The following is a 55,879-nucleotide window of genomic DNA, read 5'->3' on the forward strand; positions in this document are numbered from 1 at the left end:
CCACCCCCGACGCTCGCACGCACGCGCAGCGGCGCTGCGACGCCCTCACCGACCTCATCCTCGGCCGCCGCGACCGACCCCGCATCACCCCCACCGTGCTCATCACCGCACCCGCCACCACCATCGCCGGTATCTCGGACGACCCCGGCACCCTGCACGGCTACGGACCCATCGACCCCGACACCACCCGTGCCATCGCCGCGACCGCCCCCACCTTCCTCCACGCCCTCCTCCACCCCGAAACCGGCACCCCCACCACCATCACGCGCCACCGGCACCACCCAGTCGCCAGCCCCACCCCCGCTTCGGGCCACGACCGGTACACCCCGTCACCCATCCTCCGCACCGCCCTGACCATGCTCGACGAAACCTGCCGATTCCCGGGCTGTGGGCGCCGCGCCAACCGCTGCGAACTCGACCACACCAAGCCCTGGGCCGACGGCGGAACCACCACCCCCGACAACCTCGCCCACCTCTGCTCCCGACACCACCACCTCAAACACCAAAGCGGGTGGAAAGTCACCCAAGACCGACACGGCAGACGACACCTGACCTGGACCAGCCCCCGCGGCGCCACCTACACGACCACCCCCGACCCACCACCCCCGTGAACCCGGGACGACCGGTCACGATGCACACAGCGCCGACCCCGACCCACCACCACCCTGACCCCCAGAGCAACCGGCCCGACGTCGCGCGCAGTGTCGACCCCGAATGTTCGAGGGGTGTGGTGGGTTTCGGGTTGGGGCGCCTTTGAGCTCCGCTCAACCGAAGCCCCAACCCGAAACCCACCACACCCCGACCCCACCCGCACAGCACGCAACCTCGCACCCCGACCCCACCGGCTAGGCACCCACGCACCTCGCCGAACCGGCCGATCGATCGATCGATCGAGAGCGAGACCTTACCGGGCCGGCGCAGGCTCCCGCAGGATCGACGTCATCTTCTTGCCGCGAGCGACCTCGTCGACCAGCTTGTCCAGGTAGCGGATCTTCTGCATCAGCGGGTCGTCGATCTCTTCCACCCGAATCCCACAGATCAAGCCCGTGATGAGAGTCGCATTGGGGTTCATCGCCGGCGCCTCAGCGAAGAAGGTCTCCAGATCGACCCCATCGGCGATCGCCTTCTGGAGACCGGACTCGTCGTATCCGGTCAGCCAGGTGATCACCTCGTCGAGCTCCGCCTGAGTGTGCTCCTTGCGCTCGACCTTCTTCACGTAGAGCGAGTAGATGGTGGCGAAGCTGGTGCCGAAAATCCGGTGTCCTGCCATGGCACTACCTCCTCGACCGCGAGTGATCTCATGAACAGGGTAGCGGCCGGGCCGCACGACACGATAGAGAGGACACACGACCTCCACGCAGGAGTAATGACAGGAGATAGACGATGAGCACCTTTGAGTTCGAAGCCGCGATCGCCGGAGCGAAGGAAGCCGCGAGCGCGGCCAGCTACGACATCCAGAAGCTCCCCGAGGACTCGATCGAGCGACAGGCCCTGCACGGCGTGATCACGGCCATCGATCGTCTGATTGAAGCCTTCGACGCGCAGACCGACGCGGAGGACTAGATCCGCTTCAGACCCCGCCCGTGACGGGACTGGGCGCGGTTCCGCCGTACAGTTCGTCGGCTCGCCAGCAATACCAGGCGAGCACACTGCGGTACGGCCGGAACCGCTCCCCCAGCTCCAACAACTCCTTGGGCGTGGGCGTCGGCACCTGCCACGCCGACCCGTAGCCTTTGCGCACACCGAGATCACCGATCGGCAGCACATCGATGCGACCCAGGTGGATCATCGTGAAGATGTCAGCGGTCCACTCACCGATACCGCGCACGACGGTGAGTCCCGCCACGATCTGCTCATCGGTGAGGTCGGCGAGGGCCTCGTCATCGACCACCACGGTGCCGTCGTGCACCTTCGCCGAGAGATCGAGCACGGAAGCGGCCTTCGCCCCGGAGAGACCGACGGCGCGGAGCTCCTCCGGCGAGAACCGCAGGATGCTCTCGGGTTCGACGGCGTCGGACAGCAGCGCGACGAGCCTCCCGTAGATGGCCCGCGCGGCCGACCCGGCGAGCTGCTGATAGGTGATCGCCCGCACGAGGGCAGCGAAGTTGCTCTCCGTCGGAGTCGGCAGCCTGACCGGTCCGGTGACCTCGACGAGATGCGCGATCACCGGATCTCTCGCGACCAGCTCATCCGTGCCCCGATCGTAGAGATCCTGCCGCGTCGTCATGGCGCGAGACTAGCCGTGCCACGACGACGACGGAAGACCGACCCGCATCGATGTCGCTCAGGCCACATTGTGCAGGGCCTCGATCGTGGCATCGTAGCGACCCTCGATCTCGGAGAACCATAAGAACGTCACGGCTTCGACGAGAACCTCCATCGCATCCGGCTGCGCTTGCAGCAGCGCTTCGCGCGATGATGATCGGCACACCGGGCTTCCTGGCCCCCTCAGGGGCTGGCGCCACGGCGGCGAGCCGAGGAGGATGACCGACATGAGCGAGGCATCCGACAGTGCACGATCCGGCGGCGCACCCTCCGACAGCGGCCGGCCCGACCGCTGGAGCAAGGCGACCGTCTTCCCTGACATGTGGGTGAATCCCGATGACGATCCGCGGAACGTGGGAGGGAGCAGCCCCGACGGAGAATTGGCGACACTGCAGGGCTTCCTGACCGACTACCGGCTGACGCTCCGGATGAAGTGCGAGGGACTCGATCCCGAGCAACAGGCCCGCCGCTCGGTGCCTCCCTCGACGATGTCGCTGCTCGGCCTGCTGCGTCATCTCGCCGAGGTGGAGCGCGACTGGCAGAACTGGATCACCACGGGCGATCCGCTGCCGCGACTGTATGGCGACGACGACGCCGATTTCGACGGAGCCGTGGCCGATCAGGCGGTCGTCGACGAAGCCTCTGTCGCGCTCGCCCGGGAGCAGGCCGCGACCGATGCGCTGCTGGCCGGGCATCCGGACCTCGGAGAACGGATCGGCCGCGAGGACATCGCCGTTCGGGAACTGCTGGTGCACCGCATCGAGGAATACGCCCGGCACTGCGGGCACGCCGACCTGCTGCGCGAGTGCATCGACGGCCGCGTCGGCCAATGACCCCGCCGCCCGTCAGCCTCCGGGCGTGAGCACGATCCGGTCGCCCGAGGTCGGCGCATCGGCCCAGGCCTGCTCCACGTGCTCGAGCGGGACGGCTCGCACGGCGAGTGCGAACGCATCACCGCTCACGGCAGCGACCAGGGCCTCGAGCTCGGTGAGGATGTCGCGCGTCGACACCGAACCCTGACCGCTGCCGAGCAGCTGCAGCCGCGTGGCCCGGAGTGCAGCGGAAGGGATCGCGGAATCCGCGCCCGCGACTGAGCCGATCTGGATCCAGCTCAGCAGCCGATCGTCATCCGTCCGGTTCGGCACGATGGCGCGCAGGGCGCTGCTGGTGGGCTCGCCCCAGAGATAGTCGAGCACCACGTCGACGTCTCGACCCGCTTCGGCGAGCGCGGCGGCGACCGCGCGCTCGTCGGGGCCGTCGAGCGCGACCGTCACGTCGGCGCCGAGGCCGGCCAGTCGATCGGCCCCTCGCCCGACCGCAGTCACCCGGCCCGCACCGAGGTGCCTCGCGACCTGGATCGCGAGCCGGCCCGCGTTGCCGGTGGCCCCGAGCACGAGCACGCTCTGTCCGGGCCGGAGATCGATGCGCCGACGAAGGGCCACCCACGACGACATCGCCGGGTTCATCGCGGCCGCGATCCGGATCGGATCGGCGCCGGCGGGCAGCACGACGCTCCGTCGGAGGTCGATGACGGTCTGCTCGGCCATCGAACCGAGCGCGGAATCCGATTGCACGAAGTACCGCAACTCACCATCGGCCGTGCGGGCTACGCCGTCGATCCCCGGCACGAGAGGCAGCTCGTCGGTGCTGGTGTAGTGGGAGCCGTTCGCCTGCGAGAGCACACGCGGATGCAGGCCCGCAGCGACGACCGGCACCACCTGCTCGTGCGCGCCGATCTCGACGGGGAGCGGGAACGTCTCGAAGCGAGGCGCACGATCGAAGCGGGTGACGACGGCGGCTTTCATGGCTCTCCTTGTATAGTTGGTAATACGAAACAGTTTAGTTCGTAATACCAACCAATGCAATCGGAGGCGACGATGACATCATCAGCGCAGAACCCGGCGCCTTCGGATGACACGAGCGCACTGATCGACGGCCTGGCGCATTCGGCCTTCCTCACGATGGGTGCGCTGACCAGGATCGCCGCCGACCACGATCTCTCACTCACCCAGCTGCGCGTGCTGGCCATCCTGCGCGACCGCCGGTTGCGGATGACGGATCTCGCCGACTACCTGGGCCTCGAGAAGTCGACCTTGAGCGGGCTCGTCTCGCGGGCCGAGGCACGGGGGCTGGTCGGCCGGGCGCCCGATCCGTCCGACAAGCGGGCCGTGGAGGTCTTCCTCACCGACGACGGCTTGCACCTGGGTGCGCGCGTCACGGCCGAGATGACCGATCAGCTGGCGCCGCTGGTCTCCGCCCTGCGCCCGGCGGAGCGCCGTTCCCTGCACGAGTTGCTGGCGAAGGCACTCGATGCGACCGTTCCAATGAAAGCTTGACCCGCTCGCCGGAGGGTCCGGCACGGCGGTCAGGTGCCGTCCTCGCCCTCAGCCCGACGCAGCCGAAGTCACCGGCTCGGCGGGCGCCGTCGCGAGTGCTTGCAGGCCGGTGACGCGCAAGAGGTCGAGCTTCGCCTCATCCGCACTCCCGGGCGTGACCGTGTAGACCACGATGCGCAGGTCGCCGCCCGGCACGGTGAGCACGTCGCAGTCGACCGTGATCGGCCCGACGGGTGTGCGCGTGATGGTCTTGCGGCTGGAGCGGTGCTCCGCCACGCGCGCCTCGGCCCAACGGCGCTCGAACTCGGGCGATTCGGCCCGCAGCCGGGCCACGAGCCGGGCGAGCGACGGGTCGCGGGGGTACCGGCCGACGGCCGTGCGCAGATCGGCCGCGAGATCGCTCGCGAAATCCTCCTCGTGCTGGGCGTCGTACTCGATCCCGCTGTGGCCCGAGGTGAAATGCCGCCAGACGAGGTTGCGTTCGATTCCGACGTAGCGCGACGGATCGCCGGTCAGCGCGGCCCAGAGCGGATTCCAGAGCAGGATGTCATGGGTCGTCGTGAACACCGCGATCGGCACATCGCCGAGGCGGTCGACGATGCGCTGCACCCCGGGCGTGACGTGCTGCGGCACCACGCCCCGGGTCGGCGGGGCGACTCCGGCGACCCGGTAGAGATGATCGCGCTCGTCTTCGGTGAGGCGCAGGGCGAGCGCCAGTGCCCCGAGCAATTGAGGAGACGGATGCGTCGCCCGACCCTGCTCGAGCCGCACGATGTAGTCGACGCTCACCCCGGCGAGCGCGGCGAGCTCTTCGCGGCGGAGGCCGGCGGTGCGCCGTCCGGCACCGGCGGGCATGCCGACATCCGCCGGACCGACCCGGTCGCGCCAGGATCGCAGCACGCTGGCGAATTCGCTCATGTCTCCATCCTGCTCCCCCGCCCTGGGCACAGAGTGGTACTCCTGGTCCCCCTGTCGAAGAATGCCTGGGCGATCCGCGTCGCCGCCCGCAGTCTGGACGCATGACAACGACACTCATCACCGGGGCCAACAAGAGCCTCGGCCTCGAAACCGCTCGACGCCTGATCGACGCCGGCCACACCGTCTACGCCGGGATGCGCGACCCCGCGAAGGGCGACGAAGCGCGCGCTCTCGGCGCCCATGTCGTGCAGCTCGACGTCACCGACCAGGCGAGCGTCGATGCGGCCTTCGCCGCTTTACCCGAACTCGACGTGCTCGTGAACAACGCGGGCATCCTCGGAACCTCGTTCGGGGTCGACGACCTCTCCGTCGACGCCATGGCGCACGTGTTCGACACCAACGTGCTCGGCATCGTGCGCGTCACCCAGGCAGCCCTCCCCCTGCTCGGCCGCTCGGCGCATCCGGTCATCGTCAACGTGGCGTCGGGTGTCGGCTGGCCGCGCTTCCTCAGCACGGAGGGCCGCGACGAGTTCCCGGTTCCCGCCATCCCGTACGCCTCCTCGAAGGCCGCCGTGATCGCACTCACGGTGCAGTACGCGAAGAACCTGCCGTCGTTCCGGGTCAACGTGAGCGACCCGGGCTACACCGCCACCGACTTCAACCACCACGGCGGTCACCAGACCGTGACGGAGGGGACGGATGCGACGGTGCGCCTCGCGCAGGTCGCTCCCGACGGGCCCACGGGAGAGTTCCACGACCGGTTCGGCCGCATCGACTACTGAGCGGCACTCGTCACGTCGTCGACGGCCCGGCAGAGCAGCCCGAGTTCCGCGGTGTTGCTCTCTCACGTCGCAGCCGGGGCGTTCGGGCTCGTGCTGCTCGCTTGCCGCAGACATCTCGGACATGCCCTAGGGGCGAGTGAGCACGAACGACGCGACGTGCGCACGCGGCGGCAGAGGCTCCTCGGCCCCGGTTGCCCGAAAGCCCTCGATCGCCAGTGCCGCGAACCGGCGGGCGGCCGCCACGCGGAGTTCGTCCGTGGCGGCCGACACTCCCCGGCCGGCCATCAGCACGAGCACGAGGTCGTCGATCACGATGTCGGAGCGCATCGCCCCGGTGGCCTGCGCCCGGCGGCACAGCTCGGCCAGGGCGCGCAGCATGCCGGCCCGATGGGCGGCGAAGTCGACGGCATCCGGGAAGGTCGACATGAAGGCGTCGATGAAGCCTTGATGGTGCGCGTTCAGCTCACCGATGCGGAACAGCACGGAGCTGAACCCGCGCCACGGATCGGGGTCGGCGCATCCTTCGGCCACGATCGCCCGACACGCCCGGAGCTCGTCGGTGAACGCCGCCTCGATGAGCGCCTGTTTGGTGGGATACCGGCGGTAGAGCGTCGCGGGCCCGACCCCGGCCCGGCGCGCGATCGCCCGCATGGGCACCTCGAGGCCGCGCTCGGAGAAGAGCTCTCGCGCCGCCTCGAGCACCCGCACGCGATTGTCCTCGGCGTCGGATCGCAGGATGTGAGGCAATGGTTCGGCCATGCGTCTCACTTTACCCAAGTGGACGGGGGCGTCCGGTACCGTCACGGGAAGGCTCGGCAGACGCCGGCGAATCGGATGCGAACAGGAGCGACCACGACGATGCAGGCAGTCACGATCCAGACCTTCGGCGATGCGGACGGAATGGCGGTGGTCGACCTTCCGGAGCCATCGGTCGAACCAGGACAGGTGCTGATCGAGGTCGAGGCGATCGGCGTGGGCGGTGTCGACGCGGTCATCCGGCGCGGCACGCTCGGAACATCGGGCTTCCGCACGGGCCTCGTGCCCGGCAGCGAGGTGGCCGGGCGCGTGATCGCTGTCGGCGACGACGCCGACGGGGCCTGGATGAACCGACGGGTGTGGGCCTTCAACGGCCTCGGCGGCGGCTACGCCGAGCGCGCGGTGGCGGCGGTCGACGACGTCACAGAGCTCCCCGACGGACTCTCCGCGACCGATGCGGTAACGCTCGGCAGCACCGGTCCGGTGGCACATTTCGCTCTTGCCCACGCGCGGTTCTCGAAGGCGGAATCGGTTCTGGTGCGAGGCGCGGCGGGCAGCATCGGCATCATGGCGGTGCAGCTGGCGGCGGCGGACGGGGCCGGTGCGATCGGGGTGACGACGTCCTCACCCGAACGCGGGCAGCGGCTGCGAGCGCTCGGCGCGACGCACGTGCTCGATCGCGCGGGCAGCGTCCTCGGCAGCGACGGCGCTGATCCGGCCGACTTCGACGTGATCATCGACATCGTGGGCGGCCCGGACCTCCCGGCCTTTCTCGAACGGCTGGCCCCGAACGGACGCCTGGTCTCCGTCGGTGTCGTGGCCGGCTATCCCCTGGCCGATTTCGGGATGTCGCTGCTGCGGTCGTTCCAGCGTTCCCGGTCGTTCGCGACCTTCAGCCTCGACACCGTGCCCGTGCCGGAACGCGATCGCGTGCGCGCCGAGCAGTTCGCGTCGGCAGCCCGCGGCGACCTGCAGAGCGTGGTGCACGACGTGCTCCCGCTCGCGCGAGCCGCGGAGGCGCATCGCCGCATGGACGCCGGAGAGGTCTTCGGCCGCATCGTGCTCACGCCCTGACACCCCGCTCCTCGACGGCTCCGCCGTTCCACGAGACCTCAGCGAGGGCGTCGACGGCGCAGGCGCGCGAGACGGTTCACGAGGGCGAGGAGGCGGAGGGCGCCGCGTCGACCGACCGCGGCCTCGCTGACCGTGGGGAACATGCGGAACGTCAGCTGCGCCACGACCTCCCCGGCCACCGCATCGACCGGCGCGCTGGCGGGCGCCCCGATGGTCTTCACGGCCTGTCGAGCCAGGTAGCGCTGGAGCAGGCGCCCGGCCACGGTCTGCTGCATGTCCCGAACCGCGGTGTCGAGCGTGTACGAGCCCGGGAGCGCAGCGACATTGGGCGGAAGCGGACGCCCGAGCAGGCGCTCGAAGTCGGCCGCGGGGAATCCGAGTGCCTGCGAAGGAATGCGATAAGCCGCGGGTTCGTCGTGGCGGAGGGGTTCCGCCGCATCCCCCGACAGTTCCACGCCGCCCTGCCACAGGATGTCGCGCGACGAACGCCCCACCCGGATCTCGAAGAGCCCCGGCTCGAGAACCCACCCCTGCGACACCGTGTTCCAGTAGGAGAACGCCCGCCGAGGTAGGCGGATGCTCACCCGTGTGTCGGCGCCCGGTTCGAGCGACACCTTCGCGAACCCCCGCAGTTCCTGCTCGGGCCGGAACACGCTCGACTCGACATCGTGCACGTACACCTGCACCACGTCCGAGCCCGCCCGAGAGCCCGTGTTCGTGACCACCAGCTGCACCGAGACCTCGTCACCGCCGGGCGACACCGCGACCGCGACATCCGACCATACGAAGCTCGTGTACGAGAGCCCGTGCCCGAAGGGGAACGCGACCTCCGCCCCCACACTGTCGAAGTAGCGGTAGCCCACGTAGAGGCTCTCGCGGTACTCGGCCGTGGCCGGTCCGTTCGGCAGACGGGACACCGGATGCGCGGCGTACGTGCGCGGAAAGGTCTCCGCGAGCCGCCCGCCGGGCTCCGCCTCGCCGAGCAGCACCTCGGCCATCGCACTGCCCGAGGCCTGTCCGCCGAGGTAGCCCTCCACGATCGCCGGCACCTTCTGCCGCCACGGCAGCTCGGCGGGCGACCCGTTCTGCAGCACCACGACCGTGTTCGGATTGACCGCGGCCACCGCCTCGACGAGACGATCGTGCGAATCCGGAAGTCGCAGGTGCGTGCGGTCGACCCCTTCGGTCTCGAAGACCTCGGGCAGGCCGATCACCACCACCGCGACATCCGCTGCCCGCGCCGCCGCCTGCGCCTCGGCGAGCTGGGCCGGCGTCGACTCGTGGTGCGTCAGGTCGTAGCCCGGAGCGGAGGTCACGGCGTCGGGCCCCAGCATGGAGGTGAGCGAGGAGAGCAACGTGTCGACCCGCGTCGGCACCACGTGCGAACTGCCGGCGCCCTGGAATCGGGGGTCGGACGCGAATGCCCCGATCACCGCGACCCGGCTGCCCGGCCGGAGCGGAAGCGTCTCGTCGTCGTTCTTCAGCAGCACGGTGCCGGCGGCCGACGCCTCGCGAGCGAGTCGGTGATGGGCGTCGAGGTCGGGCGGGTCGACCGGAGCGGTCGCCGCATCCGCGTGCCGCTCCACCAGGGCCAGGATGCGCTCCACCGAAGCATCGAGCGCCTCCCGCGACAGCGTCCCGGCCCGCAGCGCGTCGAGCACGTACCGGTCGTCGCGAACGCCGAGTCCCGGCATCGCGAGATCGTTGCCGGCCGGGATCGACAGCGTGCGATCCCAGGCCGCGCCCCAGTCGGAGACCACGAGACCCTCGAAGCCCCATTCCCCGCGCAGCACCTCGTTCAGCAGTCGGCCGTTCTCGGTGCAATGCGACCCGTTCAGCTGGTTGTAGGCGGCCATCACGGTGGCCGGCCGCTCCTCGATGACGACGGATTCGAAGCTCGCGAGATACAGCTCCCGGAGAGCACGCTCGTCGACCACCGCGTCGATGCCGTACCGGCGCTGCTCGGTGTTGTTGGCGGCGAAGTGCTTGAGCGAGGCCCCGATGCCGGTGCTCTGCACCCCGCTCACCCAGGCGGCGCCCATCCGCGCCGAGAGGTGCGGGTCTTCGGAGAAGTACTCGAAGTTACGGCCACCCACGGGCGTCCGTTTGAGGTTGACGCCGGGACCGAGCAGCACCGCGATCCCGTGTCCCGCGGCTTCGCGACCGAGAGCCTCACCCACCCGGCGCACGAGGGCCGGGTCCCAACTCGACCCCAGGGCAGCCGCCGTGGGGAAACAGGTGGCCGGATGCGAGGCGAACATCGACATACCCGATCCGTCGTGCGGCTTCCGCACCCCGTGCGGCCCGTCGCCGAGCCGCACGGCCGGGATGCCGAGCCGCTCGACGGCCGATGTCGTCCAGGAATCCGCTCCGGCCGTGAGGGAGACCTTCTCGGCATCGGTCAGCTGCGCGAGAAGCTCGGCGGGAGTCGTGTCTGGCATCTGCCTCCATGGTAGACGGGCCCGGCCTCTGCCAGACTTGCGGCGTGACCACCGAAAACCTGCCCTCTGTCTCGATCGTGATCCCGGCCTACAACGAGGAGTCCGGCATCCGGCACTGCCTCGTGGCGGCCATCGAACAGACCGTGCCCGCGCACGAGATCATCGTGGTCGACAACAAGTCGACCGACGGCACGCGCGCCGCCGTCGAGGCGATGCAGGTGGCGTTCCCGGAGGCGAACCTCCGGCTCATCGAGCAGGATGCGGAGCAGGGCATTACCCCCACCCGCAACGCCGGTTTCGACGCGGCGACCGGCACGGTGATCGGCCGGATCGACGCCGACTCGGCCCTCGAACCCGACTGGGTGGAACAGGTGCAGAAGGCCTTCGCCACGGGCGAGTTCGTGGCGGCCAGCGGCCCGGTGGAGTACTACGACATGCCGATGCGCGCCTTCGGCCACCACGCCGACGACACCTTCCGCAAGATCCAGGTGAAGCTCGCCGGCAAGTACGTCTTTCTCTTCGGCACGAACATGGCCATCACGAAGGAGGCCTGGCTCGCTGTTCGCGACGACACCTGCCCCGACCGCGAAGACCTCATGCACGAAGACATCGACCTCGCGGTGCACCTGGCGCTCAAGGGCCTCAAGGTCGGCTACGTGTCGGCGATGGTGGTGGGGATGTCGGCGCGGCGCCTGGATTCCTCGCCGAAGGACTACCTCTACTACGTCGAGCGCTTCGAACGCACCTATGCCCACCACGGCATCCACGACGTGCGGTTGCTCGCACCCATGGCCGTCTTCCTCGGCATCTACCCCGCGCTGCACGCCGAACGCCGGTTGCACGAGCACCACACGGCACAGGCGTGGGGCGGGGTGCCGCGCCAGGCGGCCGGCGAAGCGCCGAGCGTCTGACGCCCCGGCAGCAGGGTGCGAGCGGGGACTTCGGACTTCCCGGCGGCGATGGTCTCGCCGTGGTGCCCTTCGGTCATGGGTCCTCGGCTCTCTCGATCGAGCGTGCCCTAGACGCGGCGGTTGCCCGTGAGCATCCGCACGATGAAGACGATGACCGCGAGCACGAGCAGGATCAGGCCCACCCAGAGCAGGAAGTTCAGCGACGACACGAAGCCGCCGGTGAACAACAGGATGACCGCGATGACCGCGATGACGATGAGCAAGATGTTCATGGGGTTCTCCTTTGTGGGGGATGTCGGCCGTCGGCCGCTTTCGCCACCCTGCGGTGGACGTCTATTTGTCCTTCCCGGGCTTGTCGGGCTTGTCGGGCCTGTCGTCGCCCTTGTCGTTCTTTCCGCCGTTCCCCGGGCCGCCGGTGACCGATTCCGTGCCGCCGGAGCCGTCGGTGGTCGCAGGTGCGTTCGTCGGCGCAACCTCCGGGGCGGATCGCAGGTCCGAACGCACCTGGTCGATGGCGCCCTGGATCGCTGTCGCCCGCGACGCCGAGAGGTCCCCCGCCGACGATGCCGTGTCGAGTTGTTCTTGCAGTGCGTCCAGGGTCGCCAGCGCTCCGGCGGAATCGCCGGCCGCGGCCTGCTCAGCAGCCGTAACGACGGTCGATTGCATCAGTTCGCCGGTGCCCGACGCGATCTCGGCGGGTGCCCCGGTCGCGCATCCGCTCAGCGCGACCGCGAGGGCGAACGGAATCGTCACGAGCATCTGACGTCGGCGCCGGCTCATGGTGTCACCGAATCCAGGAGCTGACGGAAATGCGTGCCCAGAGGTTCGTCGAGGATGGGCAGTGGCGGCGCGGCGGAAGGGCTCGAGGTGCTGAGAGCCCAGATGAGGAGTCCGACGATGACCACGATGACCACGAGAGCGACGGCGGACACGATCATCAACCGACGCCGCGTCGGCGAAGGCCCCGTGGCGAGGGGGCCGGAGTCGGTCACCGGTTCGATGACCGGCCCACCCGGCTCCGGAAGCACCCGGGTCGCCGCGGTGGGAAGCACCTCCGTCGGGTCGGTTCTGGGAAGGCTCTCCGTCGCGGTGGGAAGCACATCCGTCGGGTCGGCGGAAGTATGCCCCTTCGCGCCGAGACGGCCGGCCGCGAGCACGACCTCGAGCGCGGTCGGTCGCTGGGCGGCTTCCCGGGCGGTCATCGCGTCGAGCAGCGACGTCCACTCGTAGCCCACCGAGCCGGGGATGACCGGATCGCGGGACAGCCGCGCCAGAGCTGCTTCGTGCGTGCCCGATTGCGGAAACGCTCGTTCCCCGGTCAAAGCCTCGATCAGCACGAGCCCGAGCGCATAGATGTCGGACGCCGGTGCGGGTTCGGCGCCGCGCACCTGTTCCGGGCTGAGGTAGGCCGCCGTTCCCACGAGCGTGCCGGGAGTCGTGACCCGAGTCGAGTCGACGAGGTAGGCGATGCCGAAGTCGGCCAGCTTCGCCCGGTATTCCGCACCCGGCACGTGCGGGCGCCGGAGGAGCACGTTCGACGGTTTGATGTCCCGGTGCACGATACCGGCCTCGTGCACGACGTGCAGCGCCTCGGCGAGATCGCGCGCCATCGCGGCGACGTCTCCGCTCGCGAGCGGCCCCTCGGCGATGCGTTCGCGGAGGGTCGGGCCCTCGACGTACTCCATTACGAGATAGTTCGAGCCGCCTTCCGCCAGGTGGGCGTCGAACAGGGTGACCAGCGAGGGGTGGTTGAGTGACGCCAGCAGACGGGTCTCGGATGACGTGCGCTCCGGCTCCGCCGCGGCATCGCGGAAGACCTTCACCGCGACGGTGCGCCCGAGCGTCTCGTCACGCGCCCGGTACACCACGCCCATCCCACCCACCCCGATCCGCGAATCGAGGAGATAGCGCCCGTCGAGGAGTTCGCCGGTGCTCGGCGAACTCTCGGGTGTCACCTCCGACAAGGTCATCCGGCTCAGACCAGCGGGTCGTTCGTGTCGCGCGTGCTGCGCGTCACCTGCTCGCCGCTGGCCGGGTCGACGGCGGTGCGGGTGGTCGCCGTCGACTGGCGGCGGCGGAGCAGGAAGACGAGGCTGATGAGGAACACGACGACGCCGGCACCCATCAGGATGTACCCGATCAGGGAGAGGTTCACGACTCCGCCGAGATCGATGTTCACCGCGAACGCCAGGATGGCTCCGATCACGAACAATGCGATCCCTGTACCGATACCCATGATGTCCTCCTCTTCCGGGGCGACGTCTTCGCCCCATCCGGCCCGCAGGGCTGATAATCCACTGACGAAATACCAGGACCACAGGGCCATCTGGTGACATGCCTACCATGATTGAGTCAATAGCGATTGAGTCAATTTCGATGGGTGCGAAATCATGACCGAACTGAGACGTCGAGTGGCGGTCTTCGCCGCGTTGGCCGATGCGACCCGCCTTCGCATCGTCGACCTGCTGACTCTGGGCGACCTCGCGTCGTCGGAGATCGAGCTTCTCCTGAAGCTCAGATCCAACCTCGTCGCCCATCACCTGCGGGTGCTGGAGAAGGCCGGGATCGTGTCACGATCGCGATCGGAATTCGACAGGCGACGCACCTACATGGGCTTGCGACCCGAGGTCTTCGACACTCTCACGCCGGGCCGGGTCGAGGTTCCGGATCGGGTGATCTTCGTGTGCACGGCGAACTCGGCCCGATCGCAATTGGCCGAGGCGATCTGGCGCGAGTCGAGTGACATCCCCGCGGTGTCGGCCGGTGTCGACCCGGGTGCGGATGTCAACCCGGCGGCGGTGGAGGCGGCGGCCCGGCACGGCCTCGTCATCGACGAGTCGAAGCGCCCCCTCCACGTCGACGAGGTGCTCGACCGCGATGCCGACCACGATCTCGTCATCACGGTGTGCGACGGAGCACACGAACGGATGCTCGGCCGCGACGACCTGCACTGGTCGATCCCCGACCCTGCCCCCGTCGGCAGCCCCGAAGCCTTCGACGCCGCATTCGCGCTCATCGCGCAGCGCATCCGCGGTCTCTCCTCGCGTCTCACCACTGCTTAGGGCGACGGGGCTCCTCCGGCTAAGAAAGCTGGAAGAAATCGGGACGATCGTTGACAGGGTAGACACCCGATCGACTCCCGAATCGAGCCCACGATGACCACACGAACAGCGCCCGCCCCGCTGGCCGACCGCCGCCGAGACCGCGATCCCGTCGATCGCGCCCGCCGCATCCGCGGGCGCCGGCGGATGCGTGCCGCCGACCTGATGATCGCGCTGTGCTGGTCGTCGGTCGCCATGGCCGTCTCGCTCTGGCTGGCCTACGGCGGTCTCGCTCAGATCACCGACACCGCCTCCGCCCTGACCGCGGCGGGGATCGTGACCGGGCTCGTGGGCACGGATCTGATCCTCGTGATGCTCGTGCTCGCCGCTCGCATCCCGGCGATCGACCGGGTCGTCGGGCAGGACACGGCGATGGCGTTCCATCGCCGTCTCGGCAAGCCGGCTCTCTACCTGATCCTCGCCCACGGCGTGCTGCTCACCATCGGGTACGCGATGACCGACGGCTCCACCGTCGTCGCCGAGACGGTCAGCCTCTTCCAAGGGCCCGACATGGCACTCGCCTACCTCGGGCTCGGGCTGCTGGTGGCGGTGGTCGTGACGTCGGTGGTGGCCGTGCGCCGGCGCTTCTCCTACGAGGCCTGGCATCTCGTCCACCTGCTGAGCTATGTCGCCGTGCTCGCTGCCGTGCCGCACCAGTTGAGCGCCGGCGGCGTTCTGGCCGACGGCACAGCGCAGCGCATCTACTGGATCGCGCTCTACGTGCTCGCGTTCGGTTCGATCGGCGTCTTCCGCTTCCTGGTGCCCGCCATCCGGAGCGCGCGACACGACATCCGGGTCGCGGGCGTCGAGCGCGTCGCACCCGGCGTGGTCTCCCTCTACCTCACCGGACGCGATCTCGATCGACTGCAGACCCGCGGCGGCCAGTACGCGATCTGGCGCTTCTGGACCGGCAGCACCTGGTGGCACGCGCATCCGATCTCCTTCTCCGCGGTGCCGACGGCGACGAGCGCGCGGATCACCGTGCGGGACCTCGGCTCGGGCAGCGCGGCGATCGGCCGGGTACGCCCGGGCACCCGGGTCTCGATCGAAGGGCCCTACGGCGTGTTCACCGACGCGCACCGGGTCGCGCCGAAGCTGGCCGTCATCGCGGCCGGGATCGGCATCACCCCGATCCGGTCGTTGCTCGAACACTCCGATCTGCGGCCCGGTGAGGCGACCGTCATCCTGCGCGGCACCGACCCTGCCCAGAGCTACCTGTGGAACGAGATCGGCGCCCTCCGGAGCATGCGCGGCAACGCGGTCTACACGATGCTGGGTTCCCGGCCGCCTGGACTCGCCACCTGGATGTCGGCCGAGGCGCTCTCGCGCGGAGTCACGATCACGTCGGCCTTCCCCGACCTGCTGCACTCCGACCTGTACGTCTGCGGGCCGCAGTCCTGGGCCGATCTGGTCGTCCGCGACGCCCGCGCCGCCGGGCTGCCCGACGAGCAGATCCACCTCGAGAGGTTCGACTGGTGAGGGCCCGCGCGCTCGCTCTGAGCATCCTCTCTTCGGCCGCCGTGATCACGGTCGGCTGGCAGCTCGGCTCGCAGGGGCAGGCCGGCACGTCCGTCGACTCGGCAGCGACCGCGCCGGCGGCACCGACGACGACCGCACCCGAGGCGTCGGCCCCGGCGACGACCGGCCCGGCGACGTCGGCACCGGCGACCACCGCTCCGCAGACGTCGGCACCGGCCGCGACCGGTCCCTCCGGCACGTTCACGGGCACCTCCGCCGCGACCCGGTTCGGCGACGTGCAGGTGCAGATCACGGTCGAGAACGGCTCCATCACGGATGTCGTGGCCCTCCACCTGACCGACCGGGATCCGCGGTCGGTGTCGATCAGCAACCGCGCGGCGCCCGTGCTGCGCGAGCAGGTGCTCGCCGCGCAGTCGGCGAACGTGCAGGGAGTGTCCGGCGCCACCTACACCAGCGACGGCTACCTGAGCTCGCTGCAGTCGGCCCTCGACCAGGCAGGGCTCTGATCATGACCGTGCACGTGTTCGACACCATGGGCACGACCGTCAGCCTGCGATTCCCCGGCGACCTGCCCACGGCCGACACGCTGAGCGGAGTCGAAGACGCCTTCCGCACGTTCGACCTCCGGTTCAGCCTCTACCGCGACGGCTCGGAGATCAGCCGCGTGGCTCGCGGCGAGGTGCCGCTGCACCGGTCGAGCGCCGTGCTCCGCGACATGTACGCCGAGGCGCTCGAATGGCACCGCCGCACGGCGGGCGCCTTCACCCCGCATCGACCCGACGGGATCATCGACCTCTCCGGCATCGTCAAGGCCGCCGCGATCGAGGCCGGCGGGCGCGTGCTCGATGCCGCCGGCGAGGGGCACTGGCTGCTCAACGCCGGTGGCGACATCCTCTCGCAGGGTACGTTCCGCGGCGCTCCGTGGCGCGTCGGCGTCGTCGACCCGGGCGACCGGACCGCGTTGCTCTGCGGGGTCGGGTTCACCGGCGCGCGCCGCGCGCTCGCGACCTCGGGAACAGCCGAGCGCGGCGAGCACGTCTGGCGGGTCGATGCATCCGGTGAGCCCACCTTCCGGCAGGTGTCGGTGCTGGCCGACGACATCGTGACCGCCGACGTGTTGGCCACGGCGATCCTGTCGGGAGGACCCGCCCGCTGCCAGGAGATGCTCGATCGCTTCGATGTCGATGCGCTCATCGTCGACGCCGAGGGGCGATTGACGGCGACTCCGGGTCTGGCGACTTCCGCCGGACTCGCCCCGGCATGAGCCCGGGCCGGCACGGCGATCCCTATACTTCGACCATGTCGGACCACGCCCGCATCCTGCTCGTCGAGGACGACGCGCGCCTCGCGCAGATGCTCGACCAGCTGCTGACGGCCGAGGGATACCACACGGTGGTGGCGCGCGACGGGCAGCGGGCGTTGCACGAAGGGCTCACCCAGGAGTTCGACGCGATCGTGCTCGACCGCGGCCTCCCGATCATCGAGGGCCTCGACGTGCTCACCCGGTTGCGCGGCCGGGGCGTCCTCACCCCCGCTCTCGTGCTCTCCGCACTGGGCAACCCGGCCGACCGCGTGGAGGGGCTCGACCGCGGAGCGGAGGACTATCTCGGCAAGCCGTTCGACATCGAGGAGCTGCTCGCCCGCATCCGCGCGCTCCTGCGGCGTCATCGCAGTTCCGTGCCCGTGCTCGCCCTGCCCGACGGGAGCCTCGACACCACGGGCCGCTCCGTCACCACCTCGGGCGGTGAGAACGTCATCCTCTCCGAACGCGAGGCCCACCTCCTCGAACGGCTCGCCCGCCGGCCGACCCAGGTCTTCGAACGCGACGACCTGCTCGCGACCGTCTTCCCCGACGCCGACGACCCCGGCGTGGTCGACACCTACGTGCACTACCTGCGCAAGAAGCTCGGCCGGCAGACCATCACGACGGTGCGCGGGATCGGCTACCGTCTCGGACCGCTGCCGTGACCGCGGCCCGTTCGGTGCGGAGGTCGCGCGGTCGCCGGCCGGACGACGACCTCCGTGGAGCCGCGCTGCGCCTCACCGCGCAGTTCACCGGCCTCGTCTTGATCCTGCTCGCCGTGGTCGGCGGCATCGTGTTCGCCATCGTGGCCAACAGCATCGCGGAATCGAGCGAACGGGCGCTCGAGGCGGCCACCCAGATCGATTCCCCCGAGGATGCACCCGAGGGCACCTACGTCACGATCGTCGACGGACACACGGGTGGACAGGTCGTCACACCGCCGGGGATGCCGGCCGCGCTCCTCGACACCGCCGCGATCCAGTCGGTGGCCGCCGGTGGGAGCGACGTGCGCTCGGAGCGCACCGTCGACGGGCGGAGCTACCTCCTGCTCACCACCTCGTCGACCGCCGATCGCAACCACGATCGTGTCGTGCAGGTGGCCGTCGATCAGCACGAGAGCGCCGAGGAACTCACGCGGCTCGTCACCGCACTGCTGATCGCCGCCGCCGTGGCCGCCGTGCTCGCCTTCGTCGCGGCCTATCTGATGGCCCGACGCGCGATCCGCCCGCTCGCCGAGGCGCTCGCGCTGCAGCGCCGGTTCGTGGCCGACGCCAGCCACGAGCTGCGCACCCCGCTCACGCTGCTGAGCACTCGGGCCCAGCTGCTCCAGCGGCGGGGCCGGTCGGGCCTGCCGGCCGATGTGACCGCATCCGTCGACGAGATCGTGACCGACACCCGCGCGCTCACCGAGATCCTCGACGATCTGCTCATCGCCGCCGACCCGCGGAGCGTCGCCGAACCGGTGACGGTGGATGTCGCGGCCGTCGCCGACGAGGCCGTCTCGTTGCTCCGTGACGACGCTCTCGCCCGTGGGATCGTTCTGCGCCGATCCGGCAGCACCGCACCGGTGCTCGTCGCCGGGTCGCGAGCCGCACTCCTCCGGCTCGTCATCGCGCTGGCGACAAACGCGCTCGACCATGCGCGCGGAGCCGTCGAGGTGGATGTCCGGGCGACGGGAGCCCTGGCCGTCGTGCGCGTCGACGACGACGGGACAGGCTTCGCCCCCGAGATCGCCGCGAATGCGTTCGAGCGTTTCGCCAGCGGCCGAGCCACCGAGCCCTCCTCGGCCGGCGGCATCCGTCATTACGGGCTGGGCCTCGCCATCGTGGCCGAGATCACCCGCCGGCACCACGGGACGGTCACGATCGACCGCTCCGCTCCGGGCGGCGCGGTCGTGTGTTCGATCCCCCTCCAGGCGCCGGAGCGGGGACGCTGACGCGTCTCGCCGGTGGCGGAGCGTCTCAGTCGGCCGCGACGACGTCGAGGGCGTGCTGCAGGTCGGCCGGGTAGTGGCTCTCGAACGAGACGTACTCGCGTGTCTCCGGATGCACGAACCCCAGTCGCATCGCGTGCAGCCACTGCCGCGTCAGCCCCAGTCGAGCCGAGAGCACGGGGTCGGCGCCGTACATCGTGTCGCCGCAGCATGGATGCCGCTGCGCCGCCATGTGCACCCGGATCTGATGCGTGCGCCCCGTCTCGAGGTGCACCTCCAGGAGCGTCGCCGCCCGGAAGGCTTCGAGCGTCTCGTAGTGCGTGACCGACGGCTTGCCCGCGGCGGTGACCGCGAACTTCCAGTCCGACTTCGGATGCCGCCCGATGGGTGCATCGATCGTGCCGGCGAACGGATCCGGATGGCCCTGCACGAGCGCGTGGTAGATCTTGTCGACCTCGCGGTCGTGGAATGCGCGCTTCAGCCAGGTGTAGGCCGCCTCCGACTTCGCGACGACCATCAGTCCGCTGGTGCCGGCATCCAGCCGGTGCACGATGCCCGCCCGCTCGGCAGCGCCGCTCGTCGCGATGCGATATCCGGCCCCGGCCAAGGCGCCGAGCACGGTGGGGCCGTCCCAGCCGACCGACGGATGCGCGGCCACGCCGACGGGCTTGTCCACCACGATGATGCTGTCGTCGTCGTAGACCACGGTCAGTTCGGGCACGATCACGGGCACGATCTGCGGCTCCTCGCGGGGCGACCACTCGACCGAGAGCCAGGTGTCGCGGCGCAGCTTGTCCGACTTGCCGACCGTGCGTCCGTCGACCGTCACTCCCCCGGCGTCGACGACCTCGGCGGCGAAGGTGCGGGAGAATCCGAGGAGCTTGGCGATACCGGCATCCACACGGACTCCGTCGAGACCGTCGGGAACGGGAAGGGTGCGCGATTCCATCAGACCTGCTCGCGGTTGTCGTTGCCGGGGCCCACCACGGTGTCGTCGGCGTCGGCATCCTGCTCGCTCTGTTTCTGCACCACGTGACGCTTGCCGTCGAGGCCGATGCCGCGGATGGTGAGGATGAGGAACAGCACCATCGCCGCGGTGATCGACACGTCGGCGAGGTTGAAGATGGCCGGCAGCAGCGGAATGGTGATGAAGTCGATCACGTGCCCGACACCGAAGCCGGGCTCCTTGAACAGCCGGTCGATCAGGTTGCCGATCGTTCCGCCGAGCAGCAGGCCGAACACCACGGCCCACGCGAGCGAGCGGATGCGCCGCGCGAACCAGACGATGAAGACGGTGACGGCGGCGGCGAGGATCGAGAAGATCCAGGTGTACGCGTTTCCGATCGAGAACGCGGCACCGGAGTTCTTCACAAAGTGAAATTGGATGAGGTCGCCCACGACCGGGACGACCTCACCCAATTCAAGATTCTGTACGACCAGAAGCTTCGTGATCTGATCGAGGGCGATCGACGCTGCTGCGACGGCCGCCAGGACGATCAGGACCCGGGGACGAACTCTCGAACGTTCCCTATCCGCCAAAACCGCTGAAGCTCGACGACGGGCTCTTCTCGCTGTCGACGCTCGACGACGTGAGATCCTTCAGCTGGTCTTCGATGTAGGTCTTCAGACCCGCACGGTAGTCCTTCTCGAAGGTGCGCAGCTCGTCGATGCGGTGCTCGATGCCGGCCTTCTCCTGGTTGAGGCGAGCCAGCTCGTTGCGCTGCTTGGTCTCGGCCTCGGCCACGATGCGGGCGGCGGTCGCGTGACCCTCCGCGATGAGGGCGTCGCGCTTGTCGGCGCCTTCCTTCACGTGCTCGTCGTGCAGGCGGCGCGCCAGCTGCAGGAGGTTCGTGGTGGAGCCGGCCTCGTCTTCGATGTCGGAACCCGTGGTGGCGGCGACGGGCGCCGGAACCTCGGCGACGGGGGCGGGTGCCTCGACGACCTCTTCGACGACCGCGGCGGCCTCGACCGGCGCAGCGACGGCGGCCACGGGGGCGCCACCGGTCTCGAGCTGAGCCTTCAGCTCCTCGTTCTCCTGTGTCAGACGGCGAAGCTCGACGACGACCTCGTCGAGGAAGTCATCCACCTCGTCCTGGTCGTAACCTTCACGGAACTTGGTCTGAGAAAATCTCTTGTTAACAACATCTTCCGGAGTTAACGCCATGGTTTTCCACCCTTATTGCTTTGACAACAGTGATAACGCGTTGCTAACCGTAGCAACATTCCCGACGAACGTCCCGTGAACGGGGCGATCAGTTTGAGGAGCCGTTGTGTTCAGGATACATGGGCACCCTATTGCGAGCGCACGAAACCGGCCACCGAGAGCGCGATGATGACGATGAGCATCACGATGCTCCACCCGAAATCCAGGGCGATCGAGCCCACTCGGAGGGGTGGGATCACGCGCCGGAAGAACCGAATCGGCGGGTCGGTGACCGTGTAGGTCACCTCGGCGAGCACGAGGAGGGCCCCGGCCGGCCGCCAGTCACGGCGAACCGTCCGGACGAGGTCCAGGATGAACCGGCCCCACATCAGGAAGAAGTACAGCAGCAGCGCGAAATAGACGACGGTCGCGATGATGATGACGAGTGAACCCACTCAGCAATTATGACTGGACGAAGAAGGAAGATTCTGCGCGAGCCTCGCCACCGGCGTCTCCGGAGACCGAGACGTGCGACGGCGAGAGCAGGAAGACCTTGCTCGTGACGCGCTCGATCTTGCCGTAGAGGCCCTGCGAGAGGCCGCCGGCGAAGTCGATCAGACGGCGCGCGTCGGCATCCGTCATCTGCGACAGGTTGATGATGACCGGGATGCCTTCGCGGAAGTTCTCGGCGATGACCTGGGCGTCCTTGTACTGCTTGGGGTGGACGGTGAGGATCTCATTCATTTCAGCAGGAGCCACATTCTTCGTGTGCGAGGTCTTGCGGAGCGGCGTGACCGGAGCGCGGTTCGCGGCGGGCGCCTGGGAGACGGTCGCCTGAGGGTGCGGATGCGGCACAGGAGCCACGGGCGCGGCCTGAGCGGGCGCCTCGTCGTATTCGAGTTCTTCGTCGGCGAGACCCAGGTAAACCATGGTCTTGCGCAGTGGGTTTGCCATGCGAACCTCCGGTAGCGGTAACTTTTCCTACCCCCGAGATTAAACGCGCACGGGCCGGTTTCCCGTGATTGCGGTGCCGATGCGGAGGTGTGTCGCGCCTTCGGCGATCGCTTCGCGGAAGTCGTGCGACATCCCGGCGGACATCGCGGTCGCACCCGGCACCGCCCGCGCGACGGCCTCGCCGAGCTCCCGAAGGCGCGCGAAGGCGGCACGGGGCTCTTCATCCAGCGGGGCGACGCCCATCACACCCAGGAGCCGCAGCCCCTCGGCCGCGGCGATCGCGTCGGCGAGGGCCGGCACCTCCACGGGCCGCGCTCCCCCGCGTTCGGGGTCGTCGGTGAGGTTGACCTGCAGGAAGACGTCGAGCGGCGGCGAGCCCGCTGCCAGCGCCGCCACGAGGGGTTCGCGGTCGATCGAGTGGATGACGCGGGCGTAGTCGCGCACCTGGCGCGCCTTCTTGGTCTGCAATTGCCCGATGAAGTGCCAGCTGAGGTCGAGATCGGCGAGCTCGGCCGCCTTCTCCCGCGCCTCCTGGTGCCGGTTCTCACCGAAATCGCGCACCCCGAGGGCGTGGAGGTCACGCACCAGGGAGGCGGGGTGGAACTTCGTCACGACGATCGTGGTGAGATCGGCCGGATCGCGGCCCGCCTCGCGGGCGGCGTCGGCGATCCGGCCGGTCACCTCGGTCAGGCGCTCGGCGAGCGACGGGCCGCCCGGGAGCTCGGTCACCGGCGGTCTACTTCAGGAAGTCGGGGACGTCCAGGTCGGCGTCGTCGTCTTCGGAAGCCGGGTCGAGGGCGACCGTGCCGGTGAGCCCGAGGTCGCTCGCCGGCGACGACCAGCTCTGCTGCTGGGGCACGGGAGTCTCTTCGGCGGCCTCGGTCTTCTGCTCGCGGCGGAGCGTCGCCGTGGCGGCGCCTCCGCGACCGAATGGGTCGCTCTCCTCCTTCGCCGCGACGAAGCCGCCGCGACGGGTGTCCCCGGCGACCTGGGGATTGGGATCTCCACCGTCGAAGCCGGCCGCGATCACCGTGACGCGCACCTCGTCGCCGAGGGTGTCGTCGATCACGGCGCCGAAGATGATGTTGGCCTCCGGGTGAACGGCATCCTGCACCAGTTTGGCGGCGTCGTTGATCTCGAAGATGCCGAGGTTCGATCCGCCCTGGATGGAGAGCAGCACGCCGTGTGCGCCGTCGATGGAGGCCTCGAGCAGCGGGCTCGCCACCGCCAGCTCGGCCGCCTTGATGGCGCGGTCGGCTCCCCGCGACGAACCGATGCCCATGAGGGCCGATCCTGCCCCCTGCATGACCGACTTCACGTCGGCGAAGTCGAGGTTGATGAGTCCAGGGGTGGTGATGAGGTCGGTGATGCCCTGAACACCGGCCAGCAGTACCTGATCGGCCGTGGAGAAGGCCTCGAGCATGCTGATGCCGCGGTCGCTGATCTCGAGCAGGCGGTCGTTGGGCACCACGATGAGGGTGTCGACCTCGTTCTTCAGCGTGGCCACGCCGTCTTCGGCCTGAGCCGCTCGGCGCTTGCCCTCGAAGCCGAAGGGCTTGGTGACGACACCGATCGTCAACGCGCCGATCGACTTCGCGATGCGGGCCACCACGGGGGCGCCACCGGTTCCGGTTCCGCCACCCTCACCCGCGGTCACGAACACCATGTCGGCGCCGGCGAGGGCCTCTTCGATCTCCTCGGCATGGTCTTCGGCGGCGCGGCGACCCACCTCGGGGTCGGCTCCGGCGCCGAGCCCGCGGGTGATCTCGCGACCGACGTCGAGCTTCACGTCGGCGTCGCTCATCAGCAGCGCCTGAGCGTCCGTGTTGATGGCGATGAATTCGACTCCGCGAAGACCGAGCTCGATCATGCGGTTCACGGCGTTCACGCCGCCGCCGCCGATGCCGACGACCTTGATTACGGCTAGGTAGTTCTGGTTTGAAGTCACGTCCGGCCTCCGCTGGTCTTCAAGGGTCTGAAACCTTAAAGTTCAACTTGAAAGTTAAAGTTATTCCGAGTATGTATTTCCTAGAAATGAACCTAGGTGACGATACCCGGGCGGCCCACGACGCCGCGCCGCGTGTCGCGATTGCTTCCCACATCGACCCGTCAGTTCGTGCCGCTTTGGGCGCTCCATAGCGGCACGAACTGACGGGTCGATGGGGGTGTTCAGCGGATCACGGGGCTCTGCGGGCTGGAGACGTCGTACTCCACCGGCAGCGACGGGTCCTGAGTGGCGATCAGCCGCTCCAGGATGCGCGCCTTCAGGTCGGAGTCCTCGGCATCGCCCCAGACCACACGCTGACCGGCGCCCGTGAACACCATGGTGACGCTGTCGGGGGTGGTGCCGCTGATGCGGTCGACCTGCGTGATCAGGGCGTCCGGGAGCGACATCAGCACTGCCGCGGCCGCCCGGAAGCCCGGACTGCCGATCTCGGTGCCGGTGAGATCGAGCACGGGGAACCCGGCGATGCGCTCCGGCGACTGCTGCACGGTCACGCCCGCGGCGTCGATGAGGTTGAAGCCCGCATCGGTCTGCAGCTGCGCCACCGGGCGACGCTCGACGATCCGCACCGCCAGCGTGTCGGGCGGGCGGGCCTCGACGGAGTACGACTCGATGTAGGAGAACTGCGCCAGGTCGCGCTCGATCGCACCGTAGTCGACCAGGGCGAGCGGGCGGCCGAGCTGATCGTCGAGCGCCGTGGTGACCGTCGCCGGGTCGAGACGGCTGAGCCCTTCGACGGCGACCGTGCGCACCGCCAGGAGCGGTGAGTAGGCGGCGAGCAGCACCACGACCACGAGGGCGGCGACGGATGCGCCGGAGATCAGCCAGGCCATGCGGCGGCGGCGCGACCGCTGCGTGAAGCGCCGCGCTTCCGACTTCTCGTACCGCCGGCGTTCTCGGACGGCCGCCCGCAGCGTCGACTGGGCACGTGCCGGCGCCTTCTCCGCACGCCCCGTCGAGGTCGGACGCGGCAGCGAGGTGCTGGTGGCGGAGGAGTTCGTGCTGGCGGCGGAGCCCGCACCGGCGACAACCGAGCCGGCCGAGCGCGACGACCCGCCGAGGGGTGTGGTCGCGTTCTGGTCGACCGGCTTGCGGGGCGCTGTGCGCCCGGGTTTGCCGGCGAGCGGCGCGATGGCGTTCTCGTCGACCGGCTTGCGGGGCTTACGGCCGGCCTTCTTGCCGAGCGGCACCGTGGCGTTCTGGTCGGCCGATGCGACGGGCGGCCCGGATGGCGGCAGGCCGGCAGGCGACGACGCCGGCGTGGTCCACCACGGCGTGCCGCCCGACGCACGGCGGGACGGACGTGCGGGCGGCGTCGGCTGATCGGCTCGCGGCGATGCGAGCCCTTCGTCCGACGGCGCGGCGGCACGAGAGGAATCCGCGGCCGGGCGGATCGAGCGGGGCAGTGGATCGAGGGGAGCCGTCTCGGCGTCGCGCACGGTCACCGGCGCTCGGCCGCGTGACGCCGCGGGCCGGGGCCGGTCCGTGCCGGACGCCGACCGCGCTCGCGCACCTGCGGGGGGCACTTCGGTGCTCGCCGCATCCCCACCCGCTGCATCGGGGGCGGCACGGCGCTTCTTCGGCGTGCCGCGCGACGATCGGCCGCCCGGGGCCGGAGGGTCGACCGGCGGCGGCGGTGGAGGCGGCGTGATGCCCGGTGGTCGCTTCACTCTCCTCCCGCACCCGCACGGGAGGACGACGAGGCCGAGGCCTGCTCGAGCGAATCGAGCAGCTGCGGCACGATGAGGTTCACGTCGCCGCAGCCGAGGGTGATCACGAAGTCTCCGGGCTGGGCATACGACGCCATGAAGTCGGCAGCGCGCTGCCAGTCGTCGATGTAGGCCACGTGCGACGGGTCGGCGAACCGCGAGGAGACGGTCTCGCCGGTCACGCCCGGGACGGGGTCTTCGCGTGCCCCGCACACGTCGAGCACGATGGTGAAGTCGGCGGTGCGCTCGAGCGTCTCGGCGAACTCCCCCGCCATCAGCTGGGTGCGGCTGTAGAGGTGCGGCTGGTGCACGGCGATGATGCGCCCCTCGCCCACCACCGTGCGCGCCGCCGTGAGCGCCGCCTCGACCTCGGTGGGGTGGTGCGCGTAGTCGTCGTAGACGCTCACGCCGCCGACCGTGCCGTGCAGTTCGAAACGGCGGCCGGTGCCGCCGAACGATCCCACGGCGGCGATGGCCGCATCCGGAGCGAAACCGAGCCCCACCAGCACGGCCACGGCGCCGGCGGCGTTGATGGCGTTGTGGTGACCGGGCACGCGCAGCACGCCCGGGTAGCTCACGCGCTCGTGCTCGATGACGTAGCGCACCGGGCCGGAGGTGTCGATCGAGTGCACCCGGAAGTCGGCGTCGGGCGCCTCGCCGAAGGTCAGCACCCGCGGGTGGGAGACCCGCGACGACACGCGGAGCGCTCCCGCGTCGTCGGAGGAGATCACGACGAACTCGGAGGCCGCGTCGGCGAACCGCACGAAGGCATCCTCCACCGCTTCCACCGAGCCGTAGTGGTCGAGGTGGTCGGGGTCGACGTTCGTGATCAGCGCCACTGCCGTGTCGTAGAGCAGGAAGGAACCGTCGGATTCGTCGGCCTCCACCACGAAGATCCCGCCGTCGCCGAGGGCGGAGCTCGTGCCGAGCTCGGAGATGACGCCGCCGTTCACGAACGAGGGCTCCTGCTCGAGTTCGAGCAACGCGGTCACGATCATGCCGGTCGAGGTGGTCTTGCCGTGCGCCCCGGCCACGGCGATGAGGCGTTGCTTGTTCACCAGCCAGGCCAGTGCCTGCGAGCGGTGCAGGATGGTCAGCCCGCGTTCCTGGGCGGCAAGGTACTCGGGGTTGTCGGCCCAGAGCGCACTCGTCACCACGAGCGTGTCGGCGTCACCGATGTTCGCGGCGTCGTGCCCGACGGTCACCGGGATGTCCAGGGCCCGCAGTTTCGCCGCGGTCTTCGAGTCGCTGCGGTCGGAGCCGGTGACGGTGAGGCCGGATGCCTTGAACAGGCGCGCGATTCCGCTCATGCCGGCGCCGCCGATGCCGACGAAATGCACGGCGCCGAGGGTTTCGGGAATCTCGATCGAGAGGTCGGGCTTGATCACGGGTTCACACTCTTTTCAGCGACAACAGACCGACACAACGTTACGCTCACGCCGACGCCCCCTCGTTCAGGGACTTCTCGATCAGGGCGACGAGACGGGCTGCCGCGTCGGGGATGCCAACGCTCCGGGCAGCCGTCTTCATGCCCGTGATGCGCTCCGTGTCCGCCAGCAGCGGAACGACTTCGCGGTCGACCCAGGCCGGCAGGAACTCGGCATCCGTCACCAGGATGGCGCCTCCCGCGTCGACGAGGTCGCGCGCGTTGTAGCGCTGTTCGCCGTTGCCTACGGGATAGGGAACGAGCACGCCCGGCACGCCGACCACCGCGAACTCGGAGAGCGTCGACGATCCGGCGCGCGAGATGGCGAAGTCGGCCACGGCGAGGGCGAGATCCATCCGGTCGCAGTACTCGAGGAAGACGTAGCCGGGGAGCTCCGGGTCATCGACCTCGGAGCGGTTGCCCGCGATGTGCAGCACGTTCCAGCCGGCGTGGAGCACGGCCAGCGCGGAGGCATGCACGGTGGCGTTGATGCGGCGGGCACCGAGCGACCCGCCCGTCACCAGCAGGGTCGGGCGCGAGGCGTCGAGGCCGAAGAACTCGTGGGCGGCCGTGGCCGCTGCCCTCCGCGCCGCGGGATCGGCCAGTGCCGTGACCTCCGCGCGCAACGGCATCCCCGTGAGCACGGCGTGCCGCAGCGGCGTGGCCGCGAAGCTCACGCCGACCCAGGTCGTGTAGCGCGCGCCGAGCCGGTTGGCGAGACCGGGCTTCGCGTTGCCCTCATGGATGACGAAGGGCACCCGTGCGCGCCGCGCCGCCAGATAGCCGGGCGCCGACGCATAGCCTCCGAACCCCACCACCACATCGACACCGCGCGACCGGATGATGTCGGTCACCGAGGCGATCGTGCGCCGGAACGCACCGGGAAAGCGCAGTGCGGCGCCGTTCGGCCGCCTCGGGAACGGCAGCTTGGGTATGGTCAGCAGTTCGTAGCCGCGCTCCGGAACGAGCCGGGCCTCGAGTCCCTCGGCGGTGCCCAGCACGATGATCTCGGCCGAGGGGTCGCGGCGGCGCAGTTCATCGGCCGTGGCGAGCAGCGGGTTCACGTGTCCCGCCGTGCCGCCTCCGGCGAGCAGATACCTGGTCATCGCCGCCGCGTGCTCTCGGAGGCGCTCGTGAGGGCGTTCTCGCGCGCGATGGAGAGCACGATGCCGATCGCCGCCAGGGTCGTGAGCAGGGCGGAGCCGCCCGACGATATCAAGGGCAACGGCACGCCGAGCACCGGCAGCACCCCCAGCACCACGGCGATGTTCACGAACGCCTGGCCGATCAGCCACACCATCACCGCACCGGTCACGACCTTCGAGAACATGTCGTTCGACGAGCGGATGATGCGGATGAACGCGATGGCCAGCGCGATGAACAGCAGCAGCACCACGATCGCGCCCACGAGCCCGAGTTCTTCGCCGATGATCGCGAAGATGTAGTCGTTGTCGGCCGCGGGCAGCCACGACCACTTCGCCTTGGAGTTGCCGAGGCCCACCCCGAAGATGCCTCCGCCCGCAAGCGCCCACTCGCCGTGCTGGGCCTGCCAGTCGGTGCCCTGGTAGTCGGAACCCGATCCGTTGAAGAACGACATGATGCGGGTGGTGCGGCTCTCGCTCGAGAAAGCGACCACGATGGCGATCAGGGCGCCGGCGATCACCGGCAGCACCAGCATCCGGAGCTTGATGCCGGCGAAGAACAGGGCGCCGAACACGAGGCCGGCCATGATCATCACGGTTCCGAGGTCGCCGCCGAGCAGCACCAGCAGGATGGCACCGCCGGCGACCGGGAGGATCGGGATGGCGACGTGCCCGAGCTTGCCGAGCAGCGCCTCCTTCTTGGCCAGGATGGCGCCCATCCAGATCACCAGCGCGAGCTTCACGAGTTCGGAGGGCTGGAAGGTGTAGCTGCCGATGGCGATCCAGTTGAGGTTGCCGCCGACCTCGTCGCCGAGCGGTGTGAACACGAGCAGCTGCACGCCGACGGCCACGAAGATGGCGAGCCACGCCCAGCGTTTGAAGAAGCGGATCGGCAGCCGCGAGACCACGAGCATGAGCGGGATGCCGATGAGTGCAAAGAGCCCCTGCTTCCAGAACACCCCGAAGAAGCCCTGGCGTTCGGTGAAGGAGTCGATCGAGCTCGACGAGAGCACCATCACGAGGCCGAGCAGCACCAGGAAGAGCGTGGTGCCGAGCAGCAGGAAGTAGTTGCTCGACTCGGCGGTGAACACCTGGCCGAGCGAGATGCGGGCCGACTGGGTGCCGCTGGCCGTGCGTTCCGAACTGCTCGGTCTACGGCCGAATCGGGGGAGGCTCCGGGAGGGTGTCGTCACCATCACTACCTCCCACGTGCTTCCGCACCGCCTCCGCGAAACGCGTTCCTCGGTCGGCATAGTCTGCGAACTGGTCCATCGACGCCGCCGCCGGTGCCAACAGCACCACGTCTCCGGGCCGGGCCGCCGCGGCCGCCAAGGCGACCGCTGCGGACATTACGTCACTAGTCTCTTCGTCGTCGACCTCGAACAGCGGCAGCTCCGGCGCGTGTCGCTGGATGGATGCGACCACTTCCGAACGGTCGACTCCGATCACCACCACGGCACGCACCCGGCCGCCCTCGTCGCCGACGGATGCCTGCACCAGCGGATCGATGTCGACGCCCTTCAAGAGCCCCCCGACCACCCACACGATCGACGGGTAGGCGCGCAACGACGCGGCCGCGGCGTGCGGATTCGTGGCCTTCGAGTCGTCGACCCAGGTCACTCCCCCGGCAGTCACCACGTGCTCGATGCGGTGCCGGTCGAGCGTGAACGACGCCAGGGCGGCACGGATGGCCTCGATGGGCGCGCCGTAGCTGCGGGCGAGGGCGCTGGCGGCCAGCACATCGGCGACGGTGTGCGGGGCGGCGAGTCCGCGCATCCGGAGTTCGTCGACGGTCACGATCTCGAGAGCCGAGTCGCGCCGGTCGTCGAGGAAGGCGCGGTCGCAGAGGATGCCGTCCACCACGCCGAAGTCGCTCGGGCCGGGAACGCCCAGCCCGAAGCCCACGGCGCGGGCGCCCTCGATCACGTCGGCGTCCTCCACCATGCGCATGGTGAGCTCGTCGCCCTTGTTGTAGACGCAGGCGACCCGCGTGTTCGTGTAGACGCGCGCCTTCGCGGCGGCGTAGGCCTCGAAGGAGCCGTGCCAGTCGAGGTGGTCGTCGGCCACGTTCAGCACCACGGAGGCCCAGGGCGACATGCTCGAGGTGGAGTGCAACTGGTAGCTCGAGAGCTCCACCACCAGCACGTCGAAGCCCTGCGGGTCGCGGATGGCGTCGAGCACCGGGATGCCGATGTTGCCGCAGGGCGCCACCCGGAGGCCTCCGGCGAGCAGCATCGACGCGGTGAGCTGCACGGTGGTGGTCTTGCCGTTGGTGCCGGTGACGGCGATCCAGTCGGCGGGCCGGCCATCCGGCCGCACCACCTTGTCGCGCAGGCGCCAGGCCAGCTCCACATCGCCCCATACGGGCGTACCGGCCGCTTCGGCCCAGACGATCAGCGCGTCGTCGGGGTGGTAGCCGGGTGAAGCCACCACGAGCTCCGGTTCGAAGTCGGCGAGCTCGGCCGGGATCTCGCCTGCGGGGGCGAGCACGTGGCGGGCGCCGATCACGGGCACCAGATCGGCGTATTCCTTCTTCGCACCGGCGGCCACGACGAGAACGGATGCGCCGAGCTCGGTGAGCGTGTCGGCCACCGAGAACCCGGTGACGCCGAGACCGAGCACGGCCACCCGGAGACCCGACCAGTCGGCGTGCCAGCTGGTCAGAGTGTCGGGGCGCGAGGAAGCGGAGGCCGAGGCATCCGTCATCGCGAGAGCCACTCGAGATAGAACGAGCCCACCGCACCGGCCACGAACAGCCCCGCGATGATCCAGAAGCGCACCACGATGGTGACCTCGGCCCAGCCCTTCATCTCGAAGTGGTGATGCAGGGGGCTGGCCCGCCAGATGCGTTTGCCCTTGGTGAGCTTAAAGTAGGTGAGCTGCACGGCCACCTGGCCGGCCACGATCACGAAGATGCCGCCGATCAGGATGAGCAGCAGTTCGGTGCGGGCGAGGATGGCGAGAGCCGCCAGCGCGCCGCCGAGCGCGAGCGAGCCGGTGTCGCCGAGGAAGATCTTCGCCGGGTTGGTGTTCCACCAGAGGAAGCCGATCAGGGCGCCGACGATCGTGGCGGCCACCACCGCCAGGTCGAGCGGGTCACGCACGTCGTAGCACTTGTCGAGCACGTCGGTGTCGAGCGTGACGTTGGCGCAGCTCTGGTTGAACTGCCAGAACCCGATGATCACGAAAGAGCCGATGGCCAGGATGCTCGACCCGGGTGCGAGCCCGTCGAGCCCGTCGGTGAGGTTCACGGCGTTCGACGTGGTCATGACGATGAGGCAGATCCACACCACGAAGGCGATGATGCCGAACACCAGGCCCCAGGAGAGGAAGTCGAAGGGCAGATCGCGGATGAACGAGATCTGCGTGGAGGCCGGCGTCTCGCCCTGTTTGTTGGGGAACTGGATCGCGAGCAGCGCGAAGACGATGCCCACGATCACCTGGCCCACGATCTTCGCCACCGGGCTCAACCCGAGGCTGCGTTCCTTGTGCACCTTCATGAAGTCGTCGATGAAGCCGACCACTCCGAGCCCCGTCATGAGGAACAGCACGAGGAGGCCGGAGATCGTGGGCGGCTCGCGCGTCAGCAGGGCCGACACGAAGTAGCCGAAGAGCACCGCGAGCAGGATGACGATGCCGCCCATGGTGGGCGTTCCGCGCTTCACGTGGTGCGCATCCGGGGTGTCGACGTTGATGAACTGGCCCCAGGCGAGGCGCTTGAAGATGCGGATGAACACCGGAGTCAGAAAGAGCGAGAACGCCAGTGAGAGCGAGGCCGAGGCGAGCAGGGTGATCATGCCGTCTCCCCTCCCAGAGAATGGGCCTCCGCGATGCGGTCGCCGAGGAACCGGAGGCCGGCCGAGTTCGACGACTTCACCAGGATCAGGTCGTCGGGCCGGGTGTCGGCCTCGATCAGGGCGTAGGCCTCGTCGGCGGTCTCGACGAAGATCGCCTCCCCGCCCCACGAGCCCTCGTGCTCCGCGGCCAGGTGGATGGCGCGGGCGCCCTCGCCCACCACGATCAGGCGGTGGATGTTGAACCGCACCACCATGCGGCCGATGCGGTCGTGCTCCTCGACGGAGTACGGGCCGAGTTCGCTCATCTCGCCGAGCACCGCGGTGGTGCGCTGCTCGGGCGTGGCGATGAGGGCGATCGTCTTGAGGGCCGCGGCCATGGAATCGGGGCTGGCGTTGTAGGCGTCGTTGATCACGCGCACGCCGTCGCGGCCGCCCATCACCTCCATGCGCCAGCGCTCGGCGCGGGTGACCACCTCGAGACCGGAGACGATGTCGACCGCCGGCACGCCGAGCACATGGGCCGCGGCGGCCGCCGCGAGGGCGTTCATCACGTGGTGCTCGCCGAGCACGGCGAAGCGCACGGCATGCGCCGATCCGTCAGGCAGGTGCAGCACGAAGGAGGTGCCCGACGCGGTGGCGTCGATGTCGGTCGCGCGCACCGCGGCGGAGTCGGAGAGCCCGAACCAGAGCACCTGCGCCGCCGTCTTCTCGGCCATGCCGGCCACCCGCGCGTCGTCGCGGTTCAGCACGGCGACGTCGCCCGGCTCCAGGTCTTGCACCATCTCGGTCTTCGTGGCGAGGGTGGTCTCGATGCCGCCGAACTCGCCGGCGTGCGCGAGGCCCACGGTGAGCACCACGCCGACATCCGGCTTCGCCATGCGGATCAGCCGCGTGATCTCGCCCTTGCCGCTCGCACCCATCTCGGCCACGAGGAAGCGGGTGGAGGGGGTGAGCTTCAGCATGGTGAGGGGGGCGCCGACCTCGTTGTTGAACGAGTCGCGCGGGGCGACGGTCTCGCCCACGCGCTCGAGGATGGCGCGCAACAGGTTCTTGGTGGTGGTCTTGCCGTTCGACCCCGTGATGCCGACGATCTTCAGGTCTCCGGATGCGCGCACCCGGGCCACGACGTCGGTCGCGAAATACCCGAGCGCGAGCACCGAATCGGCCACCACGATCTGCGGAACCGCGAGCTCGACGGGGTGCTCCACCACCACGAGGGCGGCGCCGGCCTCGACGGCCGAACCCACGAAGCGGTGGCCGTCGTCGAACTCGCCGCGTTTGGCGACGAAGACGTCACCCTCGCCGATCAGCCGCGAATCGGTGTCGACCGTTCCGTTCACGACCGTCGCCGGAGAATACCCGGCAGCCTCCGCGGCATCGGTGATCACGAGTTCGCCCTGGAGCGCCTCCGCGATCTCGGTCAGAGTGAGATCGAGCATGTGTCAGAGCCATCCGTGTTCGTGCAGCGCGTTCCGCGCGTCGTCGCGAGCGGAGTAGGGGATCCGCTCCCCCGCCACCTCGTGGTAGTTCTCGTGTCCGGGGCCGGCGTAGAGGATCACGTCACCCTCTCCGGCGATCGAGAGGGCTTTGCGGAAGGCCGCGCGCGGTTCGGCGACCTCGTAGATCTCCCGCTCCGGAACCGCGGCGCGGGCCGCGTCGAGCAGCACCCGGCGGATCGCCGCGGGGTCTTCGTAGCGCGGGTGGAAGTCGGTGATCACCACGGCATCCGCGAGCCGGGCGGCGATCGAGCCCATCTCCTCGCGCTTGGAGGGGTCGCGGTCGCCGTCGGCGCCGAAGAGCATGATGATGCGGCCGTCGGTGACGCGGCGGATCGACTCCAGGGTCGAGGTGAAGGCATCGGGGCTGTGTCCGTAGTCGATGTAGACCACAGGCCCCCGTTCGCCGGAGATCTTCTCGGCGCGGCCCGGGATGTAGACGTCGATGCCGGCGACACGGCCTTCTTCGAGCCCACGCTCGTGGCCCTCGTCGTCTTCGGAGGGCTCGTTCAGGGCGTGGGCGATGGCGCCGAGGTCGAAGCCCGACTCCACCAGCATCACGATGGCAAGGGCCGCGTTGGCGGCCATGTGACTGCCGAGCAGGGGCACCGAGGTCGAGAGCTCACGGCGCTCGGGGCCCCGGAGGGTGAACGCGGTGCGGTCGGCCGTCTCCTCGTCGATGGTGAGCGTCCACTCCGCATCGGCGTTCACGTCGGTGGAGATGGTGGTGAGCGGGATGCGCGACTCGGCCACCAGACGGGCGCCCCAGGGCCCGTCGACGATCACGACGCCGCGGCGGGCCCGGTCGGGCTGGAAGAGCTCCCGCTTGGCCTCGAAGTAGACGTCCATGGTCTCGTAGTCGTCGAGGTGGTCATGGGTGAGGTTGGTGAAACCCACCACGTCGAAGACGATGCCGTCGACACGGTGCTGCGTGATGGCCTGGGCCGACACCTCGAGGATGACGGAGCGCACGTGCGCCTCGCGCATCCGGGCCAGCATGGCGTGGATCTCGGTGGCCTCGGGGGTGGTGAGCTTCGACACGATGGTGACGTCGCCGATCCGTCGCTCCGCCGTGGTGCTGAGGCCCGCCACGATGCCGAGCTGGCGGAGGATCGCCTCGAGGATGTAGGCGACGCTGGTCTTGCCGTTGGTGCCGGTGACGCCGAACATCGTCGGCGGCTCCTCGCGGGTTCGGTAGATCCAGGCGGCCAGCTCGCCGAGCGCGAGACGCGGCTCGGGGGTGACGATCACGGGCAGGCCGGCTTCGGCTGCGAGGGCGACGCCTTCGGGGTCGGTCAGCACGGCCACGGCGCCGGCTTCGCGCGCGGCGGCCGCGAACGACGCCCCGTGGAACTTCTTGCCCTTGAGGCCCACGTACAGGTCGCCGGGCACGACGTCGCGCGAGGAGATGGTGATGCCCGAGACGGTCTCGGAGACCGGCGTGCCCACCTGGTCGAAGCCGAAGTCTTCGACCAGGTGCGGGAGCGACCGTGCGATCGGATGCTCCGGTCGGAGAGCCGAGGAACCCCGATCAGTCACTGGTCTCCTCGTGCTCAATACGTCGTGGGAAGGTCCGGGCCCGGCACGCCCGAAGGCAGTACCCGGTGTTCCTTCAGAACCTGCGACATGATCTTCTGGAAGACCGGTGCCGCCGCCAAACCGTTCTCAATGGTAACGGGCTTCGCGATGGTGACCGAAACGACGTACTGCGGGTCGTCGGCCGGAGCGAGTCCGGCGAGCGAGGTGATGTAGCTGTCGCCGTAGGCTCCCGAGCCGTCGCTCATCTGCGCCGTGCCGGTCTTGGCGGCCACCCGGTAGCCCGGGATCTGCAGGTCGGCGGAGGCGTATCCGCCGGTGGCCACGGTCTCCAGCATGTTGATCGTGTCGGTCGCGGCCTGCGGCGACACGACCTGCTCGCCGGTGGTGTCGGGAACCTGCGTCACCGTGCCGTCGGCCTGCTTGCATCCGGAGACCAGCTGCACCGGCAGACGCACGCCGCCGTTGCCGAGGGCCTGGTAGACGCTCGCCATCTGCACCGCCGTGGTGGCGAGACCCTGGCCGAAGGTGGTGGTGAGGTTGGTCTGGTCGTCCCACTCGTCGACGGGGTGCAGGATGCCGCCCGACTCGCCCGGGAAGCCCACCTCGCTCGAGGAGCCGATGTGGAACTTGGTCATGTAGTCGAAGCGCTGCTGCGGCGAGAGCAGTTCGCCGAGCATCGCCGTTCCGGTGTTCGACGACTCCTGGATGACACCGGCGAAGGTGAGCCGCAACGGATCGACGTGGAACTCGCTGTCGCGGGTCGACGCACCGTTCGGGTCGGTGAAGATGTAGGGCGCCTCCACCTGCGTGCCGACGTTCGCGAGACCGGCGTCGAGAACGGAGGCCGCGGTGAGCGCCTTGAAGGTCGAGCCGGGTTCGAAGGGGGCCTGGAACGCGATCGACCCGCGGTCTTCGGTGGGGGTCGCGTCGAGGTTGTTCGGGTCGACGCTCGGGTAGTCGGCCACGGCGAGCAGCTTTCCGGTTTTGACCTCCTGCACCACCACGGTGCCCCAGGCCGCCCCGGTCTCCTGCACGCGGGCGGCGAGGGCCTGCTGCGAGAACCACTGCAGATCGCTGTCGATGGTGAGCATCGCCGTTCCGCCGGGCTCGGCCTCGGTGGTGGTGACGGTGCTGCCCGGGATGGCGACGCCGTCGGCGCCGCGTTCGTAGGTCTGCACGCCGTCGGTGCCGGTGAGGCACTGGTTCTCGATCTGCTCGACACCCGCGCTGCCGGTGGCCTCGCCCGCCTCGTCCTCACCCATGAAGCCCACCACGCTGCCGGCGACGGCTCCGTTCGGGTAGGTGCGCACCGGGTTCGAGGAGTAGTAGAGCCAGGGGATGCCGAGATCGCGGATGGAGCGGAACGCGTCGACGTCGATCCCGCGCACGACGTAGGCGAAGTTCGATGAGGGGTCGGCGGTGAGGATGCCGTACACCTGGTCGGCCGTCTGCCCGGTGATCGCGGCGATCTCGCCGGCCGCCTGGGTGGGGGTGACCGTCGTCGTCGCGCCCTCGTCGTCCGTGCGGTCGAAGTCGGTGACCGATTTCGGCGAGGCCGTCACGTCGTAGCGCAGCACCGTGGTGGCCAGCACGGTTCCGTCGTTGTCGACGATGTCGCCGCGCAGGCCGTAGGTGGTGGTCTCGGCCGAGAGTTTGTCGAAGGATGCCGCGTTGAGCGTGTCGGCCTGCACCACCTGGATGGTGACGAGGCGCACCACGAAGACGGCCACGACGGCCACCACCGCGAACACCGCCACGGTGGCTCGGCGACGGGTGCTGCGGCTGGCGGTTGCGTTCACGACGAGTTCTCCAGCGGTCGGATCATGCGGCGGAGGTCACCGCGTTGTCGGAGAGGGAAGCGCACCCTGCCACGGTACGTCGGGCTGCACCTCGGGTGCGGGAGGCGCGCTCTCGGCGCCGGCGGCTCCGGCGCCCGCCGCGGTCGCTCCCGCGACCGTCGGCGGCGTCAGAAGTGAGTTCGGCACGAGCGCCTGACCGCCCGTGACCGAAGTTCCGGCGGCCGCGACGGGCGAACCGAGCACGGCCCCGTCGGACAGACGCAGGTAGACCGGCGCACTGTTGGTCACCATGCCGAGGGATTCGGCACTCGCCGCCAGGTTCTGGGGCGAGGAGAGCTTGTCGAACTGCTCGGAGAGCACCTGGTTGCTGCGGTCGAGCTCCTTCTGCTGCGACTGCAGCGAGGAGATCTCGTAAGCGCCGTCGGAGAGGCCGATCGAGAGCAGCAGCTGGGTCACCACGATGGCGAGCACCCCGGTCACCACCACGGCGGCATACGCGATCTTCGGCCGGGCCCGCTTCTGGCTGCGGGTCGGCACGATCTCGATGTGCGGGGTGATCGCGGGGAGGTCGTGAGCGGGTTCGGCGATGCTCGTGCGCGGTCGCGCCATGAAGGCGCCGGCCAGGTTCGTCATGCGATCCTCCTGATCTTCTCGGCTGCGCGGAGGCGCACGGGGATGGCGCGCGGATTGCGCGCACGCTCCTCGTCGTCGGCGAGTTCGGCGCCGCGCACGAGGAGTTTGAGTTCAGGGCGGTGTTGCGGCAGTTCGACGGGCAGGCCGGCCGGTGCGGTCGACGACGCGCGTGCCTGGAACTCGCGCTTCACGATGCGGTCTTCAAGCGACTGGAAGGCGAGCACCACGATCCGCCCACCGACGACGAGGGCGTCGATGGCCAGCGGGATGGCGCGCTCGAGCACCGCGAGCTCGGCGTTGACCTCGATGCGCAGCGCTTGGAAGACGCGCTTGGCGGGGTGGCCCGAGTGCGAGAACTTCGCCGGGGTCGCCGCCTGGATGATCTCGACCAGCCGGCCGGAGCGCAGGATCGGCCCGTTCGCCCGCTCGGCGACGATGTGCCGGGCGTAACGGTCGGCGAGCTTCTCCTCGCCGTAGTCGCGGAAGATGCGGCGCAGATCCGCTTCGGAGTAGGTGGCGATGATCTCGGCGGCGGTGAACTCGGCCGTGTCGTCCATCCTCATGTCGAGGGGCGCGTCTTTGGAGTAGGAGAAGCCGCGCTCCACCTGGTCGACCTGCATCGACGAGATGCCGAGGTCGAAGAGGATTCCCTCGACCGCGTCGATGCCGAGGCTCTCGAGCGCCTCGTCGATCTCGTCGTAGACGCAGTGCACGAGGTCGATCCGGTCGGCGAACGGTGCGAGACGCTCCCCGGCGAGCCGCAAGGCGTTGGGGTCGCGGTCGAGTCCCACGAGGTGGAGTTCGGGAAAGGCACGGAGGAAGGCCTCGGCGTGACCGCCGAGGCCGAGGGTGCAGTCCACGAGCACCGCCCCGGGCGCGCCGAGGGCGGGCCCGAGCAGTTCGAGGGTGCGCTCGAGCATGACGGAGGTGTGGATCTCACTGAAGTCGGTGGGCTGTTCGTCCATCGGCATCCGGATTCTGCTTCGCAACCCCTGATCCCCATCCATTCCGACCTGGCACCGGGGAAGTGCGCCAGGGCGATGAACGGCTGGGAGTCAGGGGCAACGACTCAGAACAGGCCCGGGATCACCTCCTCGTCGGTCTCGGAGAAGGCGGCTTCTTGAGCTTCGAGATAGGTGTTCCAGGCCTCGGCGTCCCAGATCTCCGCCCGGCTGCCGGCGCCGATCACCACGAGGTCGCGGTCGAGCTTGGCGTAGGAGCGGAGGGGCGCCGGAACCGTGACGCGGTGCTGCTTGTCGGGGGTCTCGGCGCTCGCGCCGGAGAGGAAGACGCGGAGGTAGTCGCGCGCCTGCTTGCTGGTGACCGGCGCCTGCCGGATCTTCTCGTGCAGCTCTTCGAACTCACGGGTCGAGAACACGTAGATGCAGTTCTCCTGACCGCGGGTCATGACGACGCCCCCGGCCAGTTCGTCGCGGAACTTCGCCGGCAGGATGATGCGCCCTTTTTCGTCGAGCTTGGGGGCATAGGTGCCAAGGAACATCACCCTCCCCTTACTCTTCCGGCCAGAATTGTGGGCTACAACTCCACTTTACTCCACTTCCCACCACCAAACAATGAATCTCGTTCTATTGGCGCGTCGGAGCTCCCTCAAGGGCCCGATTTCATGCGGATCTCACGGGTGGAGGGAAATGGAGGGATTTCACCTCCACCGGGAGGGTTCGGGGCGAAAAAGGGCACAAAAAAAGACCGGCCCGAAGGCCGGTCTCAATTCAGGGAGGAAAGTGGAGTCACTCCTCGCGGTCGTCGCGACGCTCCCAGCGGTCACCCAGTCGATCCATGAATCCGGACTTGTTCGACGATGAAGACGATCCAGACGGGCGCGCGGCACCCGAGGTGCCGGTGGGGGAAGTGGAGGCGCCTCGCCCGCGCTTGCTGCGGCGGAGGGCGAGCAGCACGCCGCCGAACATGGCGATGAAGCCCACCAGACCGATCAACGGCTGATGGAAGATCACGCCGCCGATGACGATGCCCAGGCCGAGAATTCCGACGAGGATTCCCAGCACGAGCGCGCCGTAGTTCAATCGGCCTCGGCCACCACCGACCGCCGACACGAAATCGGCATCGTTGTGGTAGAGGCTGCGCTCCATCTCATCGAGGAGTCTCTGTTCTTGCTCCGAAAGCGGCATCCTATTTCACCTCAGGCTCGGGACCGATGCGTGGTAGTGCTGATTGTAGTGCGCGCAGTCTGGCTAGGCTAGGCGAGTGATGGAAAGCCCGCGCCTAGTCAATCTCGTCGACGCACGAATCAACGAATTTCTCGCATCGCGTGACTCCATTCTCGTCCGCATCGCCCCGGAACTCCGCCCGTTCGCGCAGTTCTCAAGGGATCTTCTCAGCGGCGGAAAACGGTTCCGCGCGCAGTTCTGCTACTGGGGCTGGCGGGCGGTCTCGCCGGCCAACAATTCCACCGCCGTGCCGGGCGAAGCGGAGCTGGATGCGCTGGTCGACCTCTGCGCCGGACTCGAGCTCTTCCACGCCGCGGCACTGGTGCACGACGACATCATCGACAACTCCGACACCCGCCGTGGGATGCCGGCCGTGCACCGTCGCTTCGAGGCGCTGCACCGCGAAGAGAACTGGCGTGGCACTGGAAACAGCTTCGGCGAAGGCAGCGCCATCCTGCTCGGCGACCTGCTGCTCGCCTGGAGCGACGAGCTCATCTCGCGCGCCGTGCTCGCCGCACCGTCTCTGCAGACGCTCATCGCCACCCGCGAGGCCGTCGACGTGATGCGCACCGAGGTCACGCTCGGGCAGTACCTCGACCTGCTCGAGGAGCGGGCCTGGGCTACCACCGATCCGGCGCAGTCGCTCACCCGCGCCGAGCGTGTCATCGTCTACAAATCGGCGAAGTACAGCGTGGAGGCGCCGCTGCAGATCGGCGCGTCGCTGCGCGGCGCCACGCTCCCCCAGCTGGACAGCCTGCGCCGCTTCGGCCTGCCGCTCGGCATCGCCTTCCAGCTCCGCGATGACGTGCTGGGGGTCTTCGGCGACGCCGCCCGCACCGGCAAGCCGAGCGGCGACGACCTCCGCGAGGGCAAGCGCACCGTTCTGGTCTCGCTCACCCGCGCGAAGCTCGACAGCTCGGCGCGCCGGCTCTTCGACGAACTGCTCGGCGATCCCGACCTCGACGAGGCGCAGATCCGGATGCTGCAGCAGACCATGCGCGACACCGGCGCCGTCGCCGAGGTGGAGACGATGATCGGCGAGCGGGTGCGCACCGCCCTCGGGGAACTCGAGCGAGCGCCGATCGGCGACACGTCACGCGCCGAACTGGCGAGCCTCGCCCGCACGATCACGCAGCGCGAGACCTGACGGGCAGAACCTCAGAAGGCCAGCGCCTGCGCCACCCGGCGCACCTCGGCCTTGCGGCCGGCGCGCAACGCCTCGATCGGCGCGATGTCGAGCAGATCGTTCGGAACGAGCAGCCACTCCACGATCTCGTCGTCGGTGAAGTGGTTGTCGGTGAGCAGGATGATGGTGCCGCGGAGCTCGGTGAGCGGTTCGCCGTCGCGCAAGAAGCTCGCCGGCACCGAGAGCACGCCGTCGCGTCGGGTGCCCACCAGATGGCGGTCTTCGATCAGTCGCCGCACCTTGCTGGGGGTCAGGCCGAGCAGCTCGACGAGGTCGGGAACGGTCAGCCATTCGGTGGCGGGCAGATCAGTCACGCATACAGATTGCCATGCATCCTGGTCGGCGCAACAATTTCCTTTCGTCACGAATAGATAAAGATGGGTGTCGGAACCGCAACCACTCGGTGTCTATGCGGCTAAGTGGATACCGCGCTCCCTAAACTCGAAGCGTGACCACCGCACCACCTGACCCCATGATCGGACGTCTCATCGACGGCCGCTATCAGGTGCGTTCGCGGATCGCCCGAGGCGGCATGGCCACCGTGTATCTCGCCACCGATCTGCGGCTCGAACGCCAGGTGGCCATCAAGATCATGCACGGTCATCTGGCCGACGACGCGGTGTTCAAGGAGCGCTTCGTGCAGGAGGCCCGTTCGGCCGCCCGGCTCGCGCATCCGAACGTCGTGAACGTCTTCGACCAGGGCCAGGACAGCGACATGGCCTACCTGGTCATGGAATACCTGCCGGGTATGACGCTGCGCGATCTGCTGAAGGATCGGGAGCGGCTCACCACCGAGCAGACCGTCGACGTGATGGACGCGGTGCTCGGCGGGCTCGCCGCCGCGCACAAGGCCGGCATCGTGCACCGCGACCTCAAGCCCGAGAACGTGCTGCTGGCCGACGACGGGCGCATCAAGATCAGCGACTTCGGACTCGCCCGAGCCGTGTCGGCGAACACCGCCACCGGCCAGGCGCTGCTCGGCACCATCGCCTACCTCTCCCCCGAGCTGCTCACCCGCGGCACGGCCGACGCTCGCAGCGACATCTACGCCGCCGGCATCATGATGTACGAGATGCTCGTCGGCGCCCAGCCCTACGTGGGCGACCAGCCGATGGCCATCGCGTTCCAGCACGCCAACGACCCGATGCCCACGCCCAGCCACGCGAATCCGGGCATCCCCGAGCAACTCGACGACCTGGTGCTCTGGGCCACGGCCAAAGAACCCGACGAGCGGCCCTCGGATGCGCGCGTGATGCTCGAACGCCTGCGCACGGCCGAGATCGAGATCGTGAGCGCGCGGCCGTCGTCGACGATGACGCAGCGCACCATGGTGCTGCCGCCCGACACCTTCGACGCCGATCTCGACCAGGCGCAGACCCAGGTGCTCGAGGCTCGGCGCCGCACCGACCCGGTGAAGACCATCGCTCCCGAGCAGGCCGCTGCCACCACCGTCTACGGCAACGCCGTCGCCGCCCCGGGCGGTCCCCAGCCGCCGCCGGGCCCGAAGGAGAAGCTCGCCCGCAAGTCGTCGTCGCGACGCAAGCGCGGGTTCTGGATCTTCGCGCTGGTGCTGGTGGTCGCCGTCGCCCTGGGCGGCGGCGCCTGGTACTTCGGCGCCGGGCCCGGTGCGATGACCACGATTCCCGACGTCGCCGGTCAGCAACCGGATGCGGCGGTCGCCACCCTGACCGCGCTGGGCCTCGAGCCCACCCAGCAGCAGCAATCCGACCCCGTGGTGGCCGCCGGAACGGTGATCGGCACCGATCCGGCCGGCGACACCCAGGTGCGCAACGGCTCGGCGGTCACGGTGCTGGTGTCGAGCGGGCCCGCCATCCTGCCGGTTCCCACACTGGCCGGACTCGACGAGGCGAGCGCGAAGAGCGCCATCCAGACGGCTCGATTCACCGTCGCCGATTCGCGATCGCAGTTCAACGGTGACGTCGCCGCCGGAACGGTGATCGAGGCGCTCGGTGCCGACGGCAACCCTCTGGGGGCTGAATACGGCGAGCAGCAGCCCATCACGCTCGTGGTGTCGCTCGGCGGTGTTCCGGATGTCGTGGGCCAGACTCCCGACGAAGCGAAGGCCACGCTCGCGGCGGTCGGCTTGACGGGGGTCGACGGGTCGCAGGACTTCAGCGACACCATCCCCGAGGGCCAGGTCTACGAGGTCAGCTACTCGGCCGATCCGATGGTTCCGGGCGCCGAGGTCACGCTCAACGTCTCCCGCGGGCCGGCCCCGGTCCCGGTCCCCGACGTGCTCGGCCAGACCTGGGACAAGGCGAAGCAGGCGCTCATCGACGCCGGGTTCTCACTCGACTACAACTTCGGCGCCGATCTGGCTCCGGGCCTCGTGCGGGTGACCGGCACGAACCCGGCCCCGGGCACCCTGGTGCCGAAGGGGTCGACTCTCACGGTCTCTTTCGTGTAGAACGCGAACGGCCCCGGTTCGACTGTACCGGGGCCGTTCGCGTTCCAGGTTGTGGCGTCCGCCGCCGCGCTGGTCGGACCGGCGGTCAACGACCGCCGTTCGTGGCCACGAGCTCCTCGGCCACGAGGAATGCCAGTTCGAGCGACTGCATGTGGTTGAGGCGCGGGTCGCAGAGCGACTCGTAGCGAGTGGCCAGGGTCGCCTCGTCGATGTGCTCCGAGCCGCCGAGGCACTCGGTGACGTCGTCGCCGGTCAGCTCCACGTGGATGCCGCCCGGGTGGGTGCCCACGGCGCGGTGCGCCTCGAAGAAGCCCTTGACCTCGTCGACCACATCGTCGAAACGACGCGTCTTGTAGCCGTTCGGCGTGGTGAGGCCGTTGCCGTGCATCGGGTCGGTGACCCAGAGCGGCTTGGCGTCCGACCCCTTGATGGCCTCCAGGAGCGGCGGAAGGGCGTCGCGGATCTTGCCCGCGCCCATCCGGGTGATGAAGGTCAATCGGCCCGGCTCCCGGTCGGGGTCGAGCTTGTCGATCAGCCGCAGCATGTCGTCCGGAGTCGTCGACGGGCCGAGCTTGACGCCCAACGGGTTGCGAACGCGCGACAGGAAGTCGACGTGCGCGCCGTCGAGGTCACGCGTGCGCTCCCCGATCCAGACGAAGTGGCTCGAGGTGTTGTAGGGCAGCCCCGTGCGCGAGTCGATGCGCGTCATCGGCCGCTCGTAGTCGAACAGCAGCGCCTCGTGGCTCACGAAGAACTCGGTGCGTTTCAGCGCCTCGAAGTCGGCGCCGCACGCCACCATGAACTTCACGGCGCGGTCGATCTCGCCGGCCAGCTGCTCGTAGCGCACGTTCGCGGGGTTCGAGGTGAAGCCCTTGTTCCAGGTGTGCACCTGACGGAGGTCGGCGAAGCCGCCCTGCGTGAAGGCGCGGATGAGGTTGAGGGTCGACGCGGCCACGTGGTAGCCGTCGAGCATCCGGTTCGGGTTCGCGGTGCGCGACTCCGGGGTGAAGTCGTAGCCGTTCACGATGTCGCCGCGGTAGGCCGGCAGGGTGACGCCGTTGCGCGTCTCTGTGTCGCTCGAGCGGGGCTTGGCGAACTGACCCGCCATCCGGCCCATCTTGATCACGGGCATCGAGGCGCCGTAGGTGAGCACGACGGCCATCTGCAGCACGGTCTTGACCCGATCCTTGATCTGGTCGGCCGTGGCACCCGCGAACGTCTCGGCACAGTCGCCGCCCTGCAGCAGGAAGGCCTGCCCGTTGGCGGCCGCGGCGAGGCGGTCGCGCAGATTGTCGACCTCACCGGCGAACACCAGCGGCGGGAAGGAGGCGAGGTCACGCGAGACGGCTTCGACGGCGTTCTGATCGGGCCATTCCGGCTGTTGCTTCACCGGAAGGGTGCGCCAATAGTCCAGACCCGCAATCACCGATTCATCCGCTTCGACGATTTGCTCTGTTGGATCTACCACTGGTTCGTTTCCCGTATCTGTTTGGTGTCTCACTGGGAGACAGGCCGCGCGACGCTCGCGCGTTTCTCCTTTACCGAAGTCGCATACACGTCGGCGTATTCCTGGCCGCCTAAGCGGTGGAGCTCGTACATGATCTCGTCGGTCACGGAGCGAAGGATGAACCGGTCGGATTCCAATCCCTCGAACCTAGAGAAATCTAACGGCTTGCCGATGATGATGCCAATTCGCCGGATCTTGGGGATCTTCGACCCGATGGGCATCACCTTCTCGGTGTCGATCATGGCGACCGGGATGATCGGCACGTGCGCTTCGAGCACCATCCGGGCCACTCCCGTGCGTCCCCGGTAGAGCTTCGCATCGGGGCTCCGGGTGCCCTCCGGGTAGATGCCCAGCAGGTCGCCGCGGCCCAGCACCTTCAAGCCCGTGTTGAGCGACGCCTCCGAGGCCTTGCCGCCCGAGCGGTCGATGGGCAATTGACCGGAGGCGATGAAGAACAGCCGCACCAGCCAGCCCTTGATGCCCTTGCCGGTGAAGTACTCGCTCTTGGCGAGGAAGGAGACCTGTCGGTCGACCACCACCGGCAGGAACACCGAGTCGCTGAACGAGAGGTGGTTCGAGGCGAGGATGGCGGCGCCCTTGGCGGGGATGTTCTCGAGGCCGATCACCCAGGGCCGGAAGAAGGTCTTGAGGATCGGGGCGACCACGAGGTACTTCGCGAGGAAATAGAACATCGGGCCTCAGATCGTCTCGGCGTAGCGGCGGGCGAGGTCGGCGGCCCCGACCACCCCGGCATCGTTGACGAGCTCGGCGATGCGGAACTCGGGCTCCGGGTGGTAGCCCCGGGCCGGCAGCGCTTCGAGGAAGGCGAGCCGGATCGGGTCGAGCAGAACGTCGCCCGACTGCGCGACTCCCCCGCCGATCACGAAGAGCTGCGGATCGAGCACCGCGGCGAGACTCGCGCAGGCCTGGCCGAGCCAGGTGCCCAGTGTGCGGAGCGCCGAGAGAGCGCCCGGGTCGCCGATGGAGACCAGCTCCGAGATGTCCTGCCCGGTCAGCACGCCGTTCCGCGAGCGCACCGAGGCGAGCACCTGGCCGATGCCGCCCGCATCCGCGAGCTCGTTGGCCATCCGGAGCAGCGCCCGGCCGGAGCCGTACTGCTCGATGCAGCCGTGCGCGCCGCAGCCGCAGGGCAGGCCGTTCGGCACCACGCGCAGGTGGCCGAGCTCGGCGCCGGCGCCGAAACCGCCGCGGAACAGGCGGTCGCCGCTCACGATCGCGCCGCCCACTCCCGTGCCGATGGTGAGGATGACCATGTCGCTGACCAGGCGCCCCGCGCCGAAGCGGAACTCGGCCCAGCCCGCGGCGTTCGCGTCGTTCTCGATGATGATCGGCAGATCGAGGCGCTTCTCGAGCTTCTCGCGGAACGGCTCCTCGCGCCAGTTGATGTTGGGGGCGTAGTAGACCACCGACTGCGAAGCATCGATGAAGCCTGCGGCCGCCACACCGACGGCGGCGATCTCCTCGCCCTGGGAGAGGTGCTTGACCATCTCGACCACGGTGTCTTCGATCACCTGCGGCTCGGAAGCGGAGGTCGGGCGGCGGTCGTGCGCGATGATGTGGCCCAGTTCGTCGACTACGGCGCCGGCGATCTTCGTGCCACCGATATCGATTCCGATGGCGCGCATGCGAGGTGGTTCCTTCCGCCGGGGTGTCATCGCATCCAGGGAAGCCCCGGATGCACCAAGTAGAGTGTAGATGAGTTGCACTCGACCGGTACCAAAGGAGTTGCCGTGGACCAGTATTCCGTTCCCCCCGTTGTCACAGCAGACCCCGACGCGAACGCCAGCGACCTGCTCGTCGAGCGGGTTCGTCTCACCCCCGACGGCCCGCTGTTCGCGGTGCCCGAGGGCTCCGGATGGCGCGACATCACCGCCGCCGAATTCCTCGCGCAGGTGCGGGCCATCGCGAAGGGCCTGATCGGCTCGGGCATCCAGCCCGGAGACAAGATCGGCCTGATGTGCAAGACCCGCTACGAGTGGACCTTGATCGACTTCGCCACCTGGTTCGCCGGGGCCGTGCTCGTGCCGGTCTACGAGACCTCCGCCCCGGCGCAGGTGCAGTGGAACCTCAGCGACTCCGGTGCGGTCGCCGTGATCGTCGAGACCGCCGACCACTTCGCACGCTTCGACGAGGTGCACGCGGATCTGCCTCTCGTGACCCAGGTCTGGCAGGTCGACCTGGGCGACCTCGACAAGCTGGCCGCCGCGGGCGTCGACGTCTCCGACGAGGAGTTGGAGCGCCGCCGCACGCTGGCCAAGGGCTCGGATCTCGCGACCCTCATCTACACCTCGGGCACCACCGGGCGACCGAAGGGCTGCATCCTCACCCACTCGAACTTCGTGGAGCTCTCGCGCAACGCCGCCGTCGCGATGAAAGACGTCGTGCAGCCGGGCGCCTCCACTCTGCTGTTCATCACCACGGCGCACGTCTTCGCGCGTTTCATCGCGGTGCTGAGCGTGCACGCGGGCGTGAAGGTGGGACACCAGGCCGACACGAAGCAGCTGCTGCCGGCGCTCGGGTCGTTCAAGCCCACGTTCCTGCTGGCCGTGCCGCGCGTGTTCGAGAAGGTCTACAACTCCTCGGAGCAGAAGGCCGAGACCGGGGGCAAGGGCAAGATCTTCCGCCGGGCCGCGGCCGTGGCGGTGGAGCACTCCGAAGCGCTCGACGCCGGCAAGGTGCCATTGGGGCTGAAGATCAAGTTCGCCCTGTTCGACCGCCTCGTCTATTCGAAGCTGCGCACGGCGCTCGGAGGCAACGTGAAGTACGCGGTGTCGGGCTCCGCGCCACTCGGGCACCGGCTGGGGCACTTCTACCGGAGCCTCGGCGTGAAGATCCTCGAGGGCTACGGCCTCACCGAGACCACGGCGCCCGCCACGGTGAACCTGACCGACAAGTTCAAGATCGGCACCGTCGGTCCCGCTCTTCCAGGCGTGGGCATCAAGATCGCCGATGACGGCGAGATCTGGGTGAAGGGCATCAACGTCTTCGCCGGCTACTGGCAGAACGAGGCGGCGACGGCCGAGGTGATGGACGGCGAGTGGTTCAAGACCGGCGACATCGGTTCGCTCGACGACGACGGCTTCCTCACCATCACGGGCCGCAAGAAGGAGATCATCGTCACCGCCGGTGGCAAGAACGTGGCCCCGGCCGTACTCGAAGACCCCATCCGTGCGAACCCGCTGGTGGGTCAGGTCGTCGTCGTGGGCGACCAGAAGCCGTTCATCGCCGCACTCATCACGCTCGACGCGGAGATGCTGCCGGTCTGGCTCGGCAACAACGGCCAGCCGACCACACTCACCCTCGCCGAGGCGGCCGAGAACCCGGCGGTGCTCGCCGAGATCCAGCGAGCCGTGGATGCGGCGAACGCGCTGGTCTCGCGCGCCGAGTCGATCCGCAAATTCGTGGTGCTCTCGACCGACTTCACCGAGGCCAGCGGGCACCTCACCCCGAAACTCACGATCAAGCGCAACGTCATCCTGAAAGACTTCGCTTCCACCATCGAGGGCATCTACAACGCGGCCCCCGCCACCGAGGGCCAGTCACTGGTGCACTGACCCCCTCCCCGACCTCCTCGCGAGACGCCAAAATCCGCCCTTCCCGTCGACCGGGAAGGGCGGATTTTGGCGACTCGGGAAGGCATCAGCAGGGCTTGAGCGCCTCCACTGCAGTGCCGAGTGTGTTGGGGCCGCCGAGCACCACGATCTTCGTGGGCTCGAGCCGCACGATCTCCTGCAGCACCGAGGCCGGCACGCAGTTCTGCTGCACGAGGTAGATCGGGTTGCCGGCCTCACCGGCCACGGGAGCGGCACTCAGGGCATCCGGGAACACCAGGCCACTCGCGAGATAGATGGTCGAGGTCGCCAGGAACTCCTGATTGACTGCGACGGCCGCCTCGAAGCGGTCGGCGCCGCTGGCCCGGGTGACGACGAACGGTGTCTCGAGCGCCGTCTGCAGAGCCTGGCTGACCGAGGCGGTTCCCCCGACGATCTGGATGTTCGACGCCCCGATCGCATCGAGCAGCGCGGTCTCGGCAGCCGTCGGCTTCGTCTCTGCGCCGTTCACGAGCAGCACCGGGCCGTTCTTCGCGACGGCGGCGGGTGAAGCGGCCAAGGCATCCGGGAAGTTGGCCCCCGATGCCAGGTAGACCCAGTTCGACGCGGGCACCCCGACATCGGCGTTCGCGATGAGGTTGCGCGACACCTCGTAGCGGTCGGCGCCGCCGATCCGCTGCACGTCGGCACCGGGGACGGCCGCCTTCAGCGTGGCGAGAACGCCGTCAGCCACCGAGGCCGCTCCACCGACAACCACGATCTTCTTGGGCTTGAGGCGCACGATCTCGGCCTGGGCTCCGGCCGGCAGGGAACCCGCGGTCGTGAGAAGCAGCGGCGCGCCGTGCACACCGGCGACCGACCCGGCGCTGAGAGCATCGGCGAACTTCTCACCACTGGCCACGTACACCGTTTCGGCGTCGGTGAACGTCGCCTTCGAGATCTGCACCGCCTGATCGTAGCGATCGACGCCCTTGATGCGACTGACGGCGGGTGTGGCCGACACGATCATGGTGCAGTCGATCGTCTTCGCCGGCAGGTCTTCGAACGTGGCCTTGACGGTGAAGGTCGTTGTTCCGGTAGCCGTCGGCGTGCCCTCGAACTGGTACGGCACCCGCCTGGCGACGTCACCGGTCAGTGTCACTCCGGTGGGGAGCACACCGGCCGAGATCGACACGGTAGCGCTCTTGTCATAGAGATCGAGGGCCGGTGTCGCCGCGATGGGGATGCCGCGCACCGCCCTCGCGGGCGGACACACCGGGTTGTAGACCTCGATAGCGGAGGCCGGACCGGCGGCCAGAAGTGAGCCGGCGAGAGCGACGAGTGCGAGCGCACCGGCGCCGGAAAGAAGGGTGGGTTTCACGATAGGTTCTTTCTGATGATGGCAAGGACGGGTATCCATCCATCGTCCGAGCGAACCGGCTCCGGGGGTTATGGGTACTTGATACTCAGAACCAGGAGCTCTCCCGCACCTGGCGCATGGCCTCGCGGCGCGTGGGCTTGTCGAGGCGGTCGAGGTAGAGCAGGCCGTCGAGGTGGTCGGTCTCGTGCTGCAGCGCCTGCGCCAGAACTCCCGTGCCGGAGACCTCGACGGGGTTGCCGTCGAGGTCGATCCCGGTGGCCCGGGCGAACGGATACCGCGACGTCTTGAACCACAGCTCGGGCACCGACAGACAGCCTTCGTCGATGAGCTCGGGCTCCCCCGACACCTCGACCAGCACGGGGTTCAGGATGTAGCCCACCTCCCCGTCGACGTTGTAGCTGAACGCCCGCAGGTTCACGCCGATCTGCGACGCGGCGACGCCGGCCCGCCCCGGCACCTGCACGCTGTCGAGGAGGTCGGCGACGAGCGAGCGCACGCGGTCGTCGATCTCGCCGATCGGATCGGACACGGTCTTCAACACGGGATCGCCGAAGAGACGGATCTCACGAACGGTCACAGTAGGGGTGCTTCTCTCAGTTCAGGATCAGGAGTCGGTTCAAGCGCCGGGGGTGACGACCACGATCAGATCGCCGGCCTCCACCTGCTGGGTCTTCGGGATGGCCAGCCGGGTCACGACACCGGCGACCGGCGTGGTGATCGCGGCCTCCATCTTCATGGCCTCGATCGTGGCGACGGCTTCGCCGGCGGCGACGGACACGCCTTCCTCGACCTTCAGGGTCACGACGCCCGAGAACGGGGCAGGCACCTGGCCGGGCTTGGATCCGTCGGCCTTCTCGGCCGCCTTGGTCTCCACGGTGATGCTGCGGTCACGCACGTTGACCGGGCGGAGCTGCCCGTTCAGCGTGGTCATGACCGTGCGCATCCCCTTGTCGTCGACCTCGCCGATCGCCTCGAGACCCACGAACAGGCGCACGCCCTTGCCGATCTCGACCACGTGCTCCACGCCCTGCGTGAGGCCGTAGAGGTAGTCGACGGTGTCGACCACCGAGAGGTCGCCGAACAGCTCGCGCATCTGCTCGAACTGGCGCGTGGGCGCCGGGAACAAGAGCCGGTTGAGAGTGGCACGACGCTCGAGGGCGTCGCCGCTCAGGGCTTCGCGATCCTCATCCGTGATCGGGGTGACCCCGATCTTGATGTCCTTGCCTTCGAGAACCTTGGTGCGGAACGGCTCGGGCCATCCGCCCGGCAACTCGCCGAGCTCCCCTGCCATGAAGCCGATCACGGAATCCGGGATGTCGTACTTCTGCGGGTTCTGCTCGAAATCGACCGGATCGGCCTTCACCGCGGCGAGATGCAGCGCGAGGTCGCCCACGACCTTCGACGACGGGGTGACCTTCGGGATGCGGCCCAGGATCTTGTTCGCCGCCGCATAGAGGTCTTCGATCAGCTCGAAGTCGTCGGCGAGGCCGAGCGCGATCGCCTGCTGGCGCAGGTTCGACAGCTGCCCGCCCGGGATCTCGTGGTGGTACACCCGCCCCGTGGGGCCGGGCAGTCCCGACTCGAACGGCCGGTAGACCTGACGAACGGCCTCCCAGTAGGGCTCCAGGTCGGAGACGGCCTGCAGCGAGAGACCGGTGTCACGCTGCGTGTGTGCGAGGGCGGCGACCAGAGCGGATGCGCTGGGTTGCGACGTCGTGCCGGCCATCGGTGCGGATGCGACATCCACGGCATCGGCGCCTGCTTGGGAAGCGGCCAGGAGCGTCGCCAGCTGCCCGCCTGCGGTGTCGTGCGTGTGCACGTGCACCGGGAGGTCGAAGTTCTCGCGGAACGCCGCCACGAGCTTCGCAGCGGCCGTGGGGCGCAGCAGGCCCGCCATGTCTTTGATGGCGAGGACGTGGGCACCACTGGCGACGATCTGCTCCGCCAGCTTGAGGTAGTAGTCGAGCGTGTAGAGGTCTTCGGCCGGGTCGAGCAGATCGCCGGTGTAGCAGACCGCGACCTCCGCGATGGTCGTGCCGGTGGCCAGCACCGACTCGATCGCCGGACGCATCTGCTCGACGTCGTTCAGCGCGTCGAAGATGCGGAAGATGTCGACACCGGTGGAGGCCGCCTCCTTGACGAAGGCATCGGTCACCTCCGTGGGGTAGGGCGTGTAGCCGACGGTGTTACGGCCGCGCAGCAGCATCTGGATCGCCACGTTCGGCAGCGCCTCGCGCAGGCTGGCGAGCCGCTCCCACGGGTCCTCTCCGAGGAACCGCAGCGCCACGTCATAGGTGGCACCGCCCCAGGCCTCGACCGAGAGCAGCTGCGGCGTCATCCGCGCCACGTACGGCGCCACGGCCACGAGATCGCGGGTGCGCACGCGGGTCGCGAGCAGCGACTGGTGCGCGTCACGGAAGGTGGTCTCCGTAACAGCCAGGGCGGTCTGCGCGCGCAAGTCGGCGGCGAAGCCGACCGGGCCGAGCTCGAGCAGACGCTGACGCGATCCGTTCGGCGCCGGCGTGGACAGGTCGATCTTCGGCAGCTTGTGCGCCGGCTCCGCCGTGCCGACCCGCTGGCCGTTCGGCTGGTTCACCGTGACGTCGGAGAGCCAGTTCAGGATCTTCGTGCCGCGGTCCTTCGACTGGTGGCCGGCCAGAAGCTGCGGCCGCTCCTCGATGAAGGAGGTCGAGAGGTCGCCGGCGATGAAGTCGGGGTCGTCGAGCACGCCCTGCAGGAACGGGATGTTCGTCGAGACGCCACGGATGCGGAACTCGGCCAGCGCACGACGCGCCCGCCGCACCGCGGCCGGGAAATCGCGGCCCCGGCAGGTCATCTTCGCGAGCATCGAGTCGAAGTGGGGCGAGATCTGCGCACCGACGTCGACGGTGCCGCCATCCAGACGCACGCCTGCGCCACCGGGCGAGCGGTACGCGGCGATCTTGCCGGTGTCGGGACGGAAGCCGGCCGTCGGGTCTTCGGTCGTGATGCGGCACTGCAGAGCAGCACCGTGCAGCACGATGTCCTGCTGATGCAGACCGATCTCGTCGAAGGTCATACCCGACGCGATCATCATCTGCGACTGCACGAGGTCGACGTCCGTGACCTCCTCGGTCACCGTGTGCTCGACCTGGATGCGCGGGTTCATCTCGATGAACACGTGCATGCCCGCCCGGGGGCCGACCGTGTCGACGAGGAACTCCACCGTTCCCGCGTTGACGTAGCCGATCGACTTCGCGAACTTGATGGCGTCGGAGTGCAGCGCCTCCCGCAGCTCGTCGCTGATGTTCGGAGCCGGCGCGATCTCCACGACCTTCTGGTTGCGGCGCTGCACCGAGCAATCCCGCTCGAACAGGTGCAGGGTCTCCCCCGCGCCATCGGCGAGGATCTGCACCTCGATGTGACGGGGGCGCAGCACGGCCTGCTCGAGGAACATGGTGGGGTCGCCGAACGCGCTGTCGGCCTCGCGCATCGCCGCTTCGAGGGCGCCGCGCAGCTCCTCGGGGGTCTCGACCCGGCGCATCCCGCGCCCGCCGCCGCCCGCGACCGCCTTCGCGAAGATCGGGAACCCGATCTCCTCTGCACCCGCCAGCAACTCTTCGATGTCACGCGTGGCCGGCGTCGACTTGAGCACCGGAACTCCCGCGGCGATCGCGTGCTCCTTCGCGGTGACCTTGTTGCCCGCCATCTCGAGCACGTGCTCGCCGGGGCCGATGAACGTGATGCCGTTCTCCGCCGCTGCTTTGGCGAGCTCGGGGTTCTCCGACAGGAAGCCGTAGCCGGGGTAGATCGCGTCGGCGCCCGCTTCCTTCGCCACCCGGATGATCTCCGAGACATCGAGGTAGGCGCGCACCGGATGCCCGACCTCACCGATCTGATACGCCTCGTCGGCCTTCAGGCGGTGCATCGAGTTGCGATCCTCGTACGGGAACACCGCGACCGTCTTCGCACCGAGCTCATAAGCGGCCCGGAACGCCCGGATCGCGATCTCACCGCGGTTGGCAACCAGAATCTTCTTGAACATCGAGACCTTTCGGGCGCATGCGCGTACAGCGAACAGTTAGGTTCTCTAAGCCTAGTGAAGGTAACGTAGTCGATTGTGCATGTACTCAGCGTCTCTTCCCTCAAGGGAGGTGTGGGCAAAACCACAGTGACGCTCGGGCTCGCCTCCGCGGCGTTCGCCAAGGGATTGCGTACCCTCGTCGTCGATCTCGACCCGCAGTCCGACGTGTCGACCGGCATGGACATCCGTGTCGCCGGTCACCTCAACGTCGCCGACGTGCTGGCCTCTCCCAAGGAGAAGGTCGTTCGAGCGGCCATCGCCCCCTCGGGGTGGACGAAGGATCGCGGCGGCAAGATCGACGTGCTCATCGGCAGCCCGTCGGCACTGAACTTCGACGGCCCGCACCCTTCGATCCGTGACATCTGGAAGCTCGAGGAGGCCCTGGCCACCGTCGAGACCGAATACGATCTCGTGCTGATCGACTGCGCCCCATCGCTGAACGCGCTCACGCGCACCGCTTGGGCGGCATCCGATCGCGTCTCCGTGGTCACCGAGCCCGGCCTCTTCTCCGTGGCCGCCGCCGACCGCGCATTGCGCGCGATCGAAGAGATCCGCCGCGGACTCTCCCCCCGTCTGCAGCCGCTCGGCATCATCGTGAACCGCGTGCGGTCGCAGTCGCTCGAGCACCAGTTCCGCATCAAGGAGCTGCGCGACATGTTCGGGCCGCTCGTGCTCTCGCCCCAGCTGCCGGAGCGCACCTCGCTGCAGCAGGCGCAGGGTGCCGCGAAGCCGCTCCACGTCTGGCCCGGCGAAGGCGCGCAGGAGATGGCGCGCAACTTCGACCTGCTGCTCGAGCGCGTGATGCGCACGGGGCGCGTGGGCGAATACGCCGACGTCACGAAGGCCTAGCTCGCCGACCACTCACCGCCGTCGCGGATCGACCGGAGGATGCGCCGGCTGATCTCCCGGAGCTGCTTCTTCTGCGCGGTCGTCAGCGGGTCGAGCACCAAGCGGTGCACCGTCTCGACGTGGCCGGGTGTCGCCTGTGCGTACGCCTCCTGACCATCCTTCGTGAGAGTGGCGAGGGTGAAGCGGCCGTCGGACGGATCGGGTCGGCGCCGCACCCAGCCCCTCGACTCCAGGCGTGCGACCGCACGCGAGAGTCGCGACAGCGAGCTGTTCGCGTAGCCGGCCAGCACGCTCATGCGCAGGGTCTGTTCGGGAGCGTCGGCCAGGGCGTAGAGGATGCCGTACTCGAAGTGCGTGAGGTCCCCATCGCGCAGTAACTGGGCGTCCAGGGCCGCTGGAAGCCATTCGAGCACCGTCGCCAGGGTCGCCCAGGTCTGCAGATCGTCGCCCCGGAGGGCCGCGCTTTCGGTGTCATCCGTCATGCCGCCAGACTAGCAGTGTGACTTGACTGAGCAAGTCATCATGCTACCGTTTCACTTGACTGAGCAAGTGAATGGAGAGACATGGATCTCGAGTTGAGTGGAAAACGCGCCTTCGTGAGCGGATCGACGCAGGGCATCGGATACGCGATCGCGAGGGCCCTTCTCGACGAGGGGGCGACCGTCGTCGTCAATGGACGACGTGACGAGACCGTGCAGAGCGCGGTACGACGATTGAAGGCCGAGAACCCCGGCGCGGCGGTTTCGGGAATCGCTGCCGACTTCGGCCGGCCGGCCGAAGTCGCCC

The 55,879-nt window shown here is 68.9% G+C and carries 57 protein-coding genes (1 of these 57 only partly in view); 18 read left to right on the forward strand and 39 right to left on the reverse strand.

What is annotated here, in order from left to right:
- The coding region (locus BLW00_RS11040) for an HNH endonuclease signature motif containing protein (protein WP_175494226.1) at nucleotides 1–611 on the forward strand (611 nt) is incomplete at its 5' end.
- Nucleotides 612–904: 293 nt separating this feature from the next.
- Here BLW00_RS11040 and BLW00_RS11045 read toward each other — a convergent pair.
- A complete protein-coding gene (locus tag BLW00_RS11045; RefSeq protein WP_092553744.1) occupies nucleotides 905–1,270 on the reverse strand; it encodes a DUF2200 domain-containing protein in 366 nt (121 codons plus the stop codon).
- Nucleotides 1,271–1,383: 113 nt separating this feature from the next.
- Between BLW00_RS11045 and BLW00_RS11050 the strand changes: the two genes are divergently transcribed.
- Entirely contained in the window at nucleotides 1,384–1,563 is a 180-nt protein-coding gene (locus BLW00_RS11050; protein WP_092553747.1) for a hypothetical protein, read from the forward strand.
- 7 nt (nucleotides 1,564–1,570) lie between these two features.
- On the opposite strand, the gene BLW00_RS11055 is transcribed toward BLW00_RS11050, so the two are convergent.
- Both BLW00_RS11055 and BLW00_RS23420 read right to left on the reverse strand, forming a co-directional pair.
- Complete coding sequence (locus BLW00_RS11055; protein ID WP_092553750.1) at nucleotides 1,571–2,227, reverse strand: DNA-3-methyladenine glycosylase family protein; 657 nt, start codon at nucleotides 2,225–2,227, stop codon at nucleotides 1,571–1,573.
- A gap of 57 nt (nucleotides 2,228–2,284) precedes the next feature.
- Nucleotides 2,285–2,431, reverse strand: coding sequence for a hypothetical protein (locus tag BLW00_RS23420; RefSeq protein WP_175494227.1), 147 nt, complete (start codon nucleotides 2,429–2,431; stop codon nucleotides 2,285–2,287).
- Between the two features lie 61 nt (nucleotides 2,432–2,492).
- Between BLW00_RS23420 and BLW00_RS11060 the strand changes: the two genes are divergently transcribed.
- Entirely contained in the window at nucleotides 2,493–3,098 is a 606-nt protein-coding gene (locus BLW00_RS11060) for a DinB family protein (RefSeq protein WP_092554691.1), read from the forward strand.
- Between the two features lie 12 nt (nucleotides 3,099–3,110).
- Here BLW00_RS11060 and BLW00_RS11065 read toward each other — a convergent pair whose 3' ends face one another.
- Nucleotides 3,111–4,070 carry a quinone oxidoreductase family protein gene (locus BLW00_RS11065; RefSeq protein ID WP_092553753.1) on the reverse strand — a complete coding sequence of 320 codons (960 nt, stop codon included), beginning with the start codon at nucleotides 4,068–4,070 and terminating at the stop codon, nucleotides 3,111–3,113.
- 72 nt (nucleotides 4,071–4,142) lie between these two features.
- Between BLW00_RS11065 and BLW00_RS11070 the strand changes: the two genes are divergently transcribed.
- Nucleotides 4,143–4,601, forward strand: coding sequence for a MarR family winged helix-turn-helix transcriptional regulator (locus BLW00_RS11070; protein WP_092554693.1), 459 nt, complete (start codon nucleotides 4,143–4,145; stop codon nucleotides 4,599–4,601).
- 48 nt (nucleotides 4,602–4,649) lie between these two features.
- On the opposite strand, the gene BLW00_RS11075 is transcribed toward BLW00_RS11070, so the two are convergent.
- Nucleotides 4,650–5,519, reverse strand: coding sequence for a helix-turn-helix transcriptional regulator (locus BLW00_RS11075; RefSeq protein WP_092553756.1), 870 nt, complete (start codon nucleotides 5,517–5,519; stop codon nucleotides 4,650–4,652).
- A gap of 101 nt (nucleotides 5,520–5,620) precedes the next feature.
- Here BLW00_RS11075 and BLW00_RS11080 point away from each other — a divergent pair, with 101 nt between their 5' ends.
- A complete protein-coding gene (locus tag BLW00_RS11080) occupies nucleotides 5,621–6,301 on the forward strand; it encodes an SDR family NAD(P)-dependent oxidoreductase (RefSeq protein ID WP_092553759.1) in 681 nt (226 codons plus the stop codon).
- A 126-nt stretch (nucleotides 6,302–6,427) separates the two neighbouring features.
- On the opposite strand, the gene BLW00_RS11085 is transcribed toward BLW00_RS11080, so the two are convergent.
- A complete protein-coding gene (locus BLW00_RS11085; protein ID WP_092553762.1) occupies nucleotides 6,428–7,060 on the reverse strand; it encodes a TetR/AcrR family transcriptional regulator in 633 nt (210 codons plus the stop codon).
- Between the two features lie 99 nt (nucleotides 7,061–7,159).
- Here BLW00_RS11085 and BLW00_RS11090 point away from each other — a divergent pair, with 99 nt between their 5' ends.
- Entirely contained in the window at nucleotides 7,160–8,131 is a 972-nt protein-coding gene (locus tag BLW00_RS11090; protein ID WP_092554695.1) for a zinc-binding dehydrogenase, read from the forward strand.
- Between the two features lie 38 nt (nucleotides 8,132–8,169).
- Here BLW00_RS11090 and BLW00_RS11095 read toward each other — a convergent pair whose 3' ends face one another.
- On the reverse strand, nucleotides 8,170–10,572 hold the full coding sequence (locus BLW00_RS11095) for a glycoside hydrolase family 3 C-terminal domain-containing protein (RefSeq protein WP_092553765.1): 2,403 nt from the start codon (nucleotides 10,570–10,572) through the stop codon (nucleotides 8,170–8,172).
- A 44-nt stretch (nucleotides 10,573–10,616) separates the two neighbouring features.
- Here BLW00_RS11095 and BLW00_RS11100 point away from each other — a divergent pair, with 44 nt between their 5' ends.
- On the forward strand, nucleotides 10,617–11,483 hold the full coding sequence (locus BLW00_RS11100; protein WP_245741521.1) for a glycosyltransferase: 867 nt from the start codon (nucleotides 10,617–10,619) through the stop codon (nucleotides 11,481–11,483).
- Nucleotides 11,484–11,590: 107 nt separating this feature from the next.
- Here BLW00_RS11100 and BLW00_RS22910 read toward each other — a convergent pair whose 3' ends face one another.
- From BLW00_RS22910 to BLW00_RS11115, 4 genes are all read right to left on the reverse strand, one after another.
- Complete coding sequence (locus BLW00_RS22910; RefSeq protein WP_139256683.1) at nucleotides 11,591–11,755, reverse strand: DUF2207 domain-containing protein; 165 nt, start codon at nucleotides 11,753–11,755, stop codon at nucleotides 11,591–11,593.
- 61 nt (nucleotides 11,756–11,816) lie between these two features.
- Complete coding sequence (locus BLW00_RS11105) at nucleotides 11,817–12,263, reverse strand: hypothetical protein (protein ID WP_139256684.1); 447 nt, start codon at nucleotides 12,261–12,263, stop codon at nucleotides 11,817–11,819.
- Nucleotides 12,260–13,438: a serine/threonine-protein kinase gene (locus BLW00_RS11110; protein WP_245741522.1), complete on the reverse strand. Its 1,179-nt coding sequence runs from the start codon at nucleotides 13,436–13,438 to the stop codon at nucleotides 12,260–12,262. The genes BLW00_RS11105 and BLW00_RS11110 overlap by 4 nt, the downstream gene beginning before the upstream one ends.
- Nucleotides 13,439–13,458: 20 nt before the next feature.
- Complete coding sequence (locus BLW00_RS11115) at nucleotides 13,459–13,719, reverse strand: DUF6458 family protein (protein ID WP_092553777.1); 261 nt, start codon at nucleotides 13,717–13,719, stop codon at nucleotides 13,459–13,461.
- Between the two features lie 154 nt (nucleotides 13,720–13,873).
- On the opposite strand from BLW00_RS11115, the gene BLW00_RS11120 reads away from it, so the two are divergent.
- The 6 genes from BLW00_RS11120 to BLW00_RS11145 all read left to right on the forward strand — a co-directional run bounded on the left by BLW00_RS11120 (nucleotide 13,874) and on the right by BLW00_RS11145 (nucleotide 19,302).
- On the forward strand, nucleotides 13,874–14,545 hold the full coding sequence (locus tag BLW00_RS11120) for an arsenate reductase/protein-tyrosine-phosphatase family protein (RefSeq protein ID WP_092553780.1): 672 nt from the start codon (nucleotides 13,874–13,876) through the stop codon (nucleotides 14,543–14,545).
- Between the two features lie 93 nt (nucleotides 14,546–14,638).
- Nucleotides 14,639–16,063 (forward strand): ferredoxin reductase family protein, encoded by a 1,425-nt coding sequence (locus BLW00_RS11125; protein WP_092553782.1) that lies wholly within the window; start codon nucleotides 14,639–14,641, stop codon nucleotides 16,061–16,063.
- A complete protein-coding gene (locus BLW00_RS11130) occupies nucleotides 16,060–16,569 on the forward strand; it encodes an FMN-binding protein (protein WP_092553785.1) in 510 nt (169 codons plus the stop codon). Before BLW00_RS11125 ends, BLW00_RS11130 begins: the two co-directional genes overlap by 4 nt.
- Nucleotides 16,570–16,571: 2 nt before the next feature.
- Nucleotides 16,572–17,327 (forward strand): FAD:protein FMN transferase, encoded by a 756-nt coding sequence (locus BLW00_RS11135; RefSeq protein WP_245741523.1) that lies wholly within the window; start codon nucleotides 16,572–16,574, stop codon nucleotides 17,325–17,327.
- A gap of 35 nt (nucleotides 17,328–17,362) precedes the next feature.
- Nucleotides 17,363–18,031 (forward strand): response regulator transcription factor, encoded by a 669-nt coding sequence (locus BLW00_RS11140; RefSeq protein WP_175494228.1) that lies wholly within the window; start codon nucleotides 17,363–17,365, stop codon nucleotides 18,029–18,031.
- Nucleotides 18,028–19,302, forward strand: coding sequence for a sensor histidine kinase (locus BLW00_RS11145; protein ID WP_092553788.1), 1,275 nt, complete (start codon nucleotides 18,028–18,030; stop codon nucleotides 19,300–19,302). Before BLW00_RS11140 ends, BLW00_RS11145 begins: the two co-directional genes overlap by 4 nt.
- A 25-nt stretch (nucleotides 19,303–19,327) precedes the next feature.
- Here the strand turns inward: BLW00_RS11145 and BLW00_RS11150 are convergent, their stop codons facing one another.
- The 20 genes from BLW00_RS11150 to BLW00_RS11245 form a co-directional block, all read right to left on the reverse strand.
- Nucleotides 19,328–20,248 (reverse strand): RluA family pseudouridine synthase, encoded by a 921-nt coding sequence (locus BLW00_RS11150; RefSeq protein WP_092553791.1) that lies wholly within the window; start codon nucleotides 20,246–20,248, stop codon nucleotides 19,328–19,330.
- Entirely contained in the window at nucleotides 20,248–20,838 is a 591-nt protein-coding gene (gene lspA, locus BLW00_RS11155) for a signal peptidase II (RefSeq protein WP_281242406.1), read from the reverse strand. Before lspA ends, BLW00_RS11150 begins: the two co-directional genes overlap by 1 nt.
- Nucleotides 20,828–21,463 (reverse strand): DivIVA domain-containing protein, encoded by a 636-nt coding sequence (locus BLW00_RS11160; RefSeq protein WP_092553794.1) that lies wholly within the window; start codon nucleotides 21,461–21,463, stop codon nucleotides 20,828–20,830. Before BLW00_RS11160 ends, lspA begins: the two co-directional genes overlap by 11 nt.
- Nucleotides 21,464–21,591: 128 nt before the next feature.
- Nucleotides 21,592–21,897, reverse strand: a complete 306-nt coding sequence (locus tag BLW00_RS11165) for a YggT family protein (protein ID WP_281242407.1) — start codon at nucleotides 21,895–21,897, stop codon at nucleotides 21,592–21,594.
- A 7-nt stretch (nucleotides 21,898–21,904) separates the two neighbouring features.
- Nucleotides 21,905–22,396 (reverse strand): cell division protein SepF, encoded by a 492-nt coding sequence (locus BLW00_RS11170; RefSeq protein WP_092553797.1) that lies wholly within the window; start codon nucleotides 22,394–22,396, stop codon nucleotides 21,905–21,907.
- Nucleotides 22,397–22,435: 39 nt separating this feature from the next.
- The gene (locus BLW00_RS11175) at nucleotides 22,436–23,125 is read right to left on the reverse strand and encodes a YggS family pyridoxal phosphate-dependent enzyme (protein WP_245741524.1); all 690 of its coding nucleotides are present in this window, start codon (nucleotides 23,123–23,125) and stop codon (nucleotides 22,436–22,438) included.
- 7 nt (nucleotides 23,126–23,132) lie between these two features.
- On the reverse strand, nucleotides 23,133–24,344 hold the full coding sequence (gene ftsZ / locus BLW00_RS11180) for a cell division protein FtsZ (protein ID WP_092553800.1): 1,212 nt from the start codon (nucleotides 24,342–24,344) through the stop codon (nucleotides 23,133–23,135).
- 221 nt (nucleotides 24,345–24,565) lie between these two features.
- On the reverse strand, nucleotides 24,566–25,846 hold the full coding sequence (locus BLW00_RS11185) for an FtsQ-type POTRA domain-containing protein (protein WP_092553803.1): 1,281 nt from the start codon (nucleotides 25,844–25,846) through the stop codon (nucleotides 24,566–24,568).
- A 221-nt stretch (nucleotides 25,847–26,067) separates the two neighbouring features.
- Nucleotides 26,068–27,498, reverse strand: coding sequence for a UDP-N-acetylmuramate--L-alanine ligase (gene murC, locus BLW00_RS11190; protein ID WP_092553806.1), 1,431 nt, complete (start codon nucleotides 27,496–27,498; stop codon nucleotides 26,068–26,070).
- Between the two features lie 46 nt (nucleotides 27,499–27,544).
- Nucleotides 27,545–28,642: an undecaprenyldiphospho-muramoylpentapeptide beta-N-acetylglucosaminyltransferase gene (murG, locus tag BLW00_RS11195; RefSeq protein WP_092553809.1), complete on the reverse strand. Its 1,098-nt coding sequence runs from the start codon at nucleotides 28,640–28,642 to the stop codon at nucleotides 27,545–27,547.
- Nucleotides 28,639–29,874 (reverse strand): putative lipid II flippase FtsW, encoded by a 1,236-nt coding sequence (gene ftsW / locus BLW00_RS11200; protein WP_092553812.1) that lies wholly within the window; start codon nucleotides 29,872–29,874, stop codon nucleotides 28,639–28,641. Before ftsW ends, murG begins: the two co-directional genes overlap by 4 nt.
- On the reverse strand, nucleotides 29,831–31,384 hold the full coding sequence (gene murD, locus BLW00_RS11205; RefSeq protein WP_092554707.1) for a UDP-N-acetylmuramoyl-L-alanine--D-glutamate ligase: 1,554 nt from the start codon (nucleotides 31,382–31,384) through the stop codon (nucleotides 29,831–29,833). The genes ftsW and murD overlap by 44 nt, the downstream gene beginning before the upstream one ends.
- A complete protein-coding gene (gene mraY / locus BLW00_RS11210) occupies nucleotides 31,381–32,475 on the reverse strand; it encodes a phospho-N-acetylmuramoyl-pentapeptide-transferase (protein ID WP_092553815.1) in 1,095 nt (364 codons plus the stop codon). Before mraY ends, murD begins: the two co-directional genes overlap by 4 nt.
- Nucleotides 32,472–33,914, reverse strand: coding sequence for a UDP-N-acetylmuramoyl-tripeptide--D-alanyl-D-alanine ligase (locus BLW00_RS11215; protein WP_092553817.1), 1,443 nt, complete (start codon nucleotides 33,912–33,914; stop codon nucleotides 32,472–32,474). Before BLW00_RS11215 ends, mraY begins: the two co-directional genes overlap by 4 nt.
- 3 nt (nucleotides 33,915–33,917) lie before the next feature.
- Nucleotides 33,918–35,510, reverse strand: coding sequence for a Mur ligase family protein (locus tag BLW00_RS11220; protein ID WP_092553820.1), 1,593 nt, complete (start codon nucleotides 35,508–35,510; stop codon nucleotides 33,918–33,920).
- 14 nt (nucleotides 35,511–35,524) lie between these two features.
- On the reverse strand, nucleotides 35,525–37,309 hold the full coding sequence (locus tag BLW00_RS11225; protein ID WP_245741525.1) for a peptidoglycan D,D-transpeptidase FtsI family protein: 1,785 nt from the start codon (nucleotides 37,307–37,309) through the stop codon (nucleotides 35,525–35,527).
- A gap of 36 nt (nucleotides 37,310–37,345) precedes the next feature.
- On the reverse strand, nucleotides 37,346–37,942 hold the full coding sequence (locus tag BLW00_RS11230) for a hypothetical protein (protein WP_092553823.1): 597 nt from the start codon (nucleotides 37,940–37,942) through the stop codon (nucleotides 37,346–37,348).
- Nucleotides 37,939–38,907: a 16S rRNA (cytosine(1402)-N(4))-methyltransferase RsmH gene (gene rsmH, locus BLW00_RS11235; protein WP_092553826.1), complete on the reverse strand. Its 969-nt coding sequence runs from the start codon at nucleotides 38,905–38,907 to the stop codon at nucleotides 37,939–37,941. The genes BLW00_RS11230 and rsmH overlap by 4 nt, the downstream gene beginning before the upstream one ends.
- A gap of 104 nt (nucleotides 38,908–39,011) precedes the next feature.
- The gene (gene mraZ / locus BLW00_RS11240) at nucleotides 39,012–39,443 is read right to left on the reverse strand and encodes a division/cell wall cluster transcriptional repressor MraZ (protein WP_092553829.1); all 432 of its coding nucleotides are present in this window, start codon (nucleotides 39,441–39,443) and stop codon (nucleotides 39,012–39,014) included.
- A 247-nt stretch (nucleotides 39,444–39,690) separates the two neighbouring features.
- Nucleotides 39,691–40,089, reverse strand: coding sequence for a DUF3040 domain-containing protein (locus BLW00_RS11245; RefSeq protein WP_092553832.1), 399 nt, complete (start codon nucleotides 40,087–40,089; stop codon nucleotides 39,691–39,693).
- A gap of 76 nt (nucleotides 40,090–40,165) precedes the next feature.
- Here BLW00_RS11245 and BLW00_RS11250 point away from each other — a divergent pair, with 76 nt between their 5' ends.
- A complete protein-coding gene (locus BLW00_RS11250; RefSeq protein WP_092553835.1) occupies nucleotides 40,166–41,275 on the forward strand; it encodes a polyprenyl synthetase family protein in 1,110 nt (369 codons plus the stop codon).
- 11 nt (nucleotides 41,276–41,286) lie between these two features.
- Here BLW00_RS11250 and BLW00_RS11255 read toward each other — a convergent pair whose 3' ends face one another.
- Nucleotides 41,287–41,628, reverse strand: a complete 342-nt coding sequence (locus BLW00_RS11255; RefSeq protein ID WP_092553838.1) for an Rv2175c family DNA-binding protein — start codon at nucleotides 41,626–41,628, stop codon at nucleotides 41,287–41,289.
- 158 nt (nucleotides 41,629–41,786) lie between these two features.
- Between BLW00_RS11255 and pknB the strand changes: the two genes are divergently transcribed.
- The gene (pknB, locus tag BLW00_RS11260; RefSeq protein WP_175494252.1) at nucleotides 41,787–43,742 is read left to right on the forward strand and encodes a Stk1 family PASTA domain-containing Ser/Thr kinase; all 1,956 of its coding nucleotides are present in this window, start codon (nucleotides 41,787–41,789) and stop codon (nucleotides 43,740–43,742) included.
- Nucleotides 43,743–43,827: 85 nt separating this feature from the next.
- Here the strand turns inward: pknB and BLW00_RS11265 are convergent, their stop codons facing one another.
- The 3 genes from BLW00_RS11265 to BLW00_RS11275 all read right to left on the reverse strand — a co-directional run bounded on the left by BLW00_RS11265 (nucleotide 43,828) and on the right by BLW00_RS11275 (nucleotide 46,895).
- The gene (locus BLW00_RS11265; RefSeq protein ID WP_092553844.1) at nucleotides 43,828–45,168 is read right to left on the reverse strand and encodes a class II 3-deoxy-7-phosphoheptulonate synthase; all 1,341 of its coding nucleotides are present in this window, start codon (nucleotides 45,166–45,168) and stop codon (nucleotides 43,828–43,830) included.
- A gap of 71 nt (nucleotides 45,169–45,239) precedes the next feature.
- Nucleotides 45,240–45,941 (reverse strand): lysophospholipid acyltransferase family protein, encoded by a 702-nt coding sequence (locus BLW00_RS11270; protein ID WP_092553847.1) that lies wholly within the window; start codon nucleotides 45,939–45,941, stop codon nucleotides 45,240–45,242.
- 6 nt (nucleotides 45,942–45,947) lie between these two features.
- The gene (locus BLW00_RS11275; RefSeq protein ID WP_092553850.1) at nucleotides 45,948–46,895 is read right to left on the reverse strand and encodes an ROK family glucokinase; all 948 of its coding nucleotides are present in this window, start codon (nucleotides 46,893–46,895) and stop codon (nucleotides 45,948–45,950) included.
- A 105-nt stretch (nucleotides 46,896–47,000) separates the two neighbouring features.
- Here BLW00_RS11275 and BLW00_RS11280 point away from each other — a divergent pair, with 105 nt between their 5' ends.
- Nucleotides 47,001–48,824 (forward strand): AMP-dependent synthetase/ligase, encoded by a 1,824-nt coding sequence (locus tag BLW00_RS11280; protein WP_092553853.1) that lies wholly within the window; start codon nucleotides 47,001–47,003, stop codon nucleotides 48,822–48,824.
- An 85-nt stretch (nucleotides 48,825–48,909) separates the two neighbouring features.
- Here the strand turns inward: BLW00_RS11280 and BLW00_RS11285 are convergent, their stop codons facing one another.
- The 3 genes from BLW00_RS11285 to BLW00_RS11295 all read right to left on the reverse strand — a co-directional run bounded on the left by BLW00_RS11285 (nucleotide 48,910) and on the right by BLW00_RS11295 (nucleotide 54,205).
- On the reverse strand, nucleotides 48,910–50,181 hold the full coding sequence (locus BLW00_RS11285; RefSeq protein WP_175494229.1) for a cell wall-binding repeat-containing protein: 1,272 nt from the start codon (nucleotides 50,179–50,181) through the stop codon (nucleotides 48,910–48,912).
- An 85-nt stretch (nucleotides 50,182–50,266) separates the two neighbouring features.
- Nucleotides 50,267–50,758: a peptide deformylase gene (locus BLW00_RS11290; RefSeq protein ID WP_092553859.1), complete on the reverse strand. Its 492-nt coding sequence runs from the start codon at nucleotides 50,756–50,758 to the stop codon at nucleotides 50,267–50,269.
- Between the two features lie 39 nt (nucleotides 50,759–50,797).
- Entirely contained in the window at nucleotides 50,798–54,205 is a 3,408-nt protein-coding gene (locus tag BLW00_RS11295) for a pyruvate carboxylase (RefSeq protein WP_092553862.1), read from the reverse strand.
- A 75-nt stretch (nucleotides 54,206–54,280) separates the two neighbouring features.
- On the opposite strand from BLW00_RS11295, the gene BLW00_RS11300 reads away from it, so the two are divergent.
- On the forward strand, nucleotides 54,281–55,093 hold the full coding sequence (locus tag BLW00_RS11300) for a ParA family protein (protein ID WP_031282071.1): 813 nt from the start codon (nucleotides 54,281–54,283) through the stop codon (nucleotides 55,091–55,093).
- Here BLW00_RS11300 and BLW00_RS11305 read toward each other — a convergent pair.
- The gene (locus BLW00_RS11305; protein ID WP_092553865.1) at nucleotides 55,090–55,575 is read right to left on the reverse strand and encodes a MarR family winged helix-turn-helix transcriptional regulator; all 486 of its coding nucleotides are present in this window, start codon (nucleotides 55,573–55,575) and stop codon (nucleotides 55,090–55,092) included. The genes BLW00_RS11300 and BLW00_RS11305 overlap by 4 nt on opposite strands.
- A gap of 81 nt (nucleotides 55,576–55,656) precedes the next feature.
- On the opposite strand from BLW00_RS11305, the gene BLW00_RS11310 reads away from it, so the two are divergent.
- Nucleotides 55,657–55,879: the start of an SDR family NAD(P)-dependent oxidoreductase gene (locus BLW00_RS11310; protein WP_092553868.1), read on the forward strand. 569 nt of this gene lie beyond the right edge of the window; 223 of the gene's 792 nt are visible here — the first part of the coding sequence; it begins with the start codon at nucleotides 55,657–55,659; its stop codon lies off the right edge, out of view.

Source organism: Herbiconiux ginsengi (assembly GCF_900107435.1).
Taxonomy (GTDB): domain Bacteria; phylum Actinomycetota; class Actinomycetes; order Actinomycetales; family Microbacteriaceae; genus Herbiconiux; species Herbiconiux ginsengi.

What these genes read in the sequence shown, in the direction of transcription:
- BLW00_RS11270 (WP_092553847.1), bottom strand. Translation starts at nt 45,941, where the DNA reads ATGTTCTATTTCCTCGCGAAGTACCTCGTGGTCGCCCCGATCCTCAAG.
- BLW00_RS11125 (WP_092553782.1), top strand. Translation starts at nt 14,639, where the DNA reads ATGACCACACGAACAGCGCCCGCCCCGCTGGCCGACCGCCGCCGAGAC.
- BLW00_RS11085 (WP_092553762.1), bottom strand. Translation starts at nt 7,060, where the DNA reads ATGGCCGAACCATTGCCTCACATCCTGCGATCCGACGCCGAGGACAAT.
- BLW00_RS11245 (WP_092553832.1), bottom strand. Translation starts at nt 40,089, where the DNA reads ATGCCGCTTTCGGAGCAAGAACAGAGACTCCTCGATGAGATGGAGCGC.
- murD (WP_092554707.1), bottom strand. Translation starts at nt 31,384, where the DNA reads ATGACGGATGCCTCGGCCTCCGCTTCCTCGCGCCCCGACACTCTGACC.
- BLW00_RS11230 (WP_092553823.1), bottom strand. Translation starts at nt 37,942, where the DNA reads ATGACGAACCTGGCCGGCGCCTTCATGGCGCGACCGCGCACGAGCATC.
- BLW00_RS11050 (WP_092553747.1), top strand. Translation starts at nt 1,384, where the DNA reads ATGAGCACCTTTGAGTTCGAAGCCGCGATCGCCGGAGCGAAGGAAGCC.
- BLW00_RS11115 (WP_092553777.1), bottom strand. Translation starts at nt 13,719, where the DNA reads ATGGGTATCGGTACAGGGATCGCATTGTTCGTGATCGGAGCCATCCTG.
- BLW00_RS11055 (WP_092553750.1), bottom strand. Translation starts at nt 2,227, where the DNA reads ATGACGACGCGGCAGGATCTCTACGATCGGGGCACGGATGAGCTGGTC.
- ftsW (WP_092553812.1), bottom strand. Translation starts at nt 29,874, where the DNA reads ATGGTGACGACACCCTCCCGGAGCCTCCCCCGATTCGGCCGTAGACCG.
- BLW00_RS11120 (WP_092553780.1), top strand. Translation starts at nt 13,874, where the DNA reads ATGACCGAACTGAGACGTCGAGTGGCGGTCTTCGCCGCGTTGGCCGAT.
- BLW00_RS11160 (WP_092553794.1), bottom strand. Translation starts at nt 21,463, where the DNA reads ATGGCGTTAACTCCGGAAGATGTTGTTAACAAGAGATTTTCTCAGACC.
- BLW00_RS11080 (WP_092553759.1), top strand. Translation starts at nt 5,621, where the DNA reads ATGACAACGACACTCATCACCGGGGCCAACAAGAGCCTCGGCCTCGAA.
- BLW00_RS11105 (WP_139256684.1), bottom strand. Translation starts at nt 12,263, where the DNA reads ATGAGCCGGCGCCGACGTCAGATGCTCGTGACGATTCCGTTCGCCCTC.
- BLW00_RS11075 (WP_092553756.1), bottom strand. Translation starts at nt 5,519, where the DNA reads ATGAGCGAATTCGCCAGCGTGCTGCGATCCTGGCGCGACCGGGTCGGT.
- BLW00_RS11215 (WP_092553817.1), bottom strand. Translation starts at nt 33,914, where the DNA reads ATGCTCGATCTCACTCTGACCGAGATCGCGGAGGCGCTCCAGGGCGAA.
- BLW00_RS11275 (WP_092553850.1), bottom strand. Translation starts at nt 46,895, where the DNA reads ATGCGCGCCATCGGAATCGATATCGGTGGCACGAAGATCGCCGGCGCC.
- BLW00_RS11045 (WP_092553744.1), bottom strand. Translation starts at nt 1,270, where the DNA reads ATGGCAGGACACCGGATTTTCGGCACCAGCTTCGCCACCATCTACTCG.
- BLW00_RS11295 (WP_092553862.1), bottom strand. Translation starts at nt 54,205, where the DNA reads ATGTTCAAGAAGATTCTGGTTGCCAACCGCGGTGAGATCGCGATCCGG.
- BLW00_RS11135 (WP_245741523.1), top strand. Translation starts at nt 16,572, where the DNA reads ATGACCGTGCACGTGTTCGACACCATGGGCACGACCGTCAGCCTGCGA.
- mraZ (WP_092553829.1), bottom strand. Translation starts at nt 39,443, where the DNA reads ATGTTCCTTGGCACCTATGCCCCCAAGCTCGACGAAAAAGGGCGCATC.
- BLW00_RS11140 (WP_175494228.1), top strand. Translation starts at nt 17,363, where the DNA reads ATGTCGGACCACGCCCGCATCCTGCTCGTCGAGGACGACGCGCGCCTC.
- mraY (WP_092553815.1), bottom strand. Translation starts at nt 32,475, where the DNA reads ATGATCACCCTGCTCGCCTCGGCCTCGCTCTCACTGGCGTTCTCGCTC.
- BLW00_RS11065 (WP_092553753.1), bottom strand. Translation starts at nt 4,070, where the DNA reads ATGAAAGCCGCCGTCGTCACCCGCTTCGATCGTGCGCCTCGCTTCGAG.
- murG (WP_092553809.1), bottom strand. Translation starts at nt 28,642, where the DNA reads ATGACCAGGTATCTGCTCGCCGGAGGCGGCACGGCGGGACACGTGAAC.
- BLW00_RS11060 (WP_092554691.1), top strand. Translation starts at nt 2,493, where the DNA reads ATGAGCGAGGCATCCGACAGTGCACGATCCGGCGGCGCACCCTCCGAC.
- rsmH (WP_092553826.1), bottom strand. Translation starts at nt 38,907, where the DNA reads ATGGACGAACAGCCCACCGACTTCAGTGAGATCCACACCTCCGTCATG.
- BLW00_RS11305 (WP_092553865.1), bottom strand. Translation starts at nt 55,575, where the DNA reads ATGACGGATGACACCGAAAGCGCGGCCCTCCGGGGCGACGATCTGCAG.
- pknB (WP_175494252.1), top strand. Translation starts at nt 41,787, where the DNA reads ATGATCGGACGTCTCATCGACGGCCGCTATCAGGTGCGTTCGCGGATC.
- BLW00_RS11150 (WP_092553791.1), bottom strand. Translation starts at nt 20,248, where the DNA reads ATGGAATCGCGCACCCTTCCCGTTCCCGACGGTCTCGACGGAGTCCGT.
- BLW00_RS22910 (WP_139256683.1), bottom strand. Translation starts at nt 11,755, where the DNA reads ATGAACATCTTGCTCATCGTCATCGCGGTCATCGCGGTCATCCTGTTG.
- BLW00_RS11170 (WP_092553797.1), bottom strand. Translation starts at nt 22,396, where the DNA reads ATGGCAAACCCACTGCGCAAGACCATGGTTTACCTGGGTCTCGCCGAC.
- BLW00_RS11070 (WP_092554693.1), top strand. Translation starts at nt 4,143, where the DNA reads ATGACATCATCAGCGCAGAACCCGGCGCCTTCGGATGACACGAGCGCA.
- BLW00_RS11090 (WP_092554695.1), top strand. Translation starts at nt 7,160, where the DNA reads ATGCAGGCAGTCACGATCCAGACCTTCGGCGATGCGGACGGAATGGCG.
- BLW00_RS11095 (WP_092553765.1), bottom strand. Translation starts at nt 10,572, where the DNA reads ATGCCAGACACGACTCCCGCCGAGCTTCTCGCGCAGCTGACCGATGCC.